This is a genomic window from Pseudomonas sp. 1L-E-NC-VB-C3 (assembly GCF_057291535.1).
Map to the genome: position 1 here is coordinate 567,672 of NZ_JBXAWD010000001.1, position 56,764 is coordinate 624,435.

A 56,764-nucleotide genomic window follows, 5' to 3' on the forward strand; every position below is an offset into this window, starting at 1 on the left:
ACGCGGCTCGCGCATTCCAGTGGAGGTCGAAGAGGAATACCACAACCACGCCACCCTATTGCGCAAAGCCTGTGCGGCGATCGATGAAGCGTTAACGGCGAGTAACCTCACCGCTGCTCTGCATGAACCGTCCGAAGAGCTCAACCACAAGCTCGACGCTGCGGCTACGACACTGGAGCAAAAAGGCACCAGCACGCGAATCCGCCTGGTCAAGCAACAACTGCCAACAGCTGCCGGGGTCGAGTGGCTCAAGGACAAGGGCGAAGTGAACATCTCGAAAACCCTGACCCGACGGCGTCTGAGGCGCCATCAAAACGATTTTCTCGACGAGTATCAGATTCGTGATGCGCATACCGACAAGGTCCTCTGCTATGCGCATTTCCATTACAGCAGCGTCGACGCGCCCGTTGGTGCATTTGTGCGTGGACATATGAAAACGCTCGCTCAGCACCGCATGGGGGGCGTCGCCGAAATAACGGGTGTGGATAATCAGAGGCTGATTGAAATCCATCGCAGCGAAATTTCCAGTCGCAGCGCCGAAACGCTGTTCTTCAATCTTGCCAAGCCTGCCGCAGACGCGACAGCGCCGCTTTGATCGCAGGCTCTGGTACGGCGGCAAAACCCAGCACCAGGCCGGCGCGCTGATCCATGGGCGTAGTCGAGTCGGGTAACCAGTAGCTGCTCAGGCCGTTGATTTCGACATCGACATCAGCGGCCTGAGCGATCAATTGCTGCTCGCGCGCGATGCTGTCCACGGCGACGGTCAGGTGCAGCCCGGCCGACACGGCGGGCAACTGACCGACACCGGCGATCATCGGCCAGCCTTCGAGCAGGCAGTTGCGCCGGCTCAGCGCAGCCCGGCGCATGCGACGGATATGTCGCTGGAAATGCCCGGCAGCCATGAATTCGGCCATCACCGCTTGGGTGCTGACCTCCGAATGCCGCACATCGACGGCGCGGCGTTGCGCAAACGCGTCGACCAGCGCTGGCGGCAGCACCAGATAACCAAGGCGCAATGCCGGAAAAGCGACCTTTCCGAAGGTGCCGACGTAGAGCACACGCCCCTGACGATCAAGTGCGGCCAACGGCGCCAGCGGTGCGCCGGTGTAGCGGTACTCGCCGTCGTAATCGTCTTCGACGATCCAGCCGCCGACCCGCTCGGCCCAGGCGAGCAATTCCAGACGCCGGGCCAGACTCATCACCACTCCGGTCGGGTACTGATGAGACGGCGTGACATAAGCCACCCGACAATCGCTGAGCCGGGCCATGGCGCTGCAATCGATCCCGTCGCTATCTACCGCCACCCCATGCAATTTCGCCCCCGCCACAGCGAAGGCATGCCCGGCGGCGCGATAGCCCGGATTCTCGATCGCCACCCCGTCCCCCGGCTCGACCAGCAACTGTGCACAAAGGCTGATGCCCTGCTGTGCGCCACTGGTGATCACAATTTGCTCAGCCGTGCACTGCATGCCGCGCGAACTGCGCAAATAGGCAGCGATCATGCTGCGCAGTCGCGCATCACCGGCCGGGTCGCCGTAACACAGCTGCTGCAGATCCGGTTTACGCCAGAAAGCCGCGTTCAGCTTGGCCCAGACCTCGAACGGGAACAGATCAAATGCAGGCACACCCACCCGAAAAGCGCGCGGCGGACCGCTCGGTGGTCGAGGTAAATGGTGCTTTTCAATGCGAGAAAAGCCACCACTGTGGATAACTTTGCTGGATGAATTCACAGGTAAATCCAGCCAATTTGTGGATAAGGCTGTGGGTAAGCCTGTTGACAAGCCTGTGGATGAATTTGTGGATAGTTTTTTCTTCGACGTGGCTGTCTGAGCCAATTGCGCCACGTAAGTACCGTCGCCGACGCGCCCTTCGATAAAGCCCTCGGCATACAACTGATCGTAGGCGCGCACCACGCTGTTACGGGAAATGCCCAGCGCCGAGGCCAGGTCACGGCTGGCCGGCAATCGCGTGCCACTGGCCAGACGTCCATCAAGCACCCGCAGGCGCAAAGACTGATAGAGCTGGCGACTCAGGCCCTGACGGCGATCGAGTTCGATTCCGGCCGGATTGAAAGGCATCGACAAGGGTGGCAGATCGGGCATGGCGAATGGACCTATGAAATGGCTCGGCAATGGCTCTTACAACGGACCAATAGCCTGCCTAGGATGCAGGCATTCGCCAAGGAAAATCTGTCCATGTACACGCCACGCGCCTTTGCCATCGAAGACTTGTCCCAACTGCACGAACTGATCCTCGCCACGCGCCTGGCCATTCTGGTCAGCCACGGTGACAGCGGATTGCAAGCCAGCCACGTGCCGGTGCTGCTGCATCGCGAACAAGGTGAATACGGCACGCTCTACGGCCATCTGGCCAAGGCCAATCCGCAGTGGAAAGACCTGCGTGACGGCGCCGAGGCGATGTTGATCTTCGCCGGACCAGACGCCTACGTAAGCCCGGGCTTCTATCCGAGCAAGGCCGAGCACGGCAAGGTCGTGCCGACCTGGAACTACATCGCCGTGCACGCCTACGGCCAGGCCGAGACCTTCAGTGATGGCGGCCGGTTGCTCGACATTGTCAGCACCCTCACCGACCGTCACGAGGCAGGCCGTGCCCAGCCATGGTCGGTCGACGATGCGCCAGCCGAATACATCGACGGCATGCTCAAGGCCATCGTCGGGTTTGCCATTCCCATCGACCGCCTCGAAGGCAAACGCAAGCTCAGCCAGAACCGCAGCGCCGAAGATATTGCCGGCGTGCGCGAAGGCCTTGCCGCCAGCCCCGACGCCAACGATCAAACCCTCGCCCGCCTGATGCGCTAAGGAAATCCGCATGACTCAGATCGATATTCGCCCGGTCAGCGCCAACGACCACGCCGCTTGGCTGCCGCTATGGCAGGCGTACCTGCGCTTCTACAACACGGAACTGCCGGACGCCGTCACCCAGAGCACCTGGCAGCGCTTGCTCGACCCGAATGAACCGACCCACGCCGCCCTCGCGTGGGCCGATGGCAAAGCATTGGGCATGGTGCATTACATCTATCATCGCTCGAACTGGAGCATCGAAAATTCCTGCTATTTGCAGGATCTGCTGGTGGTGCCGGAAGCCCGTGGCATCGGTGTCGGTCGGCTGTTGATCGAGCATGTCTACGCTACCGCCAAGGCCGATGGTTGCTGCAAAGTCCACTGGCTGACCCATGAAACCAACGCCACGGCGATCCGGCTCTACGAGCGCATTGCCGAACGCCCGGGCTTCATCCAGTTTCGTAAAGCCCTTTAAGGAGACGCGCACATGACTGCTTCACTCGCTGACTGGAAAGGCGTCCCCGCCCCCTCCGCCACGCTGCTCGAAGGCCGTTTCATCCGCCTGGAAAAACTTGACCCGGTACGCCATGCCGAGCAGCTTTACGCCGCTCTCGAAGGTCCGGGTGCTGATCCGAAACTCTGGGATTATCTGCCTTACGGTCCGTTTCGCGAGCGCAGCGCGTTCAACGACTGGCTGAACAATCATGCGGCCAACAGCGACCCGTATTTCTTCAGCGTCATCGACCGTGCGACTGGTCAGGTCCAAGGCATCCTCAGCCTGATGTCGATCGTCCCGGCGCAGGGCCGCATCGAAATCGGCCACGTCACTTTCGGTGCGCCAATGCAGCGCTCGCCGAAAAGCACCGAGGCGGTGTACCTGCTGGCCAAATATTCGTTCGAGCTGGGTTACCGGCGCCTGGAATGGAAGTGCAACAACGGCAACGCCCGCTCCAAATACGCGGCCGAGCGTCTGGGCTTCAGCTTCGAAGGCGTGTTTCGCCAGCACATGGTGGTCAAGGGGCAGAACCGCGATACCGCGTGGTATTCGATTCTGGATGCGGAATGGCCGGCGATTGGTGCAGGGTTCGAGCGCTGGCTGAGCGATGAAAACCAGACGCCTGCTGGCCAACTCAAAGGTCTGGCCGAATGCCGTAGCTGAACTTCACGGATACCCCTGTGGGAGCGAGCCTGCTCGCGAAGGCGCTGTGTCAGTCACTGCAAATGTGGCCTGACTGACCGCTTTCGCGAGCAGGCTCGCTCCCACAATGGGCGGGGTCTTTCTTAACGACGCAGTTCTTGCGCCAGCACCGCAATGTGCTCTGGCCCGATCCCGCAGCAGCCACCCAGATGACTGGCGCCGCGCTGTTGCCAGTCCAGCGCCCAGTGCAGATACCCCGGCGGATCGAGATCGTCACGCAACGGGTCGAGGCCGTCGTTGGCCGTGGCTTCTTTCGGTTGCGGAGGAAACGCGTTGGCATACGCGCCGATATTGATCCTGACGCCGAGACGCTCAAAGGTTGCGCGCGCCGCGTCGATGGCCGCGCCAATCACTTCAGGCTGACTGCAATTGAACAGCAGGGTCTCGACGCCAAGTTCAGCCGCCAGCGCAGCCGCTTCGGCTACCGGCTCACCGGAGCGCAGGCGTGGCACTTCATCGGTGTCTTCATCCTTGAGCGTGAATGAAAGCCAGAACGGTTTGCCGTCCTTCGGCAGCCCGGCGTGGATAGCGCGGGCCTCGACGATCGAGCTTTGCGTTTCTGCCAGCCACAGGTCCACATGTGGCGCCAGACCGTTAACCAAAGGCGTCAACAGTTCGGTCACGCGATCCGCTTCGAACAGATCCGGACGATACGAACCAAACAGCGGCGGCAACGAACCGGCAACACGCACTGGCTTGCCGGATGCCTGCACCGCCCGCCGCGCCAACTCCCCCGCCAGTGCCGCAAGCGCCTGGCCTTCAGCCGCAAAGCGCGCCTCGCCAATGTGAAATGGCACCACCGCGTAACTGTTGCTGGTGATCACGTCGGCGCCGCTGTTGATGTAAGCGGCATGCACCGCCTCGACCGCCTGCGGCGCTTCGCTCAGCGCCAGTGCCGACCACTCGGGCTGGCGAAATGGCGCCCCGGCGCGTTGCAGTTCACGGCCCATGCCGCCATCGAGAATGACCGTACTTGCTGCGCCCATATGCTTTTCACTCATATGCTTATGAAAATAACTCACTATCAGAGTCGTTCTTATAACTATTTAATACGCACCACTCGGTTAATAACAACCTCTTTTTTCAACAGGAAGCGACTGTGAAATTCCAACCGCTATTGGCCCTGGGCCTGACCATTCTGGCCTCCACCCAAGCCTTCGGCGGCGCGACGCTGGACCGCGTCGAACAGAAAAAAGAGCTGGTCGGCGTGCTCATGGAAAGCTATCCGCCCTTCTCGTTTCTCAATGAGCAGAATCAACTCGACGGTTTCGATGTCGACGTTGCCAAAGCGGTGGCGGACAAGCTTGGCGTCAAACTGCGTCTCGAAACGCCGTCCTGGGACGTGATCGCCGCCGGCCGCTGGAGCGGGCGCTACGACATCTGCATCTGCTCGATGACCCCGAGCAAGGCCCGCGCAGAAGTGTTCGACTTCCCGGTCGAGTACTACGCCTCGCCAGCGGTAATCGTGGTCAATGCCAAGGACGATCGCATCCACAGCGCCAAGGATCTGAGCGGCAAAAAAGTCGGCCTGACCAGCGCCTCCAGCTACGAAAGTTATCTGAACAAAAATCTGGTGATCGAAGGCGCCGAGGATACGCAGTTGCAGTATCCGTTCGAGGATGTGCAGATCGCTCCTTATGACACCGACAACGTCGCCTTCCAGGATCTGGGCCTGGGCGCCGGCGTGCGCCTGGATGCAATCCTTACCAATCTGGTCACCGCACAGCCGCGTCTGAATCAGGACCAGCGCTTCAAATTGGCCGGCGAACCGCTGTACTCGGAACCCAACTCGGTGGCCATCGAAAAGGGTGATCCGCAGTGGGACGCCAAGGTGCGCGAGGTTTTCGCCCAGCTGAAACAGGACGGCACTCTGAGCAAGCTGTCGCAGAAATGGATCGGCGCCGACATCAGCCAATGACTTCTTTTCCGACCCCGCCACAGCCACCGCAACCGGTGGCTGAAACACGCCTGCAAAAGCTCTTTGGTTTCCGCACGCGCCTGTACCTGACGTGGGCGGCGCTGTTCTGCCTGTTCGCCGGATTCTTCCTGAGCTTCGACCTGAAGTTCGCGATCATCCTCGACAAACTGCCCAACCTCGTTGGCCTGAAGCTGGCGCCAAACGGCTTCCTGCAAGGCGCAGCGCTGACGCTGTTTCTCTGCGCCTGCTCGATCATCGCCTCGTCGCTGCTCGGTTTCATCACCGCGCTGGCGCGCCTGTCGAGCAGCGCCGTGGCGTTTGGCATCGCCAGTTTCTACACCTCGTTCTTTCGCGGCACGCCATTGCTGATCCAGATCCTGCTGATCTACCTCGGCCTGCCGCAACTGGGCATCGTCCCCGGCGCCATCGTCGCCGGCATCATTGCCCTGTCGCTGAACTATGGCGCCTACCTGAGCGAAATCTTCCGCGCCGGCATCCTCGGCATCGATCACGGCCAACGCGAAGCATCCCTGGCGCTGGGCCTGCGCGAAAGCGTGATCTTCTGGCGCATCACCCTGCCCCAGGCCATGCGCACGATTATCCCGCCGACCACCAACCAGTTCATCTCGATGCTCAAGGACTCGTCGCTGATCTCGGTAATGGGCGTCTGGGAAGTGATGTTTCTCGCCCAGTCCTACGGGCGCTCAAGCTATCGCTACATCGAAATGCTCACCACGGCGGCGATCATCTACTGGCTGATGTCGATCGGGCTGGAGCTGATTCAGGCACGGATGGAGCGGCATTACGGCAAGGCGTATGTGCGCCGTAGTTGAGGTGCATTCAAATGGTGTCCCGGCGAATCCGCACTACGCCCATTTTCATGCCGAATGGGCGGAACACCGCGTTCAGCGACTTCAGGGTCTGATTGCCTTCGCCATGTTCGATATGCACCAGCGTGCGCACTGAAATCTTGCACATCTTCGCGAACTGGGTCTGATGCAGACCGGTGACTTCGACCCGTAAACGGCGCACGGCGTCACCGATTTCCAGAGTGCCTTCGGCCAGTGATTGCTGAATGCTTTCGATGAGCGCCATTCGATCAAGGACAGTAAGGTCCCGTGCAGATTTGAGTTTACTCATGACGCGGCTAATTCGTTTTGTGAAAGACGCAATTTAATGCAGCGTGATGACAGTTTTGGTAATTAAACTGCAACAAAATGCAGACGGGAGCCGCTGGGGCTTCAATCGACGCAAAACAATGCAGATGTACCCCGACGTATGTCGCTGTGACCCATATCGGCTGTAGGAAAACGAACCGCCGCCACCGCGCAAAAGTCTTGTTTGCGAAATCCCGTGAGGATTTTCGACAGAACGGTCCGACGTCGCCTGCACAGCATCAGGAACCGACCGACATCGTGTTTTTCAAGGCAGCAATAGAGTTGAGCCTTTCATACAAGGAGGTTGAACTCGATGCCTGCCCTACACAAATACCGTCCCCATCACCTCGCTTTGGCGATCGCGCTGACCATTGGATCTGCCGAGGCGTCCATCGAACAGCAACCTGACGTCCAGGTTTCTGCAGAGATCAGCGAAGACAAAACCGCCAAGCCTCGAAAGAAGAAAACGCCCACGCCGAAAGCGGATCCTGATGACTTGTTTGCGATCAAGGAATTCATCGGCCCGCTGGAGCACACTTCTCCGTCGCCCGGACAGGCCTCTGACGCGCCTTCGGTCGATGCCGTACGCGCGACGGTTGCGATCGAGGATTTCAGTCCGGCCTTTTATGAAGGGCTGGAGTTTCCAGAGTTCGTGGTGGAGGAAACCGACGATGAGGAATTCGATCTTGTCGACCCGTTTGAACGCGACATGTTTGCGGTCACGACGCAGCGCTCTTTTGTCTCGAGCCCACTCGAGAATGTCGGCGGCGTATCCCTGCAACTAGGCGATGGAGATGACTTGCTGGTGATCAATAAGGGCGCCCGTTGGGACGGTCGCCTGGACGGTGGCGAAGGTGCGAACGGGCTGCTGTTCAATGCCATAGAAGGCGGCGAGATCGGTGAAACGCGCAATTTCTCAGCCATGCGTATCGCACGTGGACAGTGGACCCTGCGTCACGCTTTCGAGGGTGATGCTGACGTCAAAGCCGACGCCGTGCTGATCAACTACGCATCGATCAATGGTGTCGATGTCGACCCGGGAGCGGTTTTTGGCGGTTATGGACATGTGACGGGGCTGTATGTCGCAGGAACACTGCTTGCCAGCCAGCAACACGGCTCTCCCAATATCAAAGGCAATCTGACGCTCCAAAAGGACGCTGTGTTTTCTTACGCCGTATCTGCCGACCGCGGCTCAGATCCCGTGCATGTTAAGGGCACCGCAAGCCTGGGAGGTGCGCGTGTCGAGATTTATGGCGTACCGGGCGACTACGCTCGTACCAATGAGTATCGGCTGTTGTCTGCAAACGTCATTGATGGCGAGTTCGGTGAGGTCACCACGAATCTGGCCTACATGACACCAACGCTCTCCTATGAGCCAAACGCCGTGAAACTGCACTACGTGCGCAACGATGTAGGGTTCGAAGAACTGGCCCAAACGCGCAGTGCTCGTTCGATTGCGCGGAGCATGGATAATCGAGAGGCTTCCACTCGAGCTTTCGAAATCGGCGCCAACAGGGCCGTCGCCGCACTGCTGACCAGCGATAAAACCACCGCGCCAATCGCCCTCGATCAACTTGCCGCAGGCAGCAATGCCAACCTCGCCAAAGCCACGCTGAGCAGTATCACGCCGATCAGTACGAGCATGCTCTCGGCGATGCGCCAACTGGACAACCGTTCCGACTCTACTGACGGCTCGCGCAGTTCACCGCGTCAGGCCGCAGGCAACGAAGACTCCGGACGGGTGTGGGTTCAGGCGCTGGGCCACGGCGGCAAGGTTGACCGCGACGCTGACGGCATCCTCCAACATGCCACGCAAGGGCTGGTCGTGGGCGCTGACTGGCGACTCGATGAGCACTGGCATGTCGGCCTGCTTGGCGGCAAATCGCAGACGAAACTCGATGCCCGCCAGTACGACGGCGACCTCGACAGCTGGCACCTCGGTGCCTATGCCGTGCGTCAGGACGGCCCGCTGTCGCTGCGTCTCGGCGCGACCTACGCCAGCCATGACGGCAGCAGCACACGGCGGGTAGCGTTCAAGGGTTTCAGCGATCGTCTCAAGGGCAATTACGACGCCAATACTCAGCAAGCATTTGCCGAGGCCGGGTTCAACCTGGGCCGCAACAACGTGACCCTCGAACCCTTCGCCAGCCTCGGCTATCAGCGCTATCAGCGCGACAGCTACAACGAAAAGGGCGGCGACGCGGCGTTGAAAGTCTACGGCCAGACCCGCGACAACTTCAGCAGCACCTTCGGTCTGCGTGTTGCGCAGGTCAATACGCTGGATAACGGCATGCATTTGACCCCGCGATTGAGCGCAGGCTGGAAACATACCTACGGTGACATCGACAGTGACACCCGCCAGCAACTGCGCAAGGGCGGCAAGCGCTTCGAAGTGACCGGCGCGGCACTGGATCGGAACAGTCTGTCGCTGGATGCGGGGCTCGATCTTGGTCTTTCGGCTGCGCACACACTGGGCGTGGGCTTGACGGGTGAGCTGGGCAGCGACAGCCGAACGTATGGCGTAGCGGGTCAATGGCGCATGGCGTTCTGATGGATTAAGCACGCCTCCTGTGGGAGCGAGCCTGATCGCGAAAGCGGTGAATCATACAAAGATGCTATTGGCTGACCTGGCGCATTCGCGAGCAGGCTCGCTCCCACATGCGGTCCCTGACAATGACCTGACAAGGTCGGAAAATCACAGGCAAAAAAAAGGGGAGCACATGCCCCCCCCGAGGTTTAAAGCATTGGATCGCGACTGTTATCTCAGCCTTCGATCTCGATGAGGATTTCGCCTGGGTTGACCCGGTCGCCCTTGGCCACATGAATCGCCGTGACCTTGCCGGCAATGGCAGCCTGGACTTCGGTCTCCATCTTCATCGCTTCGGTGATCAGTACCGCCTGGCCTGCCTTGACGGTATCGCCCTCCTTGACCAGCACATCAACGATGTTGCCCGGCATGGTGGTGCTCACGTGGCCTGGTGCCGAGGCCTGTTTGCGTTTGCTGCTGCCACCACCGACAAATTCGTTGAGCGGTTCGAACACCACTTCTTCCGGCATGCCGTCGATGGACAGATAGAAGTGGCGCTTGCCTTCGGCCTTGACGCCGACACCAGTGATGTCGACGCGATAGGTTTCGCCGTGCACATCGATGACAAACTCGGTCGGCACACCTTCGCCACCCGCCGAGGCAACGGCGCCCGCTTCCGGGATAGGCAGCAGCACTTCAGGGGTAAGGGTGCCGGCGGCGCGTTCTTCAAGGAACTTGCGGCCGATGTCCGGGAACATGGCGAAGGTCAGTACGTCTTCTTCGGATTTGGCCAGAGCTCCGATATCGGCACGCAGCTTGGTCATTTCCGGCTTGAGCAGATCGGCCGGGCGCACGTCGATGACGTCTTCGCTGCCGATCGCCTGACGGCGCAGTTTTTCATTGACCACCCCCGGCGCCTTGCCGTAACCGCCCTGCAGATACAGCTTCACTTCGTTGGTGATGGTCTTGTAGCGCTCGCCGGCCAGTACGTTGAAGAACGCCTGGGTGCCGACGATTTGCGAGGTTGGGGTCACCAGCGGCGGGAAGCCGAGGTCTTCACGTACGCGCGGGATTTCTGCGAGCACTTCGCCCATGCGATTCAGAGCGCCCTGCTCTTTCAACTGGTTGGCGAGGTTGGAGATCATCCCGCCCGGCACTTGGTTGACCTGCACACGGGTATCGACGGCGGTGAATTCGCTTTCGAACTGGTGGTACTTCTTGCGTACGGCATAGAAGTACAGGCCGATTTCCTGGAGCAGCTCCAGATTCAGGCCGGTGTCGTACTCGGTGCCCTTGAGCGCGGCGACCATTGATTCGGTGCCCGGGTGGCTGGTGCCCGAGGCGAAGCTGGAGATTGCGGTATCGATGTGATCGGCGCCGTTTTCGATCGCCTTGAGCTGGCACATGGCGGCCAGGCCGGCGGTGTCGTGGGAGTGGATGAACACCGGCAACGACTGCTCGGCTTTCAGAGCACGCACCAGTTCACCAGTGGCATACGGGGTCAGCAGACCGGCCATGTCCTTGATCGCTACCGAGTCGCAGCCCATGGATTCCATTTGCTTGGCCTGGGTGACGAAAGCGTCGATGGTGTGCACCGGGCTGGTGGTGTAGGCGATGGTGCCTTGCGCATGTTTGCCTGCAGCTTTCACTGCTTCAATGGCAACGCGCAGGTTACGCACATCGTTCATCGCATCGAAGATGCGGAACACGTCGATGCCGTTCACCGCTGCCTTGGCGACGAAGGCTTTGACCACGTCATCGCTGTAGTGGCGATAGCCGAGCAGATTCTGCCCGCGCAGGAGCATTTGCAGGCGGGTGTTGGGCAGCGCCGCACGCAGTTGGCGCAGGCGCTCCCACGGGTCTTCCTTGAGAAAGCGCACGCAGGCGTCGAACGTCGCGCCGCCCCAGCATTCCAGCGACCAGTAGCCGACCTTGTCGAGCTTGTCGCAGATCGGCAGCATGTCTTCGGTGCGCATGCGGGTGGCGAGCAGCGATTGGTGAGCGTCGCGCAGGATGGTGTCGGTAACGAAGATCTTCTTAGTCATTGGTATCTCCTCATAGCGGCAAGCTTCAAGCTACGAGCTGCAAGAAAAAGCCAATCTGCTTTTACTTGCCGCTTGCAGCTGAAAGCTCGCAGCTGCTTCATTCATAGGCCTGCGTGGGCGGCGATGGCGGCGGCGATGGCCAGGGCCAGCTCTTCGGGTTTGCGCTTGATCGAGTAGTTGGTCAGTTCCGGGTGGCTTTCAACGAAGCTGGTGTTGAACTGGCCGCTACGGAATTCCGGGTTGCGCAGGATTTCCTGGTAGTACGCGGCGGTGGTCTTCACGCCCTGCAGACGCATGTCGTCGAGGGCGCGCAGGCCACGGTCCATCGCCTCTTCCCAGGTCAGCGCCCAGACCACCAGTTTCAGGCACATCGAGTCGTAGAACGGTGGAATGGTGTAGCCGGTATAGATCGCCGTGTCGGTGCGCACGCCCGGGCCGCCGGGGGCGTAGTAACGGGTGATCTTGCCGAAACTCGGCAGGAAGTTGTTCTTCGGGTCTTCGGCGTTGATACGGAACTGCAACGCAAAGCCACGGTGCTGAATGTCTTCCTGCTTCACCGATAGCGGCAGGCCGGAAGCGATGCGAATCTGTTCGCGGACGATGTCGATGCCGGTGATTTCTTCGGTGATGGTGTGTTCCACCTGCACCCGCGTGTTCATTTCCATGAAGTACACCTCGCCCTCGGCGAGCAGGAACTCCACGGTGCCGGCGTTCTCGTAGCCCACAGCCTTGGCTGCACGTACCGACAGGTCGCCGATGTAGGCGCGCTGTTCCGGGGTCAGCTGCGGGCTCGGCGCGATCTCGATCAGCTTCTGGTTGCGGCGCTGGATCGAGCAGTCACGCTCGAACAGGTGCACGACATTGCCGAAGCTGTCGCCAAGGATCTGCGCTTCAATGTGCTTGGGATTGACGATGCATTTTTCCAGGAACACTTCCGCCGAACCGAACGCCTTGGTGGCTTCGGAGATGACCCGGGGGAAGTTCTGTTCGAGTTCTTCGCGGCTGTTGCAGCGACGGATACCGCGCCCGCCACCACCGGAGGTGGCCTTGAGCATTACCGGATAACCGATACGGTCGCCTTCGACCAAGGCTTCTTCGATGCCGGAGACGTTGCCTTCGGTACCGGGCGTTACCGGTACGCCGGCCTTGATCATGCTGCGGCGCGCTTCGGTCTTGTCGCCCATGCGCCGGATGACCTCCGCCGACGGGCCGATGAATTTGATGCCGCGCTCGGCGCAGATTTCCGCCAGCTCGGCGTTTTCCGAAAGGAAGCCGTAGCCGGGGTGCAGCGCATCGCAGCCGGTTTCCACCGCCAGGTTCACCAGCTTGCGCGGGTTCAGATAGCCGGCCAGTGGCTCGGCACCCACGCTGTGGGCCTCGTCCGCACGCTTCACATGCAAGGCATGGCGATCGGCGTCGGAGAAAATCGCAACCGAGCGAATGCCCATTTCGGCGCAGGCTCGTACGATGCGTACGGCAATCTCACCACGGTTGGCGATCAGGATCTTTTTTATCACTTGGAGGTTCCCTTGAGCCGGTGGCACCACGACCTGCTAGACCCAGGTCGACGCGTGACCAAATGTTTCAATTCAGTCGCAGGTCCACACTAGCGCTGCTGAGGGATTAACAAAAATGAATAAAAATTGGGTCAGGCATAAGCAAACACTTATAGTTGAAGCAACTGACCGCTGACCGAGCCTGAAAAATATGCGTAAGTCATTGATGCGTATGACGTTGCGTCAATTGCAGATCTTCAATGAGGTGTGTGATTTACGCTCGTACAGCCGCGCCGCCGAGGAAATGTCCCTCACACAACCGGCCGTGAGCCTACAGATTCGTCAGCTGGAAGAGCTGATTGGCCAGCCGCTGTTCGACTATGTCGGCAAAAAACTCTACATGACCGAGGCGGCGGAAGCGCTTCAGCGCGCCAGCCGCGACATTTTCGGGCGCCTGGAAAACCTCGACATGCAACTGTCGGACATGCAGGGTTCACTGCAGGGTCAGCTGAAACTGGCGGTGGAATCCAGCGCCAAATATTTCGTGCCGCATCTGTTCGCCGCGTTCAAGCGCCAGCATCCGGAAGTCAATTTGCAGCTGACCGTGGTCAACCGTGGCCAGGTCATCCGTCGCCTCTCGGACAATCGCGATGATCTGGTGATCATGTCGATGGTGCCGCAGGACATGGGCCTGGAATTCCTGCCGTTCCTCAACAATCCGATTGTCGCCGTGGCGCGCCCGGATCACCCGCTGGCGCACATGGGCCCGTTGCGCTTGCAGGATCTGGAGCCGTATACGCTGCTGATCCGCGAGCCGGGCTCGGGCACACGTCTGGCCTGCGAAGAATATTTTAAGGAAAAGCGCGTGCACTTCACTCAGACCCAGGAAGTGGCCTCGGCCGAAGCTCAGCGCGAATGCGTATTGGCGGGTCTGGGCCTGGCGCTGCTGACCCGCCACGCCCTGAACCTGGAGCTGGCGACCGGCGGCCTGATCGAGCTGCCGGTCGAGGAGTTGCCGCTGATGCGCAGCTGGTGTCTGGTGCAAGCCAAAGCCAAACGGCTGTCACCGGTGGCGCACGCCTTCCTGGCGTTCATCCGCAGCGAGCGGGCGCAGATTATTGCGCTGGTTGAGCGTTTCGACGGGAAGCGGCGGGCACTGCCTGCCAGTGCGTGATCTCGGGAAAATCGCCGATCTCGGCCTGAAGCTGGCGAAGTTCGAAGCGATCCTCGATTGCGCGGCGAAATTCCATGCGGCGCTGATCTTCCTGCTGACGACGGGTTTTCGCGGCGCTGTTGCGTTCTTCGTAGGGCTGAGCCATTTCGAGTCTCCCAGGGCGAGTACGGGAGTTTCACGATAGGCGTGGGGGATGACGGTTTGGCTGCGCGGGGATGACAATGTGATGAAATGTGCGCAGGGATGTGCTGTTGTTGAGGACGCTTTCGCGAGCAGGCTCGCTCCCACATTTGATCCCGTTATGACCCAGAATTTATGTTCTCAGAAGCCCCCCTGTGGGAGCGAGCCTGCTCGCGAACAAGGTCGGAACGACCTTGCTCAATCGTCCAGCGCTTTCACGGCCTTGGGCGACAAACGCAGACTGCGCAGACTGCGCTTCACGCTCTTGAGGTGATTGACCAGGCTCGGCCCGCGCGCCATGGCCACGCCCATTGCCAGCACGTCGATCACCACCAGGTGGGCGATTCGCGAGGTCAGCGGCGTGTAGATCTCGGTGTCTTCATGCACATCGATCGCCAGATTGACGGTCGACAGTTCGGCCAACGGCGTCTGGCTCGGGCACAGGGTGATCAAGGACGCCCCGCTCTCGCGAACGAGGTTAGCTGTGATCAGCAGATCCTTGGAGCGCCCCGACTGGGAAATACAGATCGCCACATCGGTCGGTTTCAAGGTAACGGCTGACATGGCCTGCATGTGCGGGTCGGAGTACGCCGCCGCGGTCAGCAGCAACCGGAAGAACTTGTGCTGCGCATCCGCCGCCACCGCGCCCGAGGCACCGAAGCCGTAGAACTCGACACGCTGCGCCTGCGACATCAGCGTCACTGCGCGCTGCAACTCGACCGGGTCGAGCTTCTCGCGCACTTCCATCAAAGTGTGCAGCGTGGTGTCGAAAATCTTCAGGCTGTAGTCGGCGACGGAGTCATCTTCGTGGATCGCGAACTGGCCGAAGCTGGCGCCGGCGGCCAGGCTTTGCGCCAGTTTCAGTTTGAGATCCTGAAAGCCGGAACAACCGATGGCGCGGCAGAAGCGCACGATGGTCGGCTCGCTGATGCCGACGCTGTGAGCCAGGTCGGCCATGGAACTGTGCATCACTGCCGCAGGGTCAAGCAGCACGTGGTCGGCGACCTTGAGCTCCGACTTGCGTAACAGGTGACGTGACTGGGCGATGTGTTGCAGCAGATTCAAGGGGCTGGACTCTTCTTGTGGGCAAGGATGTAGCAAGCTTGTAGTTATACTACATGAATGGGCATTTTGCCTGCTCAATGCGTAACTCGATGTCCCGGCATCAGGCGCGCTGAGGTGCATGTAGCCCTTACTGCGGATTGGCCTGATCACGCAAAAGCCCGGCCAGACGGGCAGCGTCCACCGGCCGGCTGATCAGATAACCTTGCACTTCGTCGCAGCGTTCGGCGCGCAGAAATGCCAGCTGATCCTCACGCTCGACACCCTCGGCGACGACTTTGAGGGCCAGTCCGTGGGCCATGGCGATGATCGCGCGAGTGATCGCCGCGTCCGCACTGCCCTCGCTCAAGCCGCGAATGAACGCCTGATCGATCTTCACGTAATCCACCGGAATGCGCTTGAGGTAACTCAACGACGAATACCCGGTACCGAAATCATCGATCGCCAGTTTCACCCCCAGATCGCGCAGTTGCTGGAATGTGGCAATGATGTGTTCGACGCTGTCGAGCAAATGGCTCTCGGTCAGCTCCAGCTCGAGGTAGTGCGGCGCCAGCCCGGTTTCTTCCAGCACTTGCCGGACCAGACTGACCAGCTTGCCTTGGCGCAGTTGATGCACCGACAGGTTCACCGACACGCGGATCGGCGCCAGCCCCTGCCGTTGCCATTCGCAGGCTTGCCAGCACGCCTGACGCAAAACGAATTCGCCGATCGGCCCGATCAGACCGGTCTCTTCGGCCAGGCCAATGAAATCTGCCGGCGGCACCTGGCCCATGCTCGGATGATCCCAGCGCACCAGCGCTTCAGCGGCATTCATGCGGCCGGTTTGCAGGCACAGTTTGGGTTGGTAGAACACTGTCAGTTGCTGTTCTTCAATGGCTCGGCGCAAGTGGTTTTCCAGCTGCAAGCGTTCGAGTGTGCTGGCTTGCAGGCTGTCGGTGAAGAACTGGAAATTGTTGCCGCCCAGATGTTTGGCATGCTGCATGGCCATGTTCGACTGGCTGACCAGCGCGGAAATCTCCCGCGCGTTGTCCGGCAACAGGCTGATGCCCATCGAAGCGCTGACCACCAATTCATGCCCGTCGACGCTCAGCGGCAAACGCAGCTTGGCCGACAACCGCGTCGCCACCCGTGCCAGGCTCGACAGATTGCCGTAGGCATCGAACAGCACGGCAAACTCGTCTCCGGACAAGCGCGCAATGGTGTCGGCCTCAGGCAAGGCATTGACCAGCCGCCGCGCCATTTTTTGCAGCAGCTGATCGGCGACTTCATGGCCGAGGCTGTCATTGAGCAATTTGAAACGATCCAGATTGATGTGCAGCAATGCGAGACTGCGGCGCCCGCCCTGCCGCACCCGCTGATGGGCTTCGTGCAGGCGTTCGCGGAACAGTGAACGGTTGGCCAGGCCGGTGAGCTCGTCGTAATGGGTCAGATAACGCAGGCGTTCTTCCGACGCACGCCGTGCCGAGAGGTCGGCGAAGAAGCCGACAACATGGCTGACATTGCCCCGGCTGTCGCGCACCGCGTTGAGCTGCAACCACTGCGGGTACAACTCGCCGTTCTTGCGGGTTTCCACCAACTCACCCTGCCAACTGCCGTGCTGCTCCAGTGCATGCCGGATCGCCACATAGTGGCGATGGGCATCGCGGCTGCAGGGCAACTCGACGACGTTGCGCCCGAGCATGTCGTCGATCTCGTAACCGGTGACCCGGCTGAACGCCTGGTTGATCGCAATCAGCGCGTAGTTCGGGTCGAGAATCACGATGCCTTCGCTGGCCGCTTCGAACACCGTGGCCGCCAGCCGCTGCTGCTCTTCAAGGCTTTTGCTGGCGCTGATATCGCGGCGAGTGCCGACCATGCGGATCACCCGGCCGCTGGCGCTGCGCTCTACGGCGCGGCCACGGTCCTCGATCCACACCCAGTGGCCGTCGCCGTGGCGCAGGCGATACTCAACCTGATAATCCTCGGTGCGCCCCTTCAAATGCTCGACCAGGGCGAACTTGAGTGACGGCACGTCTTCGGGGTGCAGTCGTGGCTTGAGGTCGCGCAGCAGCGCGGTGACGTACTCCGGGGCGAGGCCGAACAGTTCCTGAATCTGTGTGTGATGGACTTCGTCGGTCTGCAGGTTCCAGTCCCACAATCCGAGCTCACTGGCCTTGAGCGCAAGCGCCAGGCGCGCTTCGCTTTTGCTCAGGGCCTGATTGGCGGCATCCAGTTCGCGGCTGCGCTGGGCCACGCGATCTTCGAGATCGACCTGCGCTTCACGCAACTGCGCCTCGGCACAGCGGCGCTGTTCGATCTCTTTGCCAAGCTCCTGATTGAGTTGTTCGCTGCGCGTCTGCGCTTGCTGCAAATGCTCGATCAGGTGCTGATTCTGGAAACGCCGCAGCAATCCACGGTCGATCAGCCGATTGACCTGCCATGCCACCACGCTCAGCGAACCGAGCAGGATCAGCCCCAGCCAGCCCCAGCCCCGCGCCTGATCGTCGCCGCCCCAGAACAGGTAGCCGATCGCTGGCAGCAGGCACGGCAAGGTAAACGAGAGGAACGCCGGCAGGCTCACCGCGTAGGCGACGCTGGCCGACAGCGTTGCCGCGCCGATCAGGCCGAACACCCAGGCTTGCTGCATGAAGTTGTCAGCGGGCACCAGAGCGATGCCGGCTCCGGCCAGGGTCAGGCCGGTCATGGTCGAACCGAGCAGGAACATGCGGAACCAGATTGGCCGGGCCTGACGATCGGGAATCGCCGAATCGAACGCGGCCACCTGAATCACCCGCAGCGCGACCAGCGACAGCAGCCACACCAGCCAGACGCTGACCACGAAGTAGCGCTGCGGGCTCCAGAGCAAAGCGGCGCAGACCAGACCATTGATCAACATGAACAGCGTGGGCAACAACGAGCCCTGATACAGCAGACGCGTGCGCTCCACCGCCATTTCGACGGCATAGTGCTTGCGGATCACCCGGGGGTCCACGGAGGGCCCCGACAGTTCGGCGCTGAGGATCATGGGCAACGTTCTTGTTCTTATAGGAGGGCGTGCGCCCGAAACGTGGACGGAGCATACACAAGCCGATCCCGATGCCAAACTGCTGCCGATCACAATTGCGGGGAAATTTTCCGCCGCTTGCGCACCGCTGCAACCCCTCAGGCGAGACGGGCCGAAGCCTGCAGCCAGTGACCGACCGGTCGTCATCGGCAGCACTTTCATCGGCTAATGCAACGCACGGTTTGCCCGGGCCTGCGGCGCACCCTAGAATGCCCCGATGCGCGATGATCTCTCCCTTCTGCTGAACTCCCTCAACGATGCCCAACGCCAGGCCGTAGCAGCCCCCGTTGGCCGTCAGTTGGTCCTGGCCGGCGCCGGTTCCGGTAAAACCCGAGTGCTGGTGCACCGTATCGCCTGGTTGATCCAGGTCGAAAACGCCTCGCCTCACTCCATCCTGTCGGTGACCTTCACCAACAAGGCCGCTGCCGAGATGCGCCATCGCATCGAGCAGTTGCTGGGCATCAACCCGGCCGGCATGTGGGTCGGCACCTTCCACGGCCTCGCGCACCGCTTGCTGCGGGCGCACTGGCAGGAAGCGGGCCTGAGCCAGACCTTTCAGATTCTCGACAGCGATGACCAGCAGCGTCTGGTCAAGCGGGTGATCCGCGAACTGGGCCTGGACGAGCAACGCTGGCCGGCGCGTCAGGCGCAGTGGTTCATCAACGGCCAGAAAGACGAAGGTCTGCGGCCGCAACACATTCAGGCCAGCGGCGACCTGTTCCTCGCCACCATGCGCGGCATCTACGAAGCCTACGAGGCGGCGTGCCTGCGGGCTGGCGTGATCGACTTCTCCGAATTGCTGCTGCGCGCGCTCGATCTGTGGCGCGATCACCCGGGCCTGCTGGCGCACTACCAAAAGCGCTTCCGGCATATTCTGGTCGACGAATTCCAGGACACCAACGCCGTGCAGTACGCCTGGTTGCGCCTGCTCGGCAAGGGCGGCGACAGCCTGATGGTGGTCGGCGACGACGACCAGTCGATTTACGGCTGGCGCGGGGCGAAGATCGAGAACATCCATCAGTACTCTTCGGACTTCCCGGACTCCGAAACGATTCGTCTGGAACAGAATTACCGCTCCACCGCCGGCATCCTCAAAGCCGCCAACGCGCTGATCGCCAACAACACCGGGCGTCTCGGTAAAGAGCTGTGGACCGACGGCGGCGACGGCGAAGCGATCAACCTGTACGCCGCGTTCAACGAGCACGACGAAGCGCGCTACGTGGTGGAAACCATCGAAAGCGCGCTGAAAACCGGTCTGGCCCGTAGCGATATCGCCATTCTGTACCGCTCCAACGCCCAATCGCGGGTGCTTGAAGAAGCCCTGCTGCGCGAGCGTATCCCGTACCGCATCTATGGCGGGCAGCGCTTCTTCGAACGCGCGGAAATCAAGAACGCCATGGCCTACCTGCGTTTGCTTGAAGGTCGCGGCAACGACGCGGCGCTGGAGCGGGTGATCAACGTACCGGCGCGGGGCATCGGCGAGAAAACCGTCGAAGCGATTCGCGAGCATGCGCGGCACAGCGACGTGTCGATGTGGGAAGCGATGCGCCTACTGGTGGCCAACAAAGGCCTGACCGGGCGCGCCGCGAGCGCGCTCGGTGCGTTTATCGAACTGATCGAGAACCTCGCCGCCAAGTGCGCCGAGATGCCGCTGCACCTGATGACGCAAACCGTCATCGAGCAATCCGGCCTGATCGCTTATCACGAAGCGGAAAAAGGCGAAAAAGGCCAGGCCCGGGTAGAAAACCTTGAGGAACTGGTCAGCGCCGCACGCAACTTCGAGAACACCGAAGAAGACGAAGAACTCACGCCACTGGCGGCGTTCCTCGGCCACGCTTCGCTGGAGGCCGGCGACACTCAGGCCGACGAGCACGAAGACAGCGTTCAGCTGATGACCCTGCACAGCGCCAAAGGCCTGGAATTCCCGTACGTGTTCCTCGTGGGCATGGAAGAAGGCCTGTTCCCGCACAAGATGAGCCTGGAAGAACCGGGGCGTCTTGAAGAGGAACGGCGTCTGGCTTACGTCGGTATCACCCGGGCGATGCAGAATCTGGTCATGACCTACGCGGAAACCCGGCGCCTGTACGGCAGCGAAACCTATAACAAGGTATCGCGTTTCGTCCGCGAGGTGCCCAAAGGCCTGATCCAGGAAGTGCGCCTGTCCAATAGCGTCAGCCGACCGTTCGGCGGCAACCAGTCGATGAGCGGCAGCAGCCTGTTCAGCGGCAGCGAGATTCCGGAAACCGGTTTTGTGCTCGGTCAGGCCGTACGTCATTCGATCTTCGGCGAGGGTGTGATCCTCAACTTCGAAGGTTCCGGCGCCCAGGCCCGGGTGCAGGTGAACTTCAGCGAAGGCAGCAAGTGGCTGATGCTCGGCTATGCCAAGCTGGAAGCGATTTAATCACCGGCACTGAACCCATGTGGGAGCGAGCCTGCTCGCGAAAGCGCTGTGTCATCAAGCAATCATTTGCCTGACACGACACCTTCGCGAGCAGGCTCGCTCCCACAGGTTATGCGACGCAAGTGCATCAATCCCTCTGAACCTATCGCCTTTTCCTACAGACAAAAGTACATCGGCTGATTGCCTCGCCAAGCTGAACGCAACCTGTCAGGCAAAAGCCCGAAACACTCTCTCGCTAGCCAGTAACACTTCAGCTGTGCAACATGGCGCGCGTGTCTCCACAAAACGGGAATACCCTTTATGAAACGTTTTCTTAGCATCGCCATGGCGTTGTGCATCGGCCTGACGATGAGCCTCGACGCCAACGCCAAGCGCTTTGGTGGTGGCAAAAGCGCCGGCGCTGCGCCGACGCACCAGACCAGCCAGATGGCTCCCTCTTCTCCAGGCGTGGGCGGCGCAGCAGCGACCGCTGGCGCTGCCGGTGCTGCTGGCGCCGCGGCCAAGGCCGGCGGTGCTTCGCGCTGGCTCGGCCCATTGGCGGGCATCGCCGCCGGTGGCCTGCTCGCGTCGATGTTCATGGGCGACGGTTTCCAGGGCATGCAGATCTTCGACATCCTGATCATGGCCCTGATCGCGTTCGTGATCTTCCGCTTCATCGCCGCCCGTCGTCGCAAGCAGCAGGAGCAATTCGCTCCGGCCGGCGCGCCGATGCAGCGTGAAGTGTTCGAGCAGAAACCTGCCGCCATGGGTTCGATCTTCGGTGGTTCGGCTGCTCCGGCTGCCGCCCGTCCAGTGATCAACGCACCGGCCTGGTTCAACGAAGAGCGCTTCCTTGAAGCTGCGCGTAGCCACTTCCAGTCGCTGCAGCAGCACTGGGACGCCAACGAAATGGACAAGATCGCCGAGTTCGTGACCCCGCAAATGCTTGAGTTCCTCAAGCGTGAGCGTGCGGATCTGGGCGATGGCTTCCAGTCGACCTACATCGACAACCTGCAGGTGCAGCTGGACGGCGTCGACGATCGTGCCGACAAGACCATCGCCACCCTGACCTTCACCGGCGTGTCGAAAACCTCGCGTTTCGACCAGGGCGAAGTCTTCAGCGAAAGCTGGAACATGGAACGTCCGCAGGGCGACAACCAGCCTTGGCTGGTCGCCGGTATCCGCCAGAACGGCTGATCCCTGCTGCGCTTCACTTGCGGTAACAGAACCCCGGCCTCGGCCGGGGTTTTTCATTTCACGGTTGCATCTATGGCGAGCTACTGTATAAACCGGCCCATATAAACCGCGCCATTCAGCAAGAGGATCCCGGACGTGGAAGAAATCATCGAACAACTGCGCGAAGCCAACGAACCCGTACCGGTTCCTTTGGAATTGCCTGACGAAGACCTGCTGGTGGAAATCGAAGAACAACTGTTCATCGACATTCCGTTCGTCTTCAAAGAATTTTTGCTGACCGTCAGCGATGTGGTCTATGGCAGCCTCGAGCCGGTGACCGTCACTGATCCGCAATCGCGCACCTATCTGCCGGACGTGGCGGCCAATGCATGGGACGCGGGTGTTGATCGCAGCTTGATCCCGATCTGTCAGGACGGCGATGACTACTACTGTGTCGAAGAAGACGGCACCGTGGTGCTGTGGCAGGCCGAAGAAGAACTGATTGCTGAAGAAACCTGGGAATCGGTGTGGCACTGGGCGCGGGACGTCTGGCTGGAAAGCTGAGCCGCCAAACGCCCCTGTGGGTCAATGCCCCGACGATTCCTTATGGTTGTCGAGGGTTTCCAGCAAGGCCACCTGCATCCGCGTATGCACGCGGATGAACCAGCGCCAGAGCAGCGCCGCAACGGCGGCCGCGACGACGGCGATCAGCACCAGCAGCTTGTTGGTCGGCAGGATACTGGCCGACAAGGCTGCCAACAGCAGGAAAATCACCAGCAGCGAGAGAATCGGGATCACTTCGGCGATCACCCGGCGCACTCGCTGCGTGTGACGCCCGGCCATCTCCGGCTTGACGCCCATCTCCGCCAGCAGCATCGACAGCGCCTTGAGCTTGCGATAAGCGGCAATCAGGAACGGTAGCGAGACCAGCAACGCCCCGCCCCAGATCAGTGCCTTCTGCCAGCTCGGATCGCTGATCCAGTCCTGCAGCCACAACGAAATGCGCTCGGCGAAATATGCGCCGGCAAAGAAGATCGCAATCACCAGCGCCAGATTGACCCCGACCTGCAACAGGATCCGTCGGATCATCGACGCCAGTAGCGCGCCCTCACCTTGCGGCTGGATGCTGCGCAACCATTCGCCATACATGCCGAGTACACGCCCGAGACGCTTGGGCACGGCGGCCGAGAGCTTGATCGACAACGGATCTGCCGCGCGAATCAGGTACGGCGTCAGCAGCGTGGTGATCACCGACACGGCTACAGCGACCGGGTAGAGGAAGTTGCTGGTCACCTGCAAGGTCATGCCCAGCGCGGCGATGATGAAGGAAAATTCGCCAATCTGTGACAGACCCATGCCGACCCGCAGTGAGGTCCGTCCGTCGTTGCCAGCGATAAACGCACCGAGGCCGCAGGACAACATCTTGCCCAGCACCACGGCCACGGTGATCACCGCGATCGGCCAGGCGTATTCGATGAGAATCAGCGGGTCGAGCATCAAGCCGATGGCGACAAAAAAGATCGCACTGAACAAGTCGCGAACCGGCTCGACCAACTGCTCGATTTTCAACAACTGCTTCGACTCGGCCATGATCGCACCGATCAGGAAAGCCCCGAGAACCATGCTGTATTCGAGCTTGACCACAAGGAGGCAGAAGCCGAAACACAGGCCGAGCACGGTGATCAGCAGCATCTCGTTGCTTTCGAATTTCGCCACATAAGCCAGCAGACGCGGCACCAACAGAATGCCGATGACCAGCGCGACGATCATGAACAGCGACAGCTTGCCGACCGTGGAAAACACTTCCCCCGAGCTCACCGTGCCGCTGACGGCGATGCTCGACAGCAACGCAATGATGCCAATGCCAAGGATGTCCTCGACAATCAGTACACCGAAGATCAACTGCGCAAAGCGCTCGTTCTTCATCTTCAGGTCATTCAGCGCTTTGACGATGATGGTGGTTGAGGAGATCGCCAGAATCGCGCCGAGGAACAACGAATCCATGGTGTTCCAGTCGAACCAGCGGCCGATTTCGTAGCCGATCCAGATCATCAGGATGATTTCGAGAAACGCGGCAATGAACGCCGTGGCGCCGACCTTGAACAGCTTGCGCAGGCTGAACTCCAGACCAAGGCAGAACATCAGGAAGATCACCCCGAGTTCGGCCAGGGTCTTGATGGTTTCTTCGTCGTGAATCAGGCCGAACGGCGGCGTATGCGGGCCGATGATGAAGCCGGCGACGATGTAGCCGAGCACCACCGGTTGTTTGAAACGATGAAACAGTACGGTTACCACGCCCGCGACCAGCATGATCACTGCCAGATCCTGAATGAAACTGATGGCATGCATGGCGTGGGCTCCTTGATGACGAGGCGCGCGGACAGACGTCAGACGTTCTGCGCGAGCAGGGTAAAAATCCGCTTTTAATGTAGGAATTGCCCTTGGGCAGGGCTTTTGCAGGTTAACACCGCGACTTCGCTCTGGAAGCCGGTGCAATATATGGAAACAGATCGCTACCGGCGTGACGGCGGCCCGCCGCGCGGCGTCCCGATAACGGTGCTTCTTGAAAAGCCACCAGGTGCCCGCAGAGGCGCTTCCTGCAATCAGCCTTGATCCGTGAGAACGTTATGGAACCCGGAAACGCCCAGCTGTCGATGACGGTACTGATGACCCCCGACATGGCCAACTTCTCTGGCAATGTCCACGGCGGCACCCTGCTCAAATACCTCGACGAAGTGGCCTACGCCTGCGCCAGCCGTTATGCCGGGCGCTACGTGGTGACCCTGTCGGTGGATCAGGTGATTTTCCGCGAGCCGATTCATGTCGGCGAACTGGTGACGTTCCTCGCCTCGGTCAACTACACCGGCAACACGTCGATGGAAGTTGGCATCAAAGTGGTCACCGAAAACATCCGCGAACGCTCGGTGCGCCACACCAACAGCTGCTTCTTCACCATGGTCGCGGTGGATGATCAGCGCAAACCGGCCGCCGTGCCGCCGTTGCAACCGCAGAACAGCGAAGACAAACGCCGCTTCATGCAGGCGCAGCAGCGCCGGCAGATTCGTCAGGAGCTGGAGAAGCGTTATCAGGAGATCAAGGGCGACGCCTGAGACCAAAAAGCAAAAGATCGCAGCCTTCGGCAGCTCCTACATTTTGGAATGCAAACCCATGTAGGAGCTGCAGAAGGCTGCGATCTTTTTTGAACAACGACGAGATTACAGACTGATCGCGGTAGCCTCGAATTTCACCCGCGGATGCGCAATGCGATCCTGCGCCCGCACAAGTTGCAGCTCGTAACTGGCGCACGCCTGGGTTTCCAGCAACACCTCATGCACTGCCGCTGCGGTGAATTCGAATGCCGCCAACAGCGTGTCGCCCAGCAGTACCCGCGCCAGGAACAGGCCGGATGTCAGATCGCCCACCCCCACCGGCTGACGCGGAAACGCCAGCAAGGGACGGCGCAAATGCCAACTGCCCTCAGCCGTCACCAACAACATTTCGAAGCCATCCGCCGGTTTGCCCGGATAATCCAGATGCTTGACCAGTACCGCTTTCGGTCCGCGCGCCAGCAGCGCCCGTGCCATCGCCAGGCAATCGAACAGCGACTGCGGCTTGCGCCCGGAAAAACTGTCCAGCTCCAACTGGTTCGGGCACATGATGTCCGCCACGGCAGCCGCTTCATCGAGAAGGAAATCGCTGACCTCGGTGGGCACGCTGCAGCCTTTCTCCGGATGGCCCATCACCGGATCACACAGATACAGCATCTTTGGATTGACCGCTTTGATCCGCGCCACACCGCTGAGAATCGCCCGGCCCTGCGCGGCGCTACCGAGATAGCCGGACAGCACCGCGTCGCAATTGCCCAGCTCGCCAATCGCAGCGATGCCTTCGATCAGCTCGGGAATCTGCTGCGGTGCCAGCACTTCACCGGCCCACTGACCATACTGGGTGTGGTTGGAAAACTGCACGGTGTTGAGCGGCCAGACGTTGACCCCGACCCGCTGCATCGGAAAAACCGCAGCGCTGTTGCCGGCGTGGCCAAACACCACGTGGGACTGGATGGCGAGCAGATGAGGCGTACGTTTCATTCGGGTCATTCCGTAAAACGATTGAAATTCAAGCCGCGCAGTATGCGACGAAACACAGCCTGTACGACAGACCGGCGAGACAGTTAAGCTGACGCCATCTTTTGGAGTTCGATGTCGATGCTGACCCTGGAAAACATCTTCGTGCTGATGCTGTTCGCCGCCGCTGGTGCCTGGCTATGGCACAACCACGGCTTGCGCGAGCGTGCACTGGAACGGGTCAAACAGCATTGCACCAATGTCGGCGTCGAGCTGCTGGACGGTAACGTCGCGCTGAAAAAGATCGGGCTGATCAGGGATGCCAACGGTCGCCGACGACTGGCGCGGGTCTACAACTTCGAGTTCACCGTGACTGGTGAAAGCCGCCACAACGGCACCGTCACCCAGTTCGGCGCGCACAGTGCGCAGATTGAACTGGCGCCCTACCCGGCGCCGTTCGACGACACGCCGCCGGTGGTCGAAGTGCACAAGCCTCGCGCAGAAGTCATCGAGCTGAGCCAGTGGCGCCAGGAACATACCAAGTGGAAGCCTTGAGCTGACTCACTGAATCCGGCATTCAGCCAAACCGGCTTGCAGCTGTTCGATGTTCTGCGGTTCAGCGAAGATCAGCTCGATTCTTGAGTCTTTTCGCCATTCGCTGGCTTGCCAACTCAGCTCGGCATGCTCCAGGGCATTGCCCGAAACCCAGCCATCCGTGCTGTGGATAACCAGTTTCGCCCGCTTCCAGTCGAGCGCGCTCAGCCAATAGGCGATGCGTGCTTGATCAAATACCTGCTGCGGATGCCAGCGCCAACCGATGCTCCACCCACCCTCCTGCGCCTGACTCAGGCAAATCGGTTCGGCCGGATCGCTCCAGAGCGCTGGCAGCTGTGCCAATCCAGTGGGCAGCGGCAGATGCCCTGCGCCTTCGTTCGCTTTTACTGCCAGCCCCGGAAGCTCGCTCAGAGGCAGCTGGGCTTGCTGCGTCCAGATCAGCCTGACGGGCGGCAACTGGCTGGCGATTCTGTCTCGAGCTGTTTCATCGAGATCTTCCGCCTTGTTCAACAGCAACAACCCCGCGCTGGCCAACGCTTGCTGCTGGGCGTCCGGCAAGGCTCTACCTGCGTGCAATGCCTGAGCGTCCAAAACCAGAACACAGGGCTGAACCGCCAGCACGCCCAGCCACGGCGCCTCGTTAAGTTGCTTGAGCAATTGCGCCGGATGGCCCAGCCCGGATGGCTCGATAAACAGTCGATCCGGCCTGGCCTTGCGCAGCAGGCGGCCAAGGCCGATCTGGAATGGCGCGCCATTGACGCAACACAGGCAGCCCCCGGCCACCTCACCCAGTGCGATACCATCGTCGTCGCGAGTCAGCAACGCGGCGTCCAGACCAATCTGGCCGAACTCGTTGATCAGTACCGCCCAGCGTTCGTCCGCCGGCCGTTGCGCCAGCAACTGGCGAATCAGGCTGGTCTTGCCGGCGCCCAACGGGCCGGCGATGACGTGGGTCGGAATGTTCTGCAACATGGCGGGTACTTTCTGCGGACAGTTATTGAGGAGATCGAAGATGCGCTGGTCGGGATGGTCGTTGCTGTTGGCGCTGCTGTCGAGTGAAGCGTGGGCTCAGGCCTGCGTGGTGCACACACAGGGCGAACGGCTCGACGTCAAAGTCTGTCAGCAGAACCGGACGATTCCGCAGAAATTGTTCAATGACGGCTTCTGCCAACCGACGCTGGCCGGGCAGAAGGTCGAGGTGGAATACGTCGACCAGTGCCCGAGCGGCGCTTTCGGCGTGTGCAGCAACGCGCAAGTCGCCAATATGCCCTATCGCCAGGATATCCACTATTACGGCGTGGCCACCGATACGGCGTATCTCAAGCCATATTGCGAAGGCCAGAGCCAGGGCGTCTGGCGCAAGCCCTGATGTGTCAGCCGAGCCAGTCGAGGGTCAGCAACAGACGGCGCTCACCGGGTGCCGGTTGCGGCGAACGATGGATCAGGCCGAAGCCTTCATTGCCGTGCCACTTTTCGCCTTTGAGCAGCGCGACGTCGCCGCTGTTGAGCTGGCGAATCGACGCTGGATCTTGCGGTTCGGCATCGGCCTGGCCAAGTTGCGCGCGGTCCATCGCACCCTCCTCAAGCCATTGGCTGCCGATGCCAGCGTAAGTAGTGATCAGGCGCACCGGCACGTGATCGACGTGGAAACGCGGACACATGGCCTTGTCCAGCACGCGCAAACGCACGCCAATACGCCGCGCGCCCAGCAGGCAGGTGAAGGCACTGATCAGCCATTTGAGGTCGCTGATGAAACCTTCGAAACCGTGCAGATCACGCAGCCCTGCAGCCAGACCGGCGAGATCCGGTTCGGCATCTTCGTCGGGCAATTCCAGACACAGCGACTCGGCCAAGGGCTCGTTGAGCGACAGCACCAATTGCGCAAAATCGGCGATGTGCACGGGTAGCTGGCGTTGCCAGACGGCGAGATTGGTCTGGTCGTCCAGGATTCGCGTCAACGTTTGCGGTGTCACACCCTGGTGCTGCTGACGGGTAAGAAGCGGCTGATCCTTGAGTGCGAGCATCAGGCGGCCTCTTCTTGCCAAGGGCCGAATGGATCAGGTAGCGAACGCCAGCCTTCTACACCCATGGCCATTTCTTCGTCGGTCAAAAGGCAGGCATCGAGTTCGGCGGTCAGTTGTAGGAAATCTATGTTCTGACCGATGAAAACCAGCTCCTGGCGGCAATCTCCTACGCTTGGAGTCCAGTTTTCCATGATCGCCTGCACGCTTTCCTGATCTTCGGGCCATTGATTCTTTGCTACGAAACGCCACCAGCGCCCGGCGAATCCATGCCGCATCAAACCACCGGCCTGCGACCAGCTACCGGCGTCGGTGGGTTTGCTGGCGAGCCAGAAGAAGCCTTTGGAGCGCAGCAGCTTGCCGTTCAGCCAAGGCCGATCAATGAAGCTGAAGAAGCGTTGCGGGTGGAATGGCCGGCGCGCGCGGTAGGCCGTCGAGGCGATGCCGTATTCCTGTGTTTCCGGGACGTGCTCACCGCGCAATTCCTGCAGCCATCCCGGGGCTTGTGCGGCTTTCTCGAAATCGAAACGACCGGTGTTGAGGATTTTCTCCAGGGGGATTTCGCCCATCACCATTGGAATGATTTCAGCCTGGGCATTGAGGCGCTTGAGGATCGCGGTAAGTTCTTCGCGCTCGTGCTGGCTGATCAGGTCGATTTTGCTGATCAGCAGGACGTCGGCGAACTCGATCTGCTCGATCAACAGATCGGTGATGGAGCGCTCGTCTTCTTCACCGAGAATCTCGCCGCGAGAGGCAAGGCTTTCGGCCGCCTGGTAATCGAGCAGGAAATTCACGCCGTCGACGACCGTGACCATGGTGTCCAGGTGCGCGATGTCGGCGAGGCTTTGCCCTTGTTCATCGCGGAAGGTGAAGGTTTCAGCGACCGGAAGCGGTTCGGAAATGCCGGTTGATTCGATCAGCAGGTAATCGAAACGATCCTCGCGAGCGAGTTTGCTGACTTCTTCAAGGAGGTCTTCACGTAACGTACAGCAGATACAGCCATTGCTCATTTCGATGAGTTTTTCCTCAGCGCGGTTCAGGCTGACATCACGCTGGACTTCACTGCCATCGATGTTGATCTCGCTCATGTCGTTAACGATCACCGCAACGCGCAAGCCGTCTCGGTTACGTAGTACGTAATTCAAAAGTGTACTTTTTCCGGCGCCGAGAAATCCTGAAAGTACGGTGACGGGCAATTTGGCTGACATTGGATAATCCTCATAAATGGCAGCCGATTTGCGCTTTGAGGTGTGCGCTTGGCGTGTTGCGCTCCATTTACTCGGGACAATGAAGGCAAGCGATTGTGATCGGCAGCTCAGGTTGGTGGCAGCTTATGTTATAGTATAACAACTTGAGCTTGCCAGTCCGACGCAGGAGATTTCGCAAATTGCCGCACCACCGATCGTGGAAACTCGCAATTAACAATGGGTTGAAATACCTGCTTTTGAGCTGCGCTATGTCGCTGGCCGGCCAAGCCCAAGCGCAAATGCCGGCGCTCGCGCACTGCACGCGCAGCGCTAATTTGCTGGCATGTGTAGACGCCGACGGCAATGCCTATAGCGTCAATACGGTCGGCACCACGCTTTACCTGCGCGGATTCGAGAAGGACGGCCATCGCTATTGGGCGCAAACCAACAGCCGCTTCGGCCAATTAACCTTCTTTACCGGCATCGCCTCCGATGGCGAGGCTTGGGTTGGCTACACCCGTGGTGTCGGCTGGACGACCATCAACCGTTTTTCCAGCTCGGGAGGGAGCAGCGCCAGATTCACTTGCAGCCGGATGACGGGCTGCTAGTGAAAACCTTTTCATGAAAAAAGCATCGCTGAATGGATTGTTATAATGTAACGTAAATAGAGATCAATACGACGGTCTCAACCATGAATGCTCTTACTCTCCCGGATATTGCCGCCCAATCTGCGCGCCAGGCACTGCCACTCGATTGGGTAGGCATGCGTGGGATTGCCCTACCCGTTGTGCTCGAAAGCCAACGCCTCAGCGCCAGAGTCGACGCTGGCGTGAGTCTCGATGATGGTGAAGCGCGTGGTATTCACATGTCGCGCTTGTATCTGGCACTCGAAGCCCTCGAACAGCGAAGCCTTTCTCCCGCTCTGCTGCATCAGGTACTCAAGGGTTTTCTGATAAGTCACCAAGGTCTATCCGCCTGCGCATATCTGAACATTCACACCGACTTATTGCTGAAACGGCCGGCGTTAGTCAGCCCCCTAGCCGGCTGGAAATCCTATCCGACAACCATTTCAGCAAGCCTGAAACAGCAAATGTTCCACGTGGAACTAAAACTCGAGGTGCCCTATTCCTCGACATGCCCCTGCTCGGCAGCCTTGGCAAGGCAATTGATCCAGCAGCAATTCGTCGACGATTTCGCCAACAAGGCTCTGCAACACGCAGATGTTTTGGCATGGCTTGGCTCAACCAAAGGGATCGTAGCGACGCCGCACAGCCAACGTAGCTATGCGCAACTGCACCTGCATCTCGACAATTTCATCGACGAGCTACCGCTGACAGCGATCATCGATGACGCTGAAGCAGCCCTCGGCACAGCCGTGCAGACCGCAGTAAAGCGCCCCGACGAGCAAGCGTTCGCTCTCGCCAATGGGCAAAACCTGATGTTCTGCGAAGACGCCGCGCGCCGCCTCAATCTGGCACTGCAGCGCACGCCCGGCATCAAACAATTGCATATCCGCGTGATCCACGCCGAAAGCCTGCATGCCCATGATGCCGTCGCCGAAAGCAGCTGGCACCGGGAGCAGCAATGATCCGCTGCCAATCGCTGGTCTGGGGCGCTCCCGGCCAACCGCTGACGACGCCTCTGAGTCTTGAGTTCGAGAGCGCCAGCCTGACCGCCATCATCGGCGCCAACGGCTGCGGCAAAAGCAGCCTGCTAAAGGTCATCGCCGGATTGCAGAAGCCTCTCGCTGGCAAAGTGGAAATGGCTGTTCCACGCCAAAGCGGAATTTCCTTTCTGCCGCAACAGCAGCACTTGGATCGGCAATTTCCAATAAGCCTGGAAGAACTCATCGCCGCAGGTTTCTGGGGCCGCCGGCTGTCGACGCAACTGCGCACGCAGCGACTGAAAAACGCATTGGAAGACTGGCACTTGAGTGGACTCGAACAGCGTCCGTTGATGGCCCTGTCCGGCGGTGAGCTACAACGCGCCCTGCTCGCACGACTGAGCCTCGCTGACGCCCCGGTGCTGTTGCTCGATGAACCTCACGCCGCACTCGACGAACTCGGCCAGCAATTGCTCTGGCAACACATTCACCACTGGCACGCCGAGGGCCGGACACTGGTCGTGGTCTGCCATGACCTGGCGGCGGTACGAGAACATGTTCCGCATACGCTGCTGATCAAAAACGGCCACTGCGTGTACGGAACCAGCCGAGAACTGATCCAGCCGACACCGCACATGCAGGTCGCCTGATGCTCGCCACCGTCAGCCATTTCTGGCAGCCGTTCAGCGAGTTTGTGTTCATGCGCCGGGCCTTGCTAGGCGGCCTGGTGTTGGCGTGCAGCACGGCGCCCTTGGGCGTGTTTCTGATTCTCAGACGGATGAGCCTGATCGGCGACGCTGTCGCCCACGGCATTCTCCCTGGTGCAGCGCTGGGATTCTGGTTTGCCGGTTTGAGCCTTCCTGCCCTGACGCTCGGCGGCCTCGGCGCCGGCCTGAGTATGGCCGGACTTGCAGCCTGGATAACCCGGCGTACGGGTTTGCGCGAGGACGCCAGTCTCGCCGCGATCTATCCGATTTCACTCGCCAGCGGCGTGCTGATTCTCGGTATTGCCGGCAAGCGCCTCAACCTTCTGCACTTGCTGTTCGGTTCGGCGCTAGCCGTGGATGGACCGACGCTGACCGGCATGCTTTGGGTCTCGGCCATCAGCCTCATGGCTATGGCCGCGATCTACAGACCCCTGCTGTTGGACACACTCGACCCGCTGTTCTTGCGCACGGTCAGTCGTCTCGGGCCACTGGCTCATGGCGTGTTCCTGACCCTGGTCGTGCTGAATCTGGTGATCGGCTTTCAGGCCATCGGCGCACTGATGGTAGTCGGGCTGATGATGCTTCCGGCTGCCGCGTCGAGATTCTGGAGTCGCCGTCTGCCAATACTGATTGCCGTCGCCGCCGTCATGGGCTGCGTGTCGGTGTGGCTCGGTTTGCTGCTGTCGTTCTATTACTCGCTGCCCAGCGGCCCGGCCATCGTCCTGGTTGCCGGGGCCGGCTATCTGCTGTCGGTGGTGTTTGGACCGGTTCACGGTTTGCTGCGCCGCCCGCCTTTGCTCACATCCCAATGAGGTGTTTCCCGATGCGCGCTCTACTCGTGCTGTTCAGCCTGATGCTGTCGATGTCACTGTCGGCTGCCGAAAAACTGCCGGTGGTTACCAGCTTCAGCATCCTTGCCGACATGGTTCATCAGGTCGGCGGCGAACACGTTGAGATCACCAACATGGTCGGCGCAGATGCCGATGCGCACACCTACGAGCCAACACCGGACGATGCCAAGGCATTGCTCAAAGCCAAAGTGATCATCAAGAACGGCCTCGGTTTCGAGCCTTGGCTGGATCGCCTGGTGACCAGCACCGACAGCAAGGCGACGGTGATCAGCGCCAGTCGCGGGGTGATTCCACGTTCGCTCGATGAAGACGGCGAGACTGTTGCGGATCCACACGCCTGGCACAATCTGGCGAACGCTGAGTTGTACGTCGCCAACATCACCAAGGCGCTGATCGCCGCCGACCCGGCCAACAAGCCTGACTACGATCGCAACAGCCAGACCTACCTCAAGCAGATCTATGCCCTGCTCGCCGAAGCCAAAAACAAACTCGGCGCGCTGCCGCCGGGTAATCGCAAGATCGTCACCAGCCACGATGCCTTTGGCTATCTGGGTCAGGCCTATGGCATCGACTTTATCGCGCCACAGGGTTTGTCCACCGAACGCGAACCCTCTGCCGCCGAAGTCGCTGCGCTGATCACGCAGATTCGCCAGGCGAAGGTCAAAGCGGTGTTCATGGAGAACATCAAGGACGCGCGTCTGCTCAAGCAGATCGCGGATGAAAGCGGCGCACACATCGGCGGCACGCTGTACTCGGATGCGCTGGCGGCGAGTGGACCGGCGAGCACCTTTACCGGGCTGTTCGAATACAACCTCAATACGTTGTACAAGGCGTTGAGTCAGCCATGACTTGAGGCGAACTTCCGATCTACTCGCGAGCAGGCTCGCTCCCACAGTTGGAATGGGTTCCAACTGTGGAGCGCTGCGAAGGTTTTAAGCGCGGGGTTTTACCGTGCCGCAATCCTGACCCAGCCAGACTGCCCGGGTTTCCAGGCTGCCCTTCTGGTTGATGCCGATAGCGTTGAAGGTGCCATTGGCGACGGTGGTGAATTCGCGGTCACTGAGGAATGTTGCCACGCCGGTGCCTTGGGCTTTCGGGCAGCTGAAGCGGAATTTCCACTGGTTGCCGGTGCGCTCGGTGATCTGCTGTTTGCAGCCCGATTGCGGATCGGCCAGCGGGATATCGTTGGTTGCCACCTGCTGCGGCGTCAGGCAGGCACGGATCCCCTTGCCGCCAATATTGATGCCGTTTTTCTCGAGCGCAGCGCGCTGCTGCGGGGTGATCTGGCCTTGAATCTGGCCAAGGATCGATTGCACGTCCATGGCCTGATCATCGACCTTCAGATTGCTCGAAGACATTTCCCACAACCCCGGCTGCAGCATTTGTGCCTGCGCAACCACCGGTAATGCCAAACCCAGGCCCAGCGCCAAACCCAGCAGACGAACGTTCATCGAGTAACTCCTGATCAGTTGTGGCCGTTAGACGCCGGCCGATTGTGTCGGTTCATGCGCCGATTAAATAGAGACATTCGCCGCAGAACATGGTCTGTTAAGCATTGCATCTCGCGGAGCAAGGCTGCCCCATGGATTTTTTCGGACCGCACATTTTCGGTTACCTGATCGCCCTGTTGCACACACTCGGTTCGATCGCGGCGATCCATGCGGTGCTCACCGTGCGCACAGCGCAAGGCTCGATCGCCTGGGCATTGTCGTTGATCTTCATTCCCTACTTCACGCTTATTCCGTATCTGGTATTTGGTCGCAGCACCTTCGATGGCTACATCAAGGCCCGGCGCCAGGCCAACGAGCAGATGCGCCTGGCCATTTCCGAACTGAACTGGCGTCCGTGGGTGGAGGAAGCCCTGGCCGCTCGCGCTTCGAGTGCCTACGCCTCACTGCGCGCGATGCCGAAACTGGGGCGCATGCCGTGTCTGGCGAACAACGAGGTGCAACTGCTGGTGAACGGCACCGCGACCTTCGAGGCGATTTTTCAGGCGATCGCACAAGCGGAGGAAGCCGTGCTGATCCAGTTCTTCATCATTCACGACGACCGGCTCGGCCAGCGCTTGCGTGATTTGCTGTTGAAGAAAGCCGCCGAAGGCGTATCAATTCATTTGCTTTACGACCGCATCGGCAGCCATGCCCTGCCCCATCATTACGTGCAGGCGCTGCGTGATGCCGGCGTCGAGGTCAAAGCCTTTGCCACGCGCAGCGGCTGGCTCAACCGCTTTCAGGTCAACTTCCGCAACCACCGCAAAATCGTTGTGGTCGATGGCGTAGTCGGCTTTGTCGGCGGGCATAACGTCGGCGATGAATACATGGGTGAGAAGCCACCATTGGCGCCATGGCGTGACACCCACGTCAAAGTCCGCGGGCCGGTGGTGGCCTGCATGCAGGAATCGTTCGCGGAAGACTGGTTCTGGGCTGCTCGCACTCTGCCGCCGTTGATCCTGCCGGATACGTACCCGGAGGATGGCGTGCTTTGCCAATTGCTTGCCAGCGGCCCGGCGGATGCCTACGAAACCTGCTCGCTGTTTTTCGTCGAAGCCATCCACGCAGCAACGCAACGCGTATGGATCACCAGCCCGTACTTTGTCCCGGACGAAGCGGTATTCGCGGCATTGAGGCTGGCGGTATTGCGTGGTGTCGATGTGCGCCTGCTGTTGCCGTCACGGCCTGATCACCGCATTGTCTACGCCGCCTCAAGCCTGTATGCCTTTGAAGCGGTACGGGCCGGCGTTAGGGTGTTCCGTTATCGACCGGGTTTTCTGCACCAGAAAGTGGTGTTGATCGACAGCGAAATCAGCGCCATCGGCAGCGCCAACCTGGACAATCGCTCGTTCCGCCTGAATTTCGAAGTGATGTTGCTGACCGTCGACAGCGAGTTCGCCGCTGCTGTGGAACACATGCTCAATGACGATTTCGCCCAGGCCGATGAGGTGGCCAAAGAAGAAAGCCGGGAGATCCACCGCCTGCAACAGGTCGGCATGCGGATCGCCCGGCTGATTTCGCCGATTCTCTGAGCCCCCGCTTCAGGGGTGGTAGATGTCGTCGCGGGTCCAAGGCAGTTCGTGGCTGCCATCCGGATGCGCTTTCACAGCGAGGATCTGATGCAGATTGATCCAACCCCGCGCGAAGGCATAAGCGCAACCGGCCAGATACAGACGCCAGATACGCAGTGCTTGCTCAGGCACCAGTTTCGCCGCAGCTTCGAGGTTGTCCTCCAGTCGCTCGCTCCAGTGATCGAGCGTGCGCGCGTAATGCAGGCGCAGGCTTTCGACATCGACAATTTCCAGTCCCGCTTCACTGATTTCGGCAGAGATCATCGCCAGGTGCGGTAACTCGCCGTTGGGAAACACGTATTTTTCGATGAAGTTGCCTGCGCCGCGTCCAACCGGGCGGCCATCGGTGTGCTTGGCGGTAATGCCGTGGTTCATTACCAGGCCGCCCTCCTTCACCGCACCAAACAGCGTTGCGCAATACTCGGCGAGATTGGCATGACCAACATGTTCGAACATGCCGACGCTGACAACCTTGTCGAAGCGGCCGTCTTGCGGCAAATCGCGATAGTCGAGCAATTGCAGTTCGACCTGATCGTCCAGCCCTTCGGCTTTGACTCGCTCCTGCGCCAGGGCCAATTGTTCCTTGCTCAAGGTAATACCAAACACTTTGACGCCAAACTCTCGCGCCGCATACCGCGCCAGACCGCCCCAACCACAACCGACATCCAGCAGATATTCGCCCGGCTGCAAGCGCAGCTTGCGGCACAGATGGCGGAATTTGGCTTGCTGAGCCTGTTCGAGGGTTTCGCTGCCGGTTTCGAAATAGGCACAGGAATACGCCATGTCGCTGTCCAGCCACAGCTGATAAAAGGCATTCGACAGGTCGTAATGATAGGAGATGGCTTTGGCGTCGGTGTCCTTGTCGTGTTGCGCGCGGACCGGCTGACTGTCTTCGTCTTCGTCGAGCAGCGCAATGCTCAACTCATCGCAAACCCGGATGACCTCGCTGATCGAGCCCTCCAGTTCCAGTTTGCCTTCGACGAACGCCGCACCCAGCGCATCCAGGCTTGGGTGGGTGAATTGAGTGACCATCTGCGGGTCCTTGACCACGATGGTTACGCTGGGCGCCGGCCCCAGATTGAACTCGTGGCCGTCCCAGAGTCGCAGGCGAAGCGGTAACTGCAGATTCTGTAAGGCCGGTGGAAGTTGCGCAAGCATGGAAAATCCCCCCTTGTTTCAGACGTCTGATCTGAGGGTAGACCAACCTTGAAAAATAGCAGGCTATCGATTCGATCGGCCTTGTCTATCGTGATCGGCACATCGGCTGAACGCCACAGGCGGCGTGCCTTACGATAGATGACTGCCTGTGCACTCGGCGGTTCGATGAATTTTCTTTCATTTAGCCTGAGGGTCGAGCCGGAGCAATGGCTCCTGAAAGCGCAGCAAACGTCCGGCGTTGCCCAACACCAACAAGGTACTCAGGTTATGCAGCAGCGCCGCGATCATCGCCCCGGCCGCGCCAAGCCAACCGAAAGCCGCGAAGACCACGATCGCCAGGGTCCAGCCCAGACCGATGATCACATTGACCTGCAAAGTACGCCGGCACTGACGACTCAAGCGCACGCAGGTACCGAGGCGGCGCAAATCGCTGCCGATCAACACAATGTCCGCTGAAGCCAGCGCAATATCGGCCCCGCCAGCGCCCATCGCCACGCCGACCACGCCGGCCTTGAGCGCGAGTGAATCGTTGATGCCGTCACCGACCACCATCGGGCGGAAGCCGTGATCGATTTCCTTGAGCACGCGATTGAGTTTGTCCTCCGGTAGCGCTTGCGCCTGCACTTCGTTCAGCCCGACTTCCTGCGCCAGGGTTAGGGCAACGCTCTGACGATCACCGGTCAACAGGAGTTGGCGTCCCAGCCCCAGTTCGCGCAATTCGCTCAAGGCAAAGCGCGCTTCCGGTTTGATGCTGTCTGCTAGCAGCAGCCAGGCGAGGAATTCACCGTTCAAAGCCAGGCCGGCAATCGGGCCATCGTGTTCAGGAACGAGGGGCGTTGTGATGCCCAGTTGCGCGAACAACTCTGGACGACCGAGCGCAGCTTCGCCCTTCTCTGTCGTCGCCACTACGCCCAAGCCTTGGCGCTCATGGATTTTGGTCAGAGGCCAATAGGCTTCCTGATCGGCCATCCCGGCGAGTGCCCGGCTCACCGGATGACTGCTCGCCGCGCCAAGACTGGCGGCCAGCGCCTGCACTTCTTTAGTGTCCACACTGAGGCTGTCGATCGACTGCAAACGCAACGTGCCGTAAGTCAGCGTGCCGGTCTTGTCGACCACCAGCGAGGTCAGATCGGCAAGTTCTTCGAGGAACGCCGAGCTGCGAATCAGAATCCCGTGGCGCGCGGCGACGGCGACACCGGCAATCGCCGTGGCCGGCGCCGACAGCACCAACGCACACGGACACGCCGCCACCAGCACCGCGAGCATCGCCTGTGCATCATGGGTGACGAACCAGGTCACCGCCGCCAGCAACAAGACCAGCACCATGTAACTGCCGGCATAGCGTTCGAGCAATCGCGTGATCGGCGGTTTCGAGCGCTCGGCGTTTTGCATCAGGGCGATGACTTTGCCCAAGGTGGATTCGTCGCCGATGCGGGTGACTTCGACGCGCAGCAATCCATCGAGGTTGATCGCGCCGCCGAACACCAGCATGCCCACGCCCGCTTCCACCGGTACCGATTCACCGGTAATCGACGCCGTATCGAGACTCGCCTGGCCGGACAATACCCGACCGTCCGCCGGCACCCGATCACCGGCCCGCACCTCGACAATATCGCCAGCACTGAGCGTGCGGTTGTCCACTTCGATGATCGAACCGTCTGCCTGCAGCTTGCGCGCATGGCTGCGGGTCAGCCGGCCAAGCGCATTGATCGCTTCCTGGGAACCGATGACGCTGCGCTCCTCGAGCACATGGCCGAAGATCATGATGATTGGCAACAACGCCGCGGTGAGCAGATCACCGGTCGCCCAGGCACCGAGCATGGCCAGCGCAATCAATTGATCGGTAATGCCGTGCAGGCTTGGATAACGCAGGCTGTACCAGGCCGACCGCATCACCGGAACCGCTACGAGCAAAGAAGCGAAACCCAGCAGCAGTTGGCTGACACCGATTTGCTCCGGGAGTATCCAGCGCCAGACCAGCCCCACACCCAGCAGCCCGAGCGCAAGCATCGCCAGGGTCAATTGGCGCGCGGCGCGACGTTGTTCGGCCGAGGACAACAGACTTGGAGCAGCGGTGGTCGCCGTCATTGACTGGCTCCTTGAATGATCAACCGGGAATCGTCTTTCGGATTGACGGTGGTGACCGACCCGGCCTGATCCAGGATCTTCGGTATGCGCTCGCGATACAGACGCAGGAGCATTTGCGGGTCGGCAGACGTGGCCAGGCTCGTGACGGTTGCGGTATCGGTTGAGGCTTTTGCAAGACGCTCGCCTGCCTGCGCGTGAGCCACCTGGAGCGTGCGGTCTGCCTGTTCGTTGGCGGACTGGGCAAGTTTCTCGGCATCGGTGCGCGCGTTAGCCACTGCTTTGTCAGCCTGCTGACTGGCCGTCAGAACCGCATTGAAAGCAGTGATCGCTGGCTCCGGCAGACTCGATTGCACATCGACCCGCGACACCTCGATACCGATGCCCTGCCCGCTCGCCTTCAGTTCAGCAAGACGCGCGTTGATGCCTTGCACCAGATCACCGCGCAATCGCTCACGGCGCTCGGCTGCCTGATTGTCGGCGCCGATCAATTCCGGGCGAGCGACCAGAATGGTGTCGAGGTCTCGCGCGGCGTTCAGGGCCACGGCGCTGCGCGTCACCAACCGATCGAGCGCCGGTAGCACATGTTCACCCTGTAACACGAACGCATAGGGATCGGAGACTTGGTAAAACACTCGCACGTCCAGTTGCACTACGCCGGCGTCACCGGTCAATAAATAACCAGACCCGGCAAGTGCATCGCTCAATGGCGTAGCGAAGGACGCCACCCGGTCAGCCTTCAGCGCCTCGTCACTGCGCAACAGATTTTCCACTCGACGCTCGATCACCCGATCAGCCGCCGGCAACAGAACCACCTGCTCAAAGGGTTGCGGCCACGCCCATAACAGCCCGGCATTCTGAACGCGATCCAGCGCGCCGAAGTGCAGTACTACTGCGCGGTTTTGCGGATCAATCTGCCGGACATTGGAGAATGCCCATGCCAGCGCCGCCAGCACCGTGATCGCATACAGCGCGATAAAAGCCAGCCGCCCCGCCTGAATCCATGGACTGTTCAACGCATGTGTTCCACGTGGAACTTCTTCGCTCATGGCTGCAATCCGGCTTTGTTGTCGAGCATCGGTGGGCCGTCGACCAACACACGGAACGGCGCAGCATCGGTGCGCAGAATCAATTTGGTGTCCGGTGTGACAATGGTGCCGAGGGTATCGAGCGAGCGCAGCAGGTTGTAAAGCTGCGGCGAGCTGGCGTAGGCGCGTCCATAAATCTGCGCAGCCTCGACTCGCGATTGCGCTTCAATGTCGGCGGCTTTCACCGTCGCATCAGCCTGGACGATTCGCGCATCGCGCTCGGCGGCGGAGCGAATTTGCGCCGCTTCGCGTTTGCCGATCGCTGTACGTTCCGTAGCAATGGTTTCACGCTCGGCGCGCATGCGATCGACCGTGGCACTGAGCGTGACCGAGGGCAAAGTCAGCCGCTCGATACCGACCTGCACCACGCGCACGCCATAAGTGGCGAGCAACTGTTGGTCGATCTGCTGACGCAACTGCGCTTCAAAATCGCCAATGCGAACTTGCCTGGCATCGGTGCTGACCAGATTGGCCAGATCGAAACTGCTGGCCGTGGTCTCCAGTGCTGAACCGACAAAGGTGCGAATCTGCCGCGCCGCTTCATCCGGCTGATTCTGCACGGCACGCATGAAACGCTGCACGTGTTCAGGATCACCCTGCACCTGCCACGCCACGTAGGCCTGAACGATGATGCGCAAACCGTCCTTGGTGCCGACGTCCTGCAAACCACTTGAGGTGGTACGTAGACGCAAGTCCACTGGAATCGCCGCTTCGAACGGCGCAGGCCAGCGCCAGCTCAAACCGGGATCAACCAATACCCGCGACGGATTTCCGAAACGGGTGATGACCGTGGCTTCGCCGGAGCGCACTTGCACCAGACTCGCGGCGGTAATGGCAAACGCCACCAGCAACGCAGCCCAGGCCATACGCCGCCATGGAAATGGTCCGGCTTCTGGCACCTCGCCGTGATGGTGATGATGACCATGATGATGGTGATGCCCGCCGTGGCCGTGGTCGTGGCCGCTGTGGTCGTGAACGTCATGAACAGGCGACTGGCTCAATGGGTGGCTCCTGGTTGAGCGGTGGTACGGGCGGGCGACGGATCAGTCGGCAGTGTGAAAGTACGCAGATCGATGGTTGGCGCATTTGCGCTCCCGCCAAGTCGATGGTCGAGCACCAGCAACCTGGCTTTACTCAAGCCCTGACTGAGCTGGCTGAGGTATTGCTCCAGCACAAACGCCTGGCCAGCACTGGCGAAGGCTTTCTGCTCGGCGCTGAACTTCAGGTCGGCGGTTTGCGCAGCGGCGTTGATCTCCCGCGCGTTTGCCATTGCCTGATCCCGCGCCGCGCTCGCCTGCAACTGCGCCTCGTTAGTGGCCTGCGCAGCCGCCCCGCGTTCGCGAGCGATCAACGCCTGCGCGCCGATCTGCGCCGCTTGCACACTGTGATAGGCATTCGCCGCGCCGGCCGGTGGATGAATCGCTTCGACGACTGTGGCAAGGATCTCCACACCACTGTTCAATCTGTTCAGATCGCTTTGCACCGAGCGACCGATTTCCTCGGCCAGCCCTGCCCTGTCGTCGCCGAGCAGACCGTCGAGGGTGCGCGAGGCAAAATCGTGAACCAGGATGCGGCTGGCGGTGCTGCGAATCAGCGTCGTTACATCGGCGCTGTTATAAGTCGCGGCGAGTGCCGCCTCGTCGTTCAAACCGATGCGATAAACGAAGCGCACGTCCATGTTGACGATTTGCAGGCCCTGTTGCGCGCCGCGGCTGCTGGCGATGACCTGGGATTTGTCATTGACGTGGCTGGCGTCCCACAAACGGTTGGCGGTCAGCGGCGCCGGGCCTTCAGCGGAGTCGGACTGCACGGCGACTGGCTTGTCGCCGACACTGGTTGCCAGTTCATGGACCACGCCGTTTTCAACGGAGATCACACGCCCCAATGGCCAAGGCAACCCGCTATGCAAACCCGGGCCGAAAACCTGTACCGGTTTACCGAAGCGCTCATAGATGCCGCGACCTTGCAGGGGAATTTCATGTACCCCTGTCAGCAGCCAACCGCAAAGGGCGACCACTGCCAACACCGGCAACAACGCCCGGCGCATGTAACTGAAGGCCCAGATCTGGCGCAAATCGATGCCGAAACGGTTGTGCATTTCATGCTGTAACGCCAGCCACGGCTGCGGCGGCCAACGCAGCATATCGGCGATAAAACTGCGCGCCAGCAGGGTCGGTTCGAGTTGTTCGCGGCGCGGGCTGAAAACAGACAGCACCGCGCGCAACAACAGTTCGACGGTAACCAACATTGGCAGGACTGCGCTGAGCACCGCCACGCGTACCGGCCAGACTGCGCTTTCGCTGGCAAACAACAGACACAGCGCACCGATCAACAGGGTGATGATCACCGCCCGGGTCAGTTGTGCCAGCGCAGCCGCTTCCGGCCATTGCGCCGGCGGTACCTGCGCCAGTTGCCGCTCCAGCACCAGCAGGGCAAACGCCAGCAACAACGCCAATGCCGCACCGATGCTCGCCGACAGCCCCAAGGCCGCCGCAGGCAACGTGAGATTCCACACCTGCTCAATACCAAGCAGAACCAGCAACGCCCAACCGCCGAGCCACAACGTCGGCGCGCCGATTTGTCCAAGCACATGGCGGCTCTGCTGACTCAAGCGCTCCAGAAGCCTTTCGTACCAGCCCTCGGCTGCGCCGCCCTCTTCCACGACGGTCGATTGCGAGGCGGGCGGATGCATCACCCGCGCGCGCCATTGCGTCACCCACCACGCCGATTGCAACCCGGCGACCAGTACCAGCAACGCCGCGCTCTGATTGACCAATAACGATAACCACAGGGACTGCGGCGCAAACAGGCCGACGAAAAACGCCAGCACCCAGCCCGACGCGGCCACTGCGCCGAGTCCATACGCCAACCGACGCAATTTGCGTGACTGCGCGGCTGCCTGCTGAAAGCGCGGCAGCCCGGTGACTGGCGTGGCTTCCAACTCAAGATCGACTTGCATAACACCCCGAAAATGTAGGCTCAGCGTTCATAGCGTTACGATATAACGGACACTGTGAAATATTCGTACACAATTGCATCTATTCAAAGATGCCGCAGCTGTCGCTTGCCTGAAGCCTTGACCGAAATGTTCGACGAAGCTCATATTACGCACATAATCTTTATCGCAACTAATCTTGGCTATCCCCATCGAGCAATCTGGAGCAAGCGCATGAGCAACTATGACGTGGTAATTCTGGGCGGTGGCCCCGGCGGTTATAACGCAGCGATCCGCGCCGGTCAGCTCGGGCTCAAGGCCGCTTGCGTCGAAGGACGTGCAACCCTCGGCGGCACCTGTCTGAACGTCGGTTGCATGCCGTCCAAAGCCTTGCTGCACGCGTCGGAGCTGTACGCCGCTGCGGTGGGGACAGAGTTCGCCAATCTCGGCATCGAGGTCAAACCGACGCTGAACCTCGCGCAGATGATGAAGCAGAAGGACGAAAGCGTCGCCGGCCTGACCAAGGGCATCGAATTTCTGTTTCGCAAGAACAAAGTCGACTGGATCAAGGGTTGGGGCCATATCGACGGCCCGGGCAAAGTGACGGTGACCGACGCCCAAGGCAACAAGAGCGAACTCAGCGCCAAGGACATCATCATTGCCACCGGCTCCGAACCCACTCCCCTTCCCGGCGTCGAGATCGACAACCAGCGCATCCTCGATTCCACCGGCGCGCTGTCGTTGAGTGAAGTGCCCAAACATCTGGTGGTCATTGGTGCCGGGGTGATCGGCCTGGAGCTGGGTTCGGTATGGCGCCGACTCGGCGCGCAGGTCACCGTGGTCGAATACCTTGATCGCATCTGCCCCGGCGTCGATGGCGAGGCCGGCAAGACCTTGCAGCGCGCGCTGAGCAAGCAAGGCATTGCCTTCAAACTGAGCTCGAAGGTCACCAGCGCCACCAGCTCAGCTACAGGTGTGCAGCTGAGCGTCGAGCCTGCCGCCGGTGGCACGGCTGAGCTGATCGAAGCCGACTATGTGCTGGTGGCCATCGGGCGCCGGCCGTACACCAAGGGCCTGGGGCTGGAGAACGTCGGCCTGAGTGCCGACAAACGCGGCATGCTCGCCAACAAGCAACATCGCACCGAAGCCGCCGGGGTCTGGGTGATCGGCGACGTCACGTCCGGGCCGATGCTCGCGCACAAGGCAGAAGACGAGGCCATGGCCTGCGTCGAGCAGATCCACGGCAAGGCCGGCGAGGTCAATTACGCGCTGATCCCCAACGTCATCTACACCCAACCGGAACTGGCCAGCGTCGGCCAGACCGAAGAACAGCTCAAGGCCGAGGGCCGTGCCTACAAGGTCGGCAAGTTTCCCTTCACCGCCAACAGCCGGGCGAAGATCAATCACGAAACAGAAGGCTTTGCCAAAGTCCTCGCCGACGAGCGCACGGACGAAGTGCTCGGCGTGCATCTGGTCGGGCCGAGCGTGAGCGAGATGATCGGCGAGTTCTGTGTGGCGATGGAGTTCAGCGCCTCGGCCGAGGACATTGCCCTGACCTGCCATCCGCACCCGACGCGTTCGGAAGCATTGCGGCAGGCAGCGATGAATGTCGAGGGGATGGCGACGCAGATGTAGGTTCCAAATCTTGCCGCCGTCTTCGCGAGCAGGCTCGCTCCCACTTTGGAATGCGTTCCCCCTGTGGGAGCGAGCCTGCTCGCGAATGGCGCCACCCGATCTACAGCGGCAGATGCCCCAACGGCAACGCCCCCGGCGCTTTCACCGTGTGAATGGCAAAGTTGCTGCGAATATCGCTCACACCCGGAAGCTTGAGCAGATGGCCGCTGACAAAGCGGTCATAAGCGCGCAAGTCAGGCACCACTACCTGCAACAAAAAGTCCGATTCGCCGGACACCAGAAACGCCGAGACCACCTCGGGCAGTGCAGTGACGGCGGCATAAAAAGCCTCGGCGCGTTCTTCGTTGTGCCGCTCGACCTTGACCCCGACAAACACCGTCAGCCCCAGCCCGACTTCATCGCGATCCAGATTGGCTTGGTAGCCCCGGATCACCCCCGCCTCTTCCAGCATGCGCACCCGGCGCAGACACGGTGAGGCCGACAGGCCGATTTGTTCCGCCAGCTCGACATTGCTCAGGCGGCCGTTGCGCTGCAGCGCAGCGAGAATCTTGCGGTCATAAGCGTCGAGTTTCATCTTTGGCAGATCCCGATAGTTACAGACTGGAAAACCAGCAGGTTATGCCAAACAAATAGAATTTTGAAGCTGATTACGCAAGCACCTGCCCCGCCCCCTCGCTCTAGACTGGCCCGAGCAAATCGATATCGAAAAGGGGTGTGATGTGGCAACTCTGTGGCTGTTTATTCTGACCTTGGCTGTGGTTCTGCTACTGCCGGGACCGGACATGATCCTGCTATTGCAAACCGGTGCGCGGCAAGGTCGAGCGGCGGCACTGGCCACGGCGTTGGGCCTGGCCATCGCCCGCGCCTGCCACGTGGCACTGGCAGCATTGGGGCTGGCGGCGCTGTTCAAAACAGCGCCGTGGACCTTTGACGTGGTGCGCATCGCTGGCGCGGCCTATCTGTTGTGGATCGGTATCCAGTGTTTGCGCACCTCGCTGGTACCGCGTCTGCAAAACCAAGAGCAGGCACCTGTTCCCGGCCAGTGGCGCGATGCGATCCGTCGCGGTTTGCTGACCAACCTGCTCAATCCCAAGGCGTTGCTGTTCTGCTCGGTGCTGCTGCCGCAATTCATCGTCAGTCACGGCGCGCCGGTGCTGAGCCAGTTTGCCGTGCTTGGCATGGTGCTGGTCGCCGTCGGTCTGCTGTTCGACAGCGTGGTTGCCCTGACTGGCGCGGCACTGGGCCGTTGGCTGCAACACAGTCCAACCGCCCAGCGCGTTCAGCAATGGTTGTTCGGCAGTCTGTTGATTGGCTTCGCCGTACGCCTGAGCTTTATTCAACAGGCCTAGCCTTTGCGCACCTTGCGCTGACGACGGGTGATCAGCAGTAACGCGATGGCCGCGACTACGACGATCGCGCCGATCTGCACCGGCCACTTGTACGGCCGCAGCGTCCCACGCACGGCATCGGTCACTTGGGTAACGTAACGCTTGTCGGCATTTTCGAAGTCCGGGTACGGGCATTGATTGCCGAAGTCTTGCGCCCACGGCACATAAGGGCCTTCCTTGACGTAGCGCTGATACAGCGCACTCTGGTCCTCAAGGCTGCTGTTCCAGCCGGCCGCGTTGCACAACACGGCGGCAAACGCCTGACTGGTGTGCGGCAGGTTATCGGCGGCGCGACTGGCCAGTGCCGTGGCGACAAAACGATAGTGATAACGCTGATCCGGTTGCGCGGCGCTGGCCTGCTGGCGCTGCACTTCCGCCGTGGAAATCAGCGGGCCGACATCCAGCTTCGTGCTCTCCAGCGTGTAATTGCCGCCGAAGGTGGCGTAATCAGGGGCCATCTCATAACCGAGGATGTCCATGCCCCACTCCCGGGCTGTCCACGCGGCGTTGTACAACGCACTGGCGCGTTTGCTCGGCCACCACGCCGACTCGGCCTTGAGCCGTTGCTCGCCATAGAGCCGGGCCTTGTGCTGCAGATCGTCACTGGCGAAATAACCGACCGCTTCCTCGTAACGGCCCTCACGCAGCAAGCGCCGACCGAGCAGATTGCGCAGGTTGGCGGCCACCGACAGCGGCACATAGTTATCGCGCTCTTGCTGCGTCAATGGCGGCGGCGCCGGCACGTTCTCATCGACGTACCGCTTGAGCTCATCGACCGTCAGCACCCGCTCGGCAACGGTGGCGGCATCGAACCAGTAAAGGCTGTTGCTGCGATACAGCTGCACGAATGCTTGCAGGTATTCGCCGCGTTGCAGCGCCAGGATCGCGCTTTCGCCTTCCACCCGACATTTGGGCTGCACCGTTTCAAACGCCCAGTCCGGCGTGCGGCGATATCCCCAGTCTTCATTCTGCGGAAAGGCCTGGGCGGCTTTGGCGTAGGCGGCAGCGGCGGCAGTCGTGTCGCCCTCACGCACTGCCAGTTTTGCCCGCAGCCACCAGGCCAGTCCGCCGTCCCCGGCGTTTACCAGAAAGGCCTTGGCAGACGCGTAGTCGCCCTGTTGATAACTCATCGCCGCCAGTCGATCGGCATTGTTGAGGCTGCCACGGGTGCTGCTCTGCAACAGCGTTACCAATTTCTTTTCGTTGGCCGGCTGCTCGCCAAATGACCAGCCTTGGCGGCTGACCAGCGACGCCGTGACCAGTTGCTGCACTGCTGGCTGCTGCAGCAGTTTGGCCAGCTGAGATTCCGGCAATTCGGCCAGTTCGTTCATCAGTTGCTTGAGCGAGGTATAACCGACGGCCGAACCGTGCAGGTTCTGCGATTCGTACAGTTCGATGGCGCCGCTCCAGTCGCCCGCGCTGCGCAACGCCCGCGCCTCTTCACCGAGGCTGGCAACGCCCAGTTCCAGCGGATCGCTGAAGCCGTCGATGCTCAGTTGCCGGGCTTGGCGAAAGGCATCGCGCGCCTGCTCCAGCGCTTCGATGCGATCGTGCGCCCCGTTGCTCATGGCGAAGGCAATGCGCCCGAGGGAATACGCCGACCACGTGCTGCGCAACGGACGCTGGTCTGCCGGCAGGGCCAGCACCTTGTTGAAATACTCACTGGCGAATTGATGATCACCGGTGGCAAAGGCCACCGCGCCGGCGACGTACAAACGTATTTCCGCCGGCAGACTGGCGCCCTGCTCCTCGGCCTGACGCGCATCGCTGAGCCCACGCAGGCGCTTGACCACCGCGTATTGCTCAGCGCTCAGGCCCACCTGCTCAGCCTGTTCGCGGGCCAGCTCTGACGCGTTGTCTTCGGAATAGTCGTTGGGGTTATGGGTCGCTGCGGTGACGTTTTTCAGCCCGGCAATGGTTTTACCCAGGCGACTGATTTCGAAGCTGAAACTGCCTTCGGGCAGATCGGCGAGGGTCTGCGCGCGGTTGTCGAGCAAGCGCATCGGGAAGTCCGGGCCGCAGGCCAGCGCCGAACCCAGCGGCAGGCTGAGGCTCAGGCAGAGCAGATGGCGGGGCCAGTTACGGGTCAACATGCGAACCTCCTTGATCAATATATGCACAACGCGCCCAACCGACAGCGCGCTGCCCGCCCGCCGGCAAGCGGCCGTCACGCAGGCGGGTGAAGGTAAGCAGATTGGCACTTTGTTGCAACGAGTAACCGGCGAGCGCATCGGCGCCTGCACAATCCTGCGCCTTCAGCGTGATTTGCGCGGGCCACGGACTGTCGAGATTGCCGCGGTTATCGAGCTGGATGTCATAGAGTCCGCCCTGCCCTTTGAATGACAGATGCAGATGACTCTTCAGCACATCGCCCCGCGCCACGGCGCGCAAAGTAGTCAGGCTCCAGGCGCGACGATCGTTGGTCAGCGGCAAGCGAAACCAGATCAACCCGGCCAGATGCTCAGGCGGATCCTCGCGCAAGGTTTTGGCCAATTGGCTTAGTTGCTGCGGATCGGCGAGCAATTCCCGGCGCTGCCCGCCGCGCTCCAGTTGCACTTCGCTTTCCACTACCGGCGCGCCACCATCATCGCTCAACAGCGCAACGCCGTAGGCCGGCAGCGCCAGATAGAACGGTTTGTCGCTGACATGTGCCCAGGCCTTGGCCCACTTCAACGCCTGCCTGGCGTCGAAAAGACCCAGTCGCGGATCGCTCACGGCGTGGACTTGCAGCACGCTGCTGTCGACGCTCTGCAACAGCGCCGGCAAGTGCGCGCTGTCGAGCCAGGCCGGCAGTGCGGTGATGCTCAAAGGCAACGATGGCGGCAAGGTCGCGCGCAGATCTTTGAGCAATTGGGCATACGCAGGCAGCCGTGCTGTACCGGCGTCGTGATCGATCTCGACGCCGCTCAACGTGAGGCCTTGCGCCTGCCAATCGGCGATGACTTGCAGAATCTGCGCGGTGACCTGCTGCTGGTCCAGCGACTGCAGCTGGCCATCGAGGCGAATCACTGCAATCAAAGGGCGGCCATCGGCTTTCAACAATGCCGGATCAACCCGCGCTCTGCTCCACCGTTCGCCGGGAAAGGCCTGCAATGCCAGCACGCGCAGCGTCGAGAAATCATCGCGACTGTCACGCAAGGCCGGTTCATGCGCAGGCGTCCATTGGCGCTGCCAGACGTAGAGTTGCTGGTCGAGGGCCGGCGCGACGTGTTGCTCGCAACCCGCAAGCAAGACGCCAAGGAACAGACACACAATCAACCGCATACCTTGAAAATCCCTGAAACCACAGGGCTGCAAGGTTACACAAAAACCGTGTAGGAGCTGACGAGTGAAACGAGGCTGCGATCTTTTGATCTTGCTTCAAGACTCCAGATCAAAAGATCGCAGCGTGCCGTAGCGCCTACAGGGATGCCGCAGGCTTGCGCGCGATAATCACCTGACTCTTGGCCACCACCGCATCCAGCGCCTGCTTGATCTGCGCGCCGCGCGGGGAATCCAGCACCGCTTGCCAGGTATTGGCCCAGTGCTCGAGCATCGGGTGATCGGGGTTGCTGAGATCGACCTTGGCTTCCCAGAACAACATCATCCACATCGACCAGTAGAAGCCATATTTACTGTGGCTGATGATCTCCAGCCCGGCGTCGCTGACCATGGCCTTGAACTGGTCTTCGCTGATAATGCGTATGTGATTGGGTTTCTGGAAATACTCCGGCGCGGCGATGTCCTTTTGCAGGTCCTCGGAGCTGGGATGCGGCACGCTCAGCAGATACAAAGCGCCCGGCTTGCCGACACGCACCAGTTCGGCGAGAAACTGCGCGGGATCATCAACATGCTCGATCACCTCGGTGGAGACCACACGCGTCGCCGTTGCCTCGGCAATCGGTAGCGGGTTGCAGTCGGTAACGTGGCATTCGATGTCCCGGGCCGGGGTGTCGCTCAGACGCCGGCGCGTGGCCTCGACCTTGGCCGTATCGATATCGGCAAGAATGATCTTCGCCCCACGCATACCGCAGAAGTGCACGTTGCCGCCATCACCGCAGCCGACATCAAGCAACGTATCGTCGGCACTCACAGGGAATCCCGTGTACAGCTCGTGGGTCGCCTGGTTGTACCAGCCGCTGAGTTTCGCGTCGTAAAGGCCGAGCGAGTACGGATCAACCTTGTCGGCAACCGCAGCGACCGGTTCTGCTGCAGGCTGTGCAGGCGCTGTCGCCGAGAGTTTCTTCAAAAAGCTCAGCATGAGGTGGCTCCGGGTGAGGTAACTGCAGTTCGGGAGGTGCCGAGGCGCTTGACCAGTGCAGCACCGCGATTGCGCATCGGCATTTCGACCACGCGGTAGTTGAGTTCACTGAGGAGCGCGATCAGGCCAAAGGCAATCAGCATCGTAATGATGGGATGTCCGGCGGGGCTCGGCAGGCCACTGCTCTGCAAGCGAAAGATCAGTTCACGCACCAATAGATACGCCGGAATGTGAATGAGGTAGATACCGTAGGAGCGGCTGCCGATCCATGCCAGCAACCGCTGCAAGCGTCCGGCAGGCATCAGGTAGTTGCGGTTGTACGAGGCGATCCAGACCAGCAGCGCACTGAGCACGGCGATCGAACCGATTCGGAAGCTGGCCAAGGTAAAACGGTCCGTGGCCATGAAGCTCAACAGCGCTCCAATGACCATCAACGCTGAAATGCCAAGCCATGGTCGGCGCAAGAACGAGGGCTGCCAGCGCTGAAAACCCGGCTGCGCACTCCACATCGCCAACAGCACGCCAAGGGCCAGCGCATCGGTGCGTACTACCATCAGCAAAGGCGTGCGCACAGTCAGAATCTGCACCGCCACCAGCGCCAGCAATGCCCAGACCAGGTGTCGGCGAAACAACAGGATCAGCAACGGAAAGAGCAGGTAGAACTGCTCCTCCAGCGCCAGGCTCCAGTAGACGAAACTGCTGCCGTATTCGTATTGGAAAAAGCTGTCGGCGAAGCGGAAATTGGCGTATTGCAGTACCCCGGCGAGGGTCGCCTGAAGATTGGCGGACAGCGTACCGAACGCACCGGACCGGTTGAAAAACATACAGGCCAGCAGGATCACCGCCAGCCATAACCAGGCCGAAGGCAACAGGCGAAAAGCCCGGCGCAGCCAGAAATGGCGCACCTGTTGCCAGCGCTCCTGGCCCGTCGTGCAGCCTTGCAGCACCGGGATCAAGCTGCGGGCGATGACAAAACCGGAGATCGCAAAAAACAGGTCGACGCCCCACCACGTCTGCGCCCATTCGTGGATCCGGGCCAGCGACGGCACCGGGTCAGTGAACAGATTGTCCGGCAAATGGTGGAACAACACCGCGAGCACCGCGACCGCACGCAGGACTTCAACGTCCATGATGCGCTTGGCGTTCATGCTTGGGGAGCTTCCAAAGCAGGCGCACGATGCTCGAACAACTGCGTCAGAAACCCTCGCAAACGCTGTTCAGCCACAGTCTGGCTGCAGAACGCCTGCAAACTTACGACTGCCTGCGCCGACATCTCGGCATAGCGCTGCGGCTGGTTTTTCGCGACGTCGTAACTGGCCCGATAGGCCTCGCACAATGAGCTCCAGTTGGTCACATAACGCAGGGTTCGGAAGGCTTTGCGCGGGTCGTGGGGCCAGGCTGTCAGCTCGTCGGTGGACTCGATGAGAAAGGCATTTTCCGTGCTCAGGTAATCGATCATCGCCGTGGTACGCGGCGCCACCGCCGGCTTGCCGCAGGACATGAATTCCATCAGCGGCAGGCACTGGCCTTCACCGTACGAGGTGTTGACCACATACCGCGTGGCCTGCACCAGTTGCTCGTAGTCCGGATCGGCAAGGTAACCGTAGATCAGAACGATGCGGCAGCGGTAAGACTGGTTTTTGTACAAATGGTGGAGGATATCGCTGAGCGCTTCTTCGGCGTCGTGGTGAGTGAGCTTGAGCACCAGCGTCGCGTCTTCGACATCGCGAAAACTAACGCAAAAAGCGCTGAGCATGTCTTCCCAGTTCTTGCGCCCGTCACCGGGATTGAACACCGAGGTATAAACCACGCCGTCAAGCACCAGCGTCTGCTCGGAGGCCGGCGCGGCGAAGTCGATGCCGTCGCCGCTGCGCAGGTGCGCCGGCCCGAATGCATTCAGATTGAGGGTGCGGCTGTCCGCGACCAGACCTTTGATCGTCAGGCTGTAGGCGGTGGCCAGGGCTTGCTCGGGCATTTTCGCGCCACGGGCAGCAAAGCGGTCCCAGACCGGCGCCGGCACCGCGACGATCGGGTACTCGGCACCCATCGCCTCGTGCACGGCATTGACCGTGTAGCTGGAGTGGGTGATCGCTGCGCCACAGGCATGCAAGACGCTACGCCAGTCATTGCGCGGCTCGCCCGCGAAGGCTTCATTGGGGATCGTGCTGAACTCCCACGCAAACACCGGCAGCGTCGGACAGGCCAGGTGAACGGGAGTGCGATGCGGCGGCGAGAACGACAGAAACACGCAGGGCTCGCCACGGCTCAGACATTCCAGATACAGAGCATCGACTTCTGTCTGCGGATCGGCCACTTCCACGACCCGACCGATGCGTTCGAGCACCGGACGATACTCCTTGAGCACGAAGTAATAGCTGTACTCCGAACGCCCGAGGTTCTGCGCAATGGTGTGCCGGTTGGTTTCCGAATGAATGATGATCAGCATGAGGCGTTATCCGTCACAGGCGCAGCATCGGTGGGGCCTGCTGTCAGCGCAAAGAACTCCGCGAGCCGTTTGCGCACCGGCGCGAAGGCGCAGTATTGCTGCATGCGCGCGACGGCGGCGGCAGACATCCGCTGATACTCCTGCGGCTGGGCCTTGGCCATTCGATAGCTGTTTTCGTAGGCGTTTTTCAGCGAGCCCCAGTCGGGGCGGTGCCGCAGCGTGCGGTAGATGATCCGCGTGTCCTGCGGCCAGATCGTCAGCTCTTCACTGGACCTGACCACGAACGCCACCGAGTCATCGATGTAATCTTCCATCGCCGTGTGATCGGGGGCGATCACCGGTTTACCGCTGGACATGAACTCCATCAAGGGCAGGCATAGCCCTTCGCAACGTGACGCGTTGACGTAGAAACTGGCCGCCTGATAGAGCCTGGCGTACTGCGCGTCGTCGAGGTAACCGTGCATCACCACGACCCGACAGGCGAACGGTGTGAGTTGCGCCAGCAGGGTCATCAACTCGCTGTAATAGGACGCCAGATCATTCTGGGTGATCTTGAGCACCAGCGTCGCGTCGGGCGTTTCGCGGAACGCCCAGCAGAATGCGCTGATCAGTCGATGCCAGTTCTTGCGGCCATCCTTGGGATTGAATACCGAGACGTACACCACACCCTCGACTGTGGTTTCGACCACCGATGAGGTGTCCGGCAGATCGAGTGGCGCCGGTTCGATCACGGGCACCGGCGCAGCGCCGCACACCTCAGGCCAACGCTGTTGCAGCCAGCCATGCAAAGCGTCCGGCAGCAGATCGCGAATGCCCTCCCAGTACCAGTTGTGCAGAAATTTCACCCGTGGCACTGGTTCCGCCTGCTCGTGTTCCAGATCCAGCACCCACAGGCGCAGATAATGTCGAGCAATGACCAGTCGGCGTTTGAACGTCAACGGTGGCGGGCGCGCGGCTTCAATTGCTGCGGCCAGTGCAGCCTGCTCTTCAGGGCTGATTGGCGTTGGGATCAGCGCATCGGCTGACAGGCCGAGGGTGCGTGAATCGAAAATACAGCCCTTGATCGCCAGTGCAGTCCTGGGATTGACCGGCATGGGTTGGTGTTGCTGACGAATCGTTGCGAAGCTGTCCCACAACGGCGTCGGCAAAACCAGCACCGGGAACGCTTCGCCCATGGCGCGGCGGATGGCCGTTGCCGTGTGGCTCGACAGAGTGATGACCCGGCCGTGGCGTGCGAGCATGCGTGTCCAGTCCTGACGCGGATCGTCGTCCCACTGTTCATCGGGGATCGAATCGAACTCCCAGGCCACCACGCAAATCGTCGGGCATTCCAGATCAACCGGGGTCTTCTGCGGTGGGGTGAAGGACAGGAACACAGTGTCTTCACCTGCGGCGAGCAATTGCCGGTAAATCACATCGACGTCGGCGACAGATCCGGCCACGTGCACGCGCCCCAGGCTTTCCAGCACCGGGCGATAGGCTTTGAGGACAAAGTAATAGCTGTATTCCGGACGCCCCAGACTGGCACTGATGGAGCTGTCGTTGACGTCCGAGTAGAGAATGAAATTCATGGCATCCCACGATGAAGCGCCATCCCGGCGACTTCATGCTATGACGGCCGCGCGTCGGATCGGGTCGGCAGGGCCGGCACTCGTCCGTCATCATCGGGCACGTCTCTGTTCTTGTTTTAGTGGTCAGTTTCACCCCGCGTCGCGGCGTCCGGAAAACAATCGGCCAACTCGCGACGAAGGCCATTCTAAACACATCCATCGCGAGTCCGGGAACCGCCGGGCGAGAATAAATCGGACTATGCTGACGAGAACTGACCAGTCACGGTTTGCCCGGTTGAAATTGCCGAGCAATTGGCACAGATTGGCAACCAAACAACTACAACAACGGCTTCGCCTGCTGTTTCACCGGATATTTCCTCCGGTCTGACAGGGCTTTCCTCAAAGCGTGCAAGGAAAGCGGCGCGAGTCATGACCAAGGGGTCGCTGTTTGAAAAAACGTCTGTTCGTCACGGGCCTCAGCGGCTTCGTGGGACAACACATTCAGTCTCGTCTGGCTTCGCCGGGATCGTCGTGGGCGCTGCTGCCTGCCGCATCGGCCTACGACCTTACGAACGCCGACAGCCTCATCGACCTTTGGCCCGAGATGCCGGATGCAGTCATTCATCTGGCCGGACAGACCTTCGTGCCGGAAGCCTTTCGTGACCCGGCCCGCACCCTCGACATCAATCTCTTCGGCACCCTCAATCTGTTGCAGGCGCTCAAGGCTCGCGGCTTTGCCGGCACTTTCCTGTACGTCAGCTCCGGCGACGTTTACGGGCAAGTCGGCGAGCAGCACCTGCCGATCACCGAGCAACAACCGCCGCTGCCGCGCAATCCTTACGCGGTGAGCAAACTTTCAGCGGAGTTCCTCAGCTTGCAATGGGGCCTGAGTGAAGGCTGGCCGGTGCTGGTGGCGCGTCCGTTCAACCACATCGGCACCGGGCAGAAAGACAGCTTCGTCATCGCTAGCGCAGCCCGGCAGATCTGCCGCATCAAACAGAGCCTGCAAGCACCGCAACTGCAAGTCGGCGATATCGACGTGACCCGCGATTTCCTCGATGTCGGCGATGTGATTCGCGCGTACTTCGCATTGCTGGAAAACGGCACACCGGGGCAGGTCTACAACATCTGCTCGGGCCGCGAGCAAAGCATTCGCAGCCTGATCGAGCAATTGGCCGATCTGGCCGAAGTCGACGTTGAACTGGTGCCGGATCCGGCGCGCATGCGTCGCGCCGAACAGCGCCGCGTCTGCGGCAGCCACGCAAAACTGGCCAACGCCACAGGATGGGCGCCAGCCACCACCACACAACAATCCCTGCGGGCGATCCTGTCCGACTGGGAGATGCGAGTACGACAACAATGACAAAAAGTGCACTGATTACCGGGATCACGGGCCAGGATGGCGCCTATCTGGCCAAACTGCTGCTGGACAAGGGTTACAAGGTTCACGGCCTCGTTGCTCGACGCAGCAGCGATTCACGCTGGCGCCTGCGCGAGATGGGTGTCGAAGCCGACATTGTCTACCTCGACGGCGACATGGCCGATGCCTGCTCGGTGCAGCGTGCGGTAATCAAATCGGCACCGGACGAAGTCTACAACCTCGCCGCACAGAGTTTTGTCGCCGCCTCCTGGGATCAACCGGTGACCACCGGCATCGTCGATGGATTGGGCGTGACGCACCTGCTCGAAGCGATCCGCCAGTTCAGCCCGCACACGCGCTTCTATCAGGCCTCGACCAGCGAAATGTTCGGCCTCATCCAGGCAGAGCAGCAGGACGAAAACACCCCGTTCTATCCACGCAGCCCTTACGGGGTGGCCAAGCTCTACGGCCACTGGATCACCGTCAACTACCGCGAAAGCTTCAACCTGCACGCCAGCAGCGGCATCCTCTTCAACCATGAATCACCGTTGCGCGGTATTGAGTTCGTCACACGCAAAGTCACCGACGCCGCCGCGCGCATCAAGCAGGGCAAACAGCACGAGTTGGCGCTTGGCAACATTGACGCCAAGCGCGATTGGGGTTTTGCCGGCGA

Annotated in this window: 50 protein-coding genes (2 of these 50 only partly in view); 24 read left to right on the forward strand and 26 right to left on the reverse strand. The window is 60.7% G+C overall.

The window, feature by feature from the left end; translation table 11 throughout:
- Positions 1–595 carry the final stretch of a dermonecrotic toxin domain-containing protein gene (locus tag AC0Z5Z_RS02565; RefSeq protein ID WP_485610651.1) on the forward strand. It extends 4,010 nt beyond the left edge of the window, so 595 of the gene's 4,605 nt are visible here — the last part of the coding sequence; its start codon lies off the left edge, out of view; it ends in the stop codon at positions 593–595.
- Here AC0Z5Z_RS02565 and pdxR read toward each other — a convergent pair.
- The gene (gene pdxR / locus AC0Z5Z_RS02570; protein WP_485610652.1) at positions 552–2,102 is read right to left on the reverse strand and encodes a MocR-like pyridoxine biosynthesis transcription factor PdxR; all 1,551 of its coding nucleotides are present in this window, start codon (positions 2,100–2,102) and stop codon (positions 552–554) included. The genes AC0Z5Z_RS02565 and pdxR overlap by 44 nt on opposite strands.
- A gap of 93 nt (positions 2,103–2,195) precedes the next feature.
- Here pdxR and AC0Z5Z_RS02575 point away from each other — a divergent pair, with 93 nt between their 5' ends.
- The 3 genes from AC0Z5Z_RS02575 to AC0Z5Z_RS02585 are packed head-to-tail and all read left to right on the forward strand — an operon-like array spanning position 2,196 to position 3,960.
- Complete coding sequence (locus tag AC0Z5Z_RS02575) at positions 2,196–2,819, forward strand: FMN-binding negative transcriptional regulator (protein WP_236167796.1); 624 nt, start codon at positions 2,196–2,198, stop codon at positions 2,817–2,819.
- 10 nt (positions 2,820–2,829) lie between these two features.
- Positions 2,830–3,276, forward strand: coding sequence for a GNAT family N-acetyltransferase (locus tag AC0Z5Z_RS02580; protein WP_122698743.1), 447 nt, complete (start codon positions 2,830–2,832; stop codon positions 3,274–3,276).
- Between the two features lie 12 nt (positions 3,277–3,288).
- The gene (locus AC0Z5Z_RS02585) at positions 3,289–3,960 is read left to right on the forward strand and encodes a GNAT family N-acetyltransferase (RefSeq protein WP_122698744.1); all 672 of its coding nucleotides are present in this window, start codon (positions 3,289–3,291) and stop codon (positions 3,958–3,960) included.
- A gap of 122 nt (positions 3,961–4,082) precedes the next feature.
- Here AC0Z5Z_RS02585 and AC0Z5Z_RS02590 read toward each other — a convergent pair whose 3' ends face one another.
- Positions 4,083–4,985: a homocysteine S-methyltransferase family protein gene (locus AC0Z5Z_RS02590; RefSeq protein ID WP_305381804.1), complete on the reverse strand. Its 903-nt coding sequence runs from the start codon at positions 4,983–4,985 to the stop codon at positions 4,083–4,085.
- Between the two features lie 113 nt (positions 4,986–5,098).
- Between AC0Z5Z_RS02590 and AC0Z5Z_RS02595 the strand changes: the two genes are divergently transcribed.
- Both AC0Z5Z_RS02595 and AC0Z5Z_RS02600 read left to right on the forward strand, forming a co-directional pair.
- Complete coding sequence (locus tag AC0Z5Z_RS02595) at positions 5,099–5,917, forward strand: ABC transporter substrate-binding protein (RefSeq protein ID WP_095181205.1); 819 nt, start codon at positions 5,099–5,101, stop codon at positions 5,915–5,917.
- A complete protein-coding gene (locus AC0Z5Z_RS02600; protein WP_315435209.1) occupies positions 5,914–6,750 on the forward strand; it encodes an amino acid ABC transporter permease in 837 nt (278 codons plus the stop codon). The genes AC0Z5Z_RS02595 and AC0Z5Z_RS02600 overlap by 4 nt, the downstream gene beginning before the upstream one ends.
- A gap of 7 nt (positions 6,751–6,757) precedes the next feature.
- Here AC0Z5Z_RS02600 and AC0Z5Z_RS02605 read toward each other — a convergent pair whose 3' ends face one another.
- Complete coding sequence (locus tag AC0Z5Z_RS02605; protein WP_056790965.1) at positions 6,758–7,057, reverse strand: helix-turn-helix domain-containing protein; 300 nt, start codon at positions 7,055–7,057, stop codon at positions 6,758–6,760.
- 330 nt (positions 7,058–7,387) lie between these two features.
- On the opposite strand from AC0Z5Z_RS02605, the gene AC0Z5Z_RS02610 reads away from it, so the two are divergent.
- Positions 7,388–9,625 (forward strand): autotransporter outer membrane beta-barrel domain-containing protein, encoded by a 2,238-nt coding sequence (locus AC0Z5Z_RS02610; protein WP_406227888.1) that lies wholly within the window; start codon positions 7,388–7,390, stop codon positions 9,623–9,625.
- Positions 9,626–9,837: 212 nt separating this feature from the next.
- Here AC0Z5Z_RS02610 and oadA read toward each other — a convergent pair whose 3' ends face one another.
- Both oadA and AC0Z5Z_RS02620 read right to left on the reverse strand, forming a co-directional pair.
- Positions 9,838–11,646 carry a sodium-extruding oxaloacetate decarboxylase subunit alpha gene (gene oadA / locus AC0Z5Z_RS02615; RefSeq protein WP_122612789.1) on the reverse strand — a complete coding sequence of 603 codons (1,809 nt, stop codon included), beginning with the start codon at positions 11,644–11,646 and terminating at the stop codon, positions 9,838–9,840.
- Positions 11,647–11,747: 101 nt separating this feature from the next.
- Positions 11,748–13,163: an acetyl-CoA carboxylase biotin carboxylase subunit gene (locus AC0Z5Z_RS02620; RefSeq protein ID WP_024014853.1), complete on the reverse strand. Its 1,416-nt coding sequence runs from the start codon at positions 13,161–13,163 to the stop codon at positions 11,748–11,750.
- Between the two features lie 190 nt (positions 13,164–13,353).
- Between AC0Z5Z_RS02620 and AC0Z5Z_RS02625 the strand changes: the two genes are divergently transcribed.
- Complete coding sequence (locus AC0Z5Z_RS02625; RefSeq protein ID WP_252868494.1) at positions 13,354–14,316, forward strand: LysR family transcriptional regulator; 963 nt, start codon at positions 13,354–13,356, stop codon at positions 14,314–14,316.
- On the opposite strand, the gene AC0Z5Z_RS02630 is transcribed toward AC0Z5Z_RS02625, so the two are convergent.
- The 3 genes from AC0Z5Z_RS02630 to AC0Z5Z_RS02640 form a co-directional block, all read right to left on the reverse strand.
- Complete coding sequence (locus AC0Z5Z_RS02630; RefSeq protein ID WP_423663674.1) at positions 14,258–14,461, reverse strand: PA3496 family putative envelope integrity protein; 204 nt, start codon at positions 14,459–14,461, stop codon at positions 14,258–14,260. The two genes, AC0Z5Z_RS02625 and AC0Z5Z_RS02630, sit on opposite strands and share 59 nt — an antisense overlap.
- Before the next feature lie 233 nt (positions 14,462–14,694).
- On the reverse strand, positions 14,695–15,561 hold the full coding sequence (hexR, locus tag AC0Z5Z_RS02635) for a transcriptional regulator HexR (RefSeq protein WP_007962240.1): 867 nt from the start codon (positions 15,559–15,561) through the stop codon (positions 14,695–14,697).
- A gap of 127 nt (positions 15,562–15,688) precedes the next feature.
- The gene (locus AC0Z5Z_RS02640; RefSeq protein WP_485610653.1) at positions 15,689–18,562 is read right to left on the reverse strand and encodes a putative bifunctional diguanylate cyclase/phosphodiesterase; all 2,874 of its coding nucleotides are present in this window, start codon (positions 18,560–18,562) and stop codon (positions 15,689–15,691) included.
- 256 nt (positions 18,563–18,818) lie between these two features.
- Here AC0Z5Z_RS02640 and uvrD point away from each other — a divergent pair, with 256 nt between their 5' ends.
- The 3 genes from uvrD (at position 18,819) to AC0Z5Z_RS02655 (ending at position 22,721) form a co-directional block, all read left to right on the forward strand.
- Entirely contained in the window at positions 18,819–21,002 is a 2,184-nt protein-coding gene (uvrD, locus tag AC0Z5Z_RS02645) for a DNA helicase II (RefSeq protein ID WP_016772450.1), read from the forward strand.
- Between the two features lie 300 nt (positions 21,003–21,302).
- A complete protein-coding gene (locus AC0Z5Z_RS02650) occupies positions 21,303–22,178 on the forward strand; it encodes a Tim44 domain-containing protein (protein WP_016772449.1) in 876 nt (291 codons plus the stop codon).
- Positions 22,179–22,313: 135 nt separating this feature from the next.
- Positions 22,314–22,721, forward strand: coding sequence for an SMI1/KNR4 family protein (locus tag AC0Z5Z_RS02655; protein ID WP_056790981.1), 408 nt, complete (start codon positions 22,314–22,316; stop codon positions 22,719–22,721).
- 21 nt (positions 22,722–22,742) lie between these two features.
- Here AC0Z5Z_RS02655 and AC0Z5Z_RS02660 read toward each other — a convergent pair whose 3' ends face one another.
- On the reverse strand, positions 22,743–24,506 hold the full coding sequence (locus tag AC0Z5Z_RS02660; RefSeq protein ID WP_485610654.1) for a cation:proton antiporter: 1,764 nt from the start codon (positions 24,504–24,506) through the stop codon (positions 22,743–22,745).
- 278 nt (positions 24,507–24,784) lie between these two features.
- On the opposite strand from AC0Z5Z_RS02660, the gene AC0Z5Z_RS02665 reads away from it, so the two are divergent.
- Positions 24,785–25,267, forward strand: coding sequence for an acyl-CoA thioesterase (locus tag AC0Z5Z_RS02665; protein ID WP_016772447.1), 483 nt, complete (start codon positions 24,785–24,787; stop codon positions 25,265–25,267).
- Positions 25,268–25,372: 105 nt separating this feature from the next.
- On the opposite strand, the gene pdxY is transcribed toward AC0Z5Z_RS02665, so the two are convergent.
- Positions 25,373–26,245, reverse strand: coding sequence for a pyridoxal kinase PdxY (pdxY, locus tag AC0Z5Z_RS02670; RefSeq protein WP_041476573.1), 873 nt, complete (start codon positions 26,243–26,245; stop codon positions 25,373–25,375).
- Positions 26,246–26,362: 117 nt separating this feature from the next.
- Here pdxY and AC0Z5Z_RS02675 point away from each other — a divergent pair, with 117 nt between their 5' ends.
- A complete protein-coding gene (locus tag AC0Z5Z_RS02675) occupies positions 26,363–26,776 on the forward strand; it encodes a DUF3301 domain-containing protein (RefSeq protein WP_038861179.1) in 414 nt (137 codons plus the stop codon).
- Positions 26,777–26,782: 6 nt separating this feature from the next.
- Here the strand turns inward: AC0Z5Z_RS02675 and AC0Z5Z_RS02680 are convergent, their stop codons facing one another.
- Positions 26,783–27,748, reverse strand: a complete 966-nt coding sequence (locus tag AC0Z5Z_RS02680) for a CobW family GTP-binding protein (protein ID WP_485610655.1) — start codon at positions 27,746–27,748, stop codon at positions 26,783–26,785.
- A 40-nt stretch (positions 27,749–27,788) separates the two neighbouring features.
- Between AC0Z5Z_RS02680 and AC0Z5Z_RS02685 the strand changes: the two genes are divergently transcribed.
- Positions 27,789–28,145 carry an NADH:ubiquinone oxidoreductase gene (locus AC0Z5Z_RS02685; RefSeq protein WP_310218653.1) on the forward strand — a complete coding sequence of 119 codons (357 nt, stop codon included), beginning with the start codon at positions 27,789–27,791 and terminating at the stop codon, positions 28,143–28,145.
- Positions 28,146–28,149: 4 nt separating this feature from the next.
- Here AC0Z5Z_RS02685 and AC0Z5Z_RS02690 read toward each other — a convergent pair whose 3' ends face one another.
- Together AC0Z5Z_RS02690 and zigA are read right to left on the reverse strand one after the other, a co-directional pair.
- Positions 28,150–28,800, reverse strand: coding sequence for a DUF1826 domain-containing protein (locus tag AC0Z5Z_RS02690; protein ID WP_252877144.1), 651 nt, complete (start codon positions 28,798–28,800; stop codon positions 28,150–28,152).
- Complete coding sequence (gene zigA, locus AC0Z5Z_RS02695; RefSeq protein ID WP_485610656.1) at positions 28,800–30,005, reverse strand: zinc metallochaperone GTPase ZigA; 1,206 nt, start codon at positions 30,003–30,005, stop codon at positions 28,800–28,802. Before zigA ends, AC0Z5Z_RS02690 begins: the two co-directional genes overlap by 1 nt.
- A 248-nt stretch (positions 30,006–30,253) precedes the next feature.
- Between zigA and AC0Z5Z_RS02700 the strand changes: the two genes are divergently transcribed.
- From AC0Z5Z_RS02700 to AC0Z5Z_RS02720, 5 genes are all read left to right on the forward strand, one after another.
- Complete coding sequence (locus AC0Z5Z_RS02700; RefSeq protein ID WP_485610657.1) at positions 30,254–30,592, forward strand: glutamine synthetase; 339 nt, start codon at positions 30,254–30,256, stop codon at positions 30,590–30,592.
- Positions 30,593–30,675: 83 nt separating this feature from the next.
- Complete coding sequence (gene folE2 / locus AC0Z5Z_RS02705) at positions 30,676–31,572, forward strand: GTP cyclohydrolase FolE2 (RefSeq protein ID WP_460094455.1); 897 nt, start codon at positions 30,676–30,678, stop codon at positions 31,570–31,572.
- Complete coding sequence (locus AC0Z5Z_RS02710) at positions 31,569–32,237, forward strand: metal ABC transporter ATP-binding protein (protein ID WP_485610658.1); 669 nt, start codon at positions 31,569–31,571, stop codon at positions 32,235–32,237. Before folE2 ends, AC0Z5Z_RS02710 begins: the two co-directional genes overlap by 4 nt.
- Positions 32,237–33,106 carry a metal ABC transporter permease gene (locus AC0Z5Z_RS02715; RefSeq protein ID WP_485610659.1) on the forward strand — a complete coding sequence of 290 codons (870 nt, stop codon included), beginning with the start codon at positions 32,237–32,239 and terminating at the stop codon, positions 33,104–33,106. Before AC0Z5Z_RS02710 ends, AC0Z5Z_RS02715 begins: the two co-directional genes overlap by 1 nt.
- 11 nt (positions 33,107–33,117) lie before the next feature.
- On the forward strand, positions 33,118–33,993 hold the full coding sequence (locus AC0Z5Z_RS02720) for a metal ABC transporter substrate-binding protein (RefSeq protein WP_485610660.1): 876 nt from the start codon (positions 33,118–33,120) through the stop codon (positions 33,991–33,993).
- 84 nt (positions 33,994–34,077) lie between these two features.
- Here AC0Z5Z_RS02720 and AC0Z5Z_RS02725 read toward each other — a convergent pair whose 3' ends face one another.
- On the reverse strand, positions 34,078–34,596 hold the full coding sequence (locus AC0Z5Z_RS02725; protein ID WP_016772436.1) for a DUF3617 domain-containing protein: 519 nt from the start codon (positions 34,594–34,596) through the stop codon (positions 34,078–34,080).
- Between the two features lie 131 nt (positions 34,597–34,727).
- Here AC0Z5Z_RS02725 and cls point away from each other — a divergent pair, with 131 nt between their 5' ends.
- Positions 34,728–36,167, forward strand: coding sequence for a cardiolipin synthase (cls, locus tag AC0Z5Z_RS02730; protein ID WP_485610661.1), 1,440 nt, complete (start codon positions 34,728–34,730; stop codon positions 36,165–36,167).
- 9 nt (positions 36,168–36,176) lie between these two features.
- Here the strand turns inward: cls and cfaB are convergent, their stop codons facing one another.
- The 5 genes from cfaB to hflK (AC0Z5Z_RS02755) all read right to left on the reverse strand — a co-directional run bounded on the left by cfaB (position 36,177) and on the right by hflK (AC0Z5Z_RS02755) (position 43,496).
- Complete coding sequence (gene cfaB, locus AC0Z5Z_RS02735; protein ID WP_485610662.1) at positions 36,177–37,364, reverse strand: C17 cyclopropane fatty acid synthase CfaB; 1,188 nt, start codon at positions 37,362–37,364, stop codon at positions 36,177–36,179.
- Between the two features lie 177 nt (positions 37,365–37,541).
- Positions 37,542–39,452, reverse strand: coding sequence for a heavy metal translocating P-type ATPase (locus tag AC0Z5Z_RS02740; protein WP_095181187.1), 1,911 nt, complete (start codon positions 39,450–39,452; stop codon positions 37,542–37,544).
- Positions 39,449–40,498, reverse strand: a complete 1,050-nt coding sequence (hflK, locus tag AC0Z5Z_RS02745) for a protease modulator HflK (protein ID WP_485610663.1) — start codon at positions 40,496–40,498, stop codon at positions 39,449–39,451. The genes AC0Z5Z_RS02740 and hflK (AC0Z5Z_RS02745) overlap by 4 nt, the downstream gene beginning before the upstream one ends.
- A complete protein-coding gene (hflC, locus tag AC0Z5Z_RS02750) occupies positions 40,495–41,538 on the reverse strand; it encodes a protease modulator HflC (protein WP_485610664.1) in 1,044 nt (347 codons plus the stop codon). Before hflC ends, hflK (AC0Z5Z_RS02745) begins: the two co-directional genes overlap by 4 nt.
- Complete coding sequence (gene hflK / locus AC0Z5Z_RS02755; protein ID WP_485610665.1) at positions 41,535–43,496, reverse strand: protease modulator HflK; 1,962 nt, start codon at positions 43,494–43,496, stop codon at positions 41,535–41,537. The genes hflC and hflK (AC0Z5Z_RS02755) overlap by 4 nt, the downstream gene beginning before the upstream one ends.
- 210 nt (positions 43,497–43,706) lie before the next feature.
- Between hflK (AC0Z5Z_RS02755) and lpdA the strand changes: the two genes are divergently transcribed.
- The gene (gene lpdA, locus AC0Z5Z_RS02760) at positions 43,707–45,107 is read left to right on the forward strand and encodes a dihydrolipoyl dehydrogenase (RefSeq protein ID WP_252885060.1); all 1,401 of its coding nucleotides are present in this window, start codon (positions 43,707–43,709) and stop codon (positions 45,105–45,107) included.
- 100 nt (positions 45,108–45,207) lie between these two features.
- Here lpdA and AC0Z5Z_RS02765 read toward each other — a convergent pair whose 3' ends face one another.
- The gene (locus AC0Z5Z_RS02765) at positions 45,208–45,681 is read right to left on the reverse strand and encodes an Lrp/AsnC family transcriptional regulator (RefSeq protein WP_056791036.1); all 474 of its coding nucleotides are present in this window, start codon (positions 45,679–45,681) and stop codon (positions 45,208–45,210) included.
- A 145-nt stretch (positions 45,682–45,826) separates the two neighbouring features.
- On the opposite strand from AC0Z5Z_RS02765, the gene AC0Z5Z_RS02770 reads away from it, so the two are divergent.
- Entirely contained in the window at positions 45,827–46,456 is a 630-nt protein-coding gene (locus AC0Z5Z_RS02770) for a LysE family translocator (protein WP_485610666.1), read from the forward strand.
- Here the strand turns inward: AC0Z5Z_RS02770 and AC0Z5Z_RS02775 are convergent.
- The 6 genes from AC0Z5Z_RS02775 to AC0Z5Z_RS02800 form a co-directional block, all read right to left on the reverse strand.
- Positions 46,453–48,588: a hypothetical protein gene (locus AC0Z5Z_RS02775; RefSeq protein ID WP_485610667.1), complete on the reverse strand. Its 2,136-nt coding sequence runs from the start codon at positions 48,586–48,588 to the stop codon at positions 46,453–46,455. The genes AC0Z5Z_RS02770 and AC0Z5Z_RS02775 overlap by 4 nt on opposite strands.
- Positions 48,575–49,759, reverse strand: coding sequence for a DUF3142 domain-containing protein (locus AC0Z5Z_RS02780; RefSeq protein WP_485610668.1), 1,185 nt, complete (start codon positions 49,757–49,759; stop codon positions 48,575–48,577). Before AC0Z5Z_RS02780 ends, AC0Z5Z_RS02775 begins: the two co-directional genes overlap by 14 nt.
- A gap of 136 nt (positions 49,760–49,895) precedes the next feature.
- Positions 49,896–50,735 carry a class I SAM-dependent methyltransferase gene (locus AC0Z5Z_RS02785; RefSeq protein ID WP_485610669.1) on the reverse strand — a complete coding sequence of 280 codons (840 nt, stop codon included), beginning with the start codon at positions 50,733–50,735 and terminating at the stop codon, positions 49,896–49,898.
- Positions 50,729–51,883 carry an acyltransferase family protein gene (locus AC0Z5Z_RS02790; protein WP_485610670.1) on the reverse strand — a complete coding sequence of 385 codons (1,155 nt, stop codon included), beginning with the start codon at positions 51,881–51,883 and terminating at the stop codon, positions 50,729–50,731. Before AC0Z5Z_RS02790 ends, AC0Z5Z_RS02785 begins: the two co-directional genes overlap by 7 nt.
- Positions 51,880–53,181, reverse strand: a complete 1,302-nt coding sequence (locus tag AC0Z5Z_RS02795; protein WP_056791055.1) for a glycosyltransferase — start codon at positions 53,179–53,181, stop codon at positions 51,880–51,882. Before AC0Z5Z_RS02795 ends, AC0Z5Z_RS02790 begins: the two co-directional genes overlap by 4 nt.
- Positions 53,175–54,752 carry a glycosyltransferase gene (locus AC0Z5Z_RS02800; protein WP_485610671.1) on the reverse strand — a complete coding sequence of 526 codons (1,578 nt, stop codon included), beginning with the start codon at positions 54,750–54,752 and terminating at the stop codon, positions 53,175–53,177. Before AC0Z5Z_RS02800 ends, AC0Z5Z_RS02795 begins: the two co-directional genes overlap by 7 nt.
- A gap of 427 nt (positions 54,753–55,179) precedes the next feature.
- Between AC0Z5Z_RS02800 and AC0Z5Z_RS02805 the strand changes: the two genes are divergently transcribed.
- Together AC0Z5Z_RS02805 and gmd are read left to right on the forward strand one after the other, a co-directional pair.
- A complete protein-coding gene (locus AC0Z5Z_RS02805; RefSeq protein WP_485610672.1) occupies positions 55,180–56,094 on the forward strand; it encodes a GDP-mannose 4,6-dehydratase in 915 nt (304 codons plus the stop codon).
- Positions 56,091–56,764, forward strand: partial view of a GDP-mannose 4,6-dehydratase gene (gmd, locus tag AC0Z5Z_RS02810; protein WP_105704732.1) — the 5' portion only. Its footprint extends 298 nt past the window's final position; the window shows 674 of its 972 coding nt (coding positions 1–674); its start codon is at positions 56,091–56,093; the stop codon falls past the right edge of the window. Before AC0Z5Z_RS02805 ends, gmd begins: the two co-directional genes overlap by 4 nt.

Excerpts from the sequence above, each read along its gene's own strand:
- AC0Z5Z_RS02715 (WP_485610659.1), top strand. The coding sequence starts at position 32,237 with ATGCTCGCCACCGTCAGCCATTTCTGGCAGCCGTTCAGCGAGTTTGTG.
- AC0Z5Z_RS02590 (WP_305381804.1), bottom strand. The coding sequence starts at position 4,985 with ATGGGCGCAGCAAGTACGGTCATTCTCGATGGCGGCATGGGCCGTGAA.
- AC0Z5Z_RS02725 (WP_016772436.1), bottom strand. The coding sequence starts at position 34,596 with ATGAACGTTCGTCTGCTGGGTTTGGCGCTGGGCCTGGGTTTGGCATTA.
- AC0Z5Z_RS02765 (WP_056791036.1), bottom strand. The coding sequence starts at position 45,681 with ATGAAACTCGACGCTTATGACCGCAAGATTCTCGCTGCGCTGCAGCGC.
- hflK (WP_485610665.1), bottom strand. The coding sequence starts at position 43,496 with ATGCAAGTCGATCTTGAGTTGGAAGCCACGCCAGTCACCGGGCTGCCG.
- AC0Z5Z_RS02700 (WP_485610657.1), top strand. The coding sequence starts at position 30,254 with ATGTCGCTGGCCGGCCAAGCCCAAGCGCAAATGCCGGCGCTCGCGCAC.
- AC0Z5Z_RS02680 (WP_485610655.1), bottom strand. The coding sequence starts at position 27,748 with ATGTTGCAGAACATTCCGACCCACGTCATCGCCGGCCCGTTGGGCGCC.
- zigA (WP_485610656.1), bottom strand. The coding sequence starts at position 30,005 with ATGTCAGCCAAATTGCCCGTCACCGTACTTTCAGGATTTCTCGGCGCC.
- cls (WP_485610661.1), top strand. The coding sequence starts at position 34,728 with ATGGATTTTTTCGGACCGCACATTTTCGGTTACCTGATCGCCCTGTTG.
- folE2 (WP_460094455.1), top strand. The coding sequence starts at position 30,676 with ATGAATGCTCTTACTCTCCCGGATATTGCCGCCCAATCTGCGCGCCAG.
- cfaB (WP_485610662.1), bottom strand. The coding sequence starts at position 37,364 with ATGCTTGCGCAACTTCCACCGGCCTTACAGAATCTGCAGTTACCGCTT.
- AC0Z5Z_RS02575 (WP_236167796.1), top strand. The coding sequence starts at position 2,196 with ATGTACACGCCACGCGCCTTTGCCATCGAAGACTTGTCCCAACTGCAC.
- AC0Z5Z_RS02660 (WP_485610654.1), bottom strand. The coding sequence starts at position 24,506 with ATGCATGCCATCAGTTTCATTCAGGATCTGGCAGTGATCATGCTGGTC.
- AC0Z5Z_RS02640 (WP_485610653.1), bottom strand. The coding sequence starts at position 18,562 with ATGATCCTCAGCGCCGAACTGTCGGGGCCCTCCGTGGACCCCCGGGTG.
- AC0Z5Z_RS02665 (WP_016772447.1), top strand. The coding sequence starts at position 24,785 with ATGGAACCCGGAAACGCCCAGCTGTCGATGACGGTACTGATGACCCCC.
- AC0Z5Z_RS02775 (WP_485610667.1), bottom strand. The coding sequence starts at position 48,588 with ATGTTGACCCGTAACTGGCCCCGCCATCTGCTCTGCCTGAGCCTCAGC.
- oadA (WP_122612789.1), bottom strand. The coding sequence starts at position 11,646 with ATGACTAAGAAGATCTTCGTTACCGACACCATCCTGCGCGACGCTCAC.
- AC0Z5Z_RS02685 (WP_310218653.1), top strand. The coding sequence starts at position 27,789 with ATGCGCTGGTCGGGATGGTCGTTGCTGTTGGCGCTGCTGTCGAGTGAA.
- AC0Z5Z_RS02710 (WP_485610658.1), top strand. The coding sequence starts at position 31,569 with ATGATCCGCTGCCAATCGCTGGTCTGGGGCGCTCCCGGCCAACCGCTG.
- lpdA (WP_252885060.1), top strand. The coding sequence starts at position 43,707 with ATGAGCAACTATGACGTGGTAATTCTGGGCGGTGGCCCCGGCGGTTAT.
- AC0Z5Z_RS02800 (WP_485610671.1), bottom strand. The coding sequence starts at position 54,752 with ATGAATTTCATTCTCTACTCGGACGTCAACGACAGCTCCATCAGTGCC.
- AC0Z5Z_RS02785 (WP_485610669.1), bottom strand. The coding sequence starts at position 50,735 with ATGCTGAGCTTTTTGAAGAAACTCTCGGCGACAGCGCCTGCACAGCCT.
- hflK (WP_485610663.1), bottom strand. The coding sequence starts at position 40,498 with ATGAGCGAAGAAGTTCCACGTGGAACACATGCGTTGAACAGTCCATGG.
- AC0Z5Z_RS02630 (WP_423663674.1), bottom strand. The coding sequence starts at position 14,461 with ATGGCTCAGCCCTACGAAGAACGCAACAGCGCCGCGAAAACCCGTCGT.
- AC0Z5Z_RS02610 (WP_406227888.1), top strand. The coding sequence starts at position 7,388 with ATGCCTGCCCTACACAAATACCGTCCCCATCACCTCGCTTTGGCGATC.
- uvrD (WP_016772450.1), top strand. The coding sequence starts at position 18,819 with ATGCGCGATGATCTCTCCCTTCTGCTGAACTCCCTCAACGATGCCCAA.
- pdxY (WP_041476573.1), bottom strand. The coding sequence starts at position 26,245 with ATGAAACGTACGCCTCATCTGCTCGCCATCCAGTCCCACGTGGTGTTT.
- AC0Z5Z_RS02625 (WP_252868494.1), top strand. The coding sequence starts at position 13,354 with ATGCGTAAGTCATTGATGCGTATGACGTTGCGTCAATTGCAGATCTTC.
- AC0Z5Z_RS02585 (WP_122698744.1), top strand. The coding sequence starts at position 3,289 with ATGACTGCTTCACTCGCTGACTGGAAAGGCGTCCCCGCCCCCTCCGCC.
- AC0Z5Z_RS02650 (WP_016772449.1), top strand. The coding sequence starts at position 21,303 with ATGAAACGTTTTCTTAGCATCGCCATGGCGTTGTGCATCGGCCTGACG.
- AC0Z5Z_RS02780 (WP_485610668.1), bottom strand. The coding sequence starts at position 49,759 with ATGCGGTTGATTGTGTGTCTGTTCCTTGGCGTCTTGCTTGCGGGTTGC.
- AC0Z5Z_RS02795 (WP_056791055.1), bottom strand. The coding sequence starts at position 53,181 with ATGCTGATCATCATTCATTCGGAAACCAACCGGCACACCATTGCGCAG.
- AC0Z5Z_RS02740 (WP_095181187.1), bottom strand. The coding sequence starts at position 39,452 with ATGACGGCGACCACCGCTGCTCCAAGTCTGTTGTCCTCGGCCGAACAA.
- AC0Z5Z_RS02580 (WP_122698743.1), top strand. The coding sequence starts at position 2,830 with ATGACTCAGATCGATATTCGCCCGGTCAGCGCCAACGACCACGCCGCT.
- AC0Z5Z_RS02675 (WP_038861179.1), top strand. The coding sequence starts at position 26,363 with ATGCTGACCCTGGAAAACATCTTCGTGCTGATGCTGTTCGCCGCCGCT.
- pdxR (WP_485610652.1), bottom strand. The coding sequence starts at position 2,102 with ATGCCCGATCTGCCACCCTTGTCGATGCCTTTCAATCCGGCCGGAATC.
- AC0Z5Z_RS02720 (WP_485610660.1), top strand. The coding sequence starts at position 33,118 with ATGCGCGCTCTACTCGTGCTGTTCAGCCTGATGCTGTCGATGTCACTG.
- AC0Z5Z_RS02690 (WP_252877144.1), bottom strand. The coding sequence starts at position 28,800 with ATGCTCGCACTCAAGGATCAGCCGCTTCTTACCCGTCAGCAGCACCAG.
- AC0Z5Z_RS02605 (WP_056790965.1), bottom strand. The coding sequence starts at position 7,057 with ATGAGTAAACTCAAATCTGCACGGGACCTTACTGTCCTTGATCGAATG.
- AC0Z5Z_RS02790 (WP_485610670.1), bottom strand. The coding sequence starts at position 51,883 with ATGAACGCCAAGCGCATCATGGACGTTGAAGTCCTGCGTGCGGTCGCG.
- AC0Z5Z_RS02600 (WP_315435209.1), top strand. The coding sequence starts at position 5,914 with ATGACTTCTTTTCCGACCCCGCCACAGCCACCGCAACCGGTGGCTGAA.